Here is a 57,671-nt window from a genome sequence, read left to right on the forward strand (position 1 = left end):
CCTCCGGGAAGCGCTGGTGCGATCGGTGGGCCCGATACGGTCGGTCGAGAAGCGCGCGGGCCGGGCGACGCGTTGGAACTTCGTTGGCGCTGGAACAGACCCACCCTGAATCCATGCCGGCACTTTCAGACAAATTGTCCTGCTTTCCGCTGCCGTCCTTCCTTGCCGGAGGGTAGCTGCCGCTCACTCGCCCTGATCGAGCGCCATCAACCCGGCATTGCCGCCGGCTGCCGTGGTGTCGACCGAAATCGTGCGTTCGCTGGCAAAACGGTACAGATAGTGCGGGCCGCCGGCTTTCGGCCCGGTTCCCGAAAGGCCTTCGCCGCCAAACGGCTGGACGCCGACGACGGCGCCGATGATGTTGCGGTTGACATAGGTGTTGCCGACGTGCAGGCGGCGCGTGATACGCTGTATCGTTTCGTCGATGCGGCTGTGGATGCCCAGCGTCAGTCCGTAGCCGGTTGCCGCGATGGCGGCGCAGACCTGGTCGAGATCTTCGGCGCGCCAGCGGATGACGTGCAGGATGGGGCCGAAGACTTCGCGCTCGAGGCGCGACAGGCTGTCGATTTCGTAGGCCCGCGGGGCGAAGAACGTGCCGTGGCGCGTCGCTTCTTCGTCGACCACGCAGGTATGCAGGGGCATCGCGAAGCTGTCCAGCCAACGCGCGTGCGCTTCGAGAACCCGGCGCGCGGCGTCGTCGATCACCGGGCCGACGTCGGTGGCGATTTCGGCCGGGTTGCCGATGCGCAGCTCCTGCATCGCGCCGGCAAGCATCTCCTCGACCTTGTCGGCGATGTCGGCCTGAACGAACAGCACGCGCAGTGCGGAGCAGCGTTGCCCGGCCGAATTGAAAGCCGAGGCGACGACATCGCGCACGATCTGTTCGGGCAGTGCCGAGGAATCGGCGATCATTGCGTTCTGGCCCCCGGTTTCCGCAATCAGCGGCACGATCGGGCCGTCTTTCTCGGCCAGTCGGCGGGCGATGAGACGAGCGACTTCGGTTGACCCGGTGAACGCGACTCCGGCGCATTGGCGTGCCGCGACCAGCGCCGCGCCGACCTGGCCGTCGCCGGGCAGAAAGGCCAGCGCATCGGCCAGGATGCCGCCAGCCTGCAGCAGTTCCACCGCCAGTGCGGCGACCAGTGGCGTCTGTTCGGCCGGCTTGGCCACGACGCAGTTGCCGGCGGCCAGTGCGGCGGCGATCTGGCCGACGAAAATGGCGAGCGGAAAGTTCCACGGGCTGATGCACACGAAAACGCCGCGGCCGTGCAGGGAGAGGCTGTTGCGTTCGCCGGTCGGGCCGGGCAGGGGGATGGCCTGAGCGAATTTGTCGCGCGCCTGAGCCGCGTAGTAGCGGCAGAAATCGATCGCTTCGCGCACCTCGGAAACCGCGTCGGCCTGCGTCCGGCCGCCTTCGCGAACGATCAGCGCGACGAGTTCGGGCAGTCGGCCCTGCATGCGGTCGGCGGCGTGTTCCAGCGCTGCCGCACGATCGGCCGCCGGCGTGCCTTCCCAGGCCGGGAAAGCCGCTTGTGTGGCGGCCATCGCCGCGTCGACGTCGGCCAGGCTGGCGTCGATCACCTGACCCACGACGTCGCGCTGGTCCGCCGGCGAGCGTAGCGGCCGGCCGTTGCCGCCGCGTGGCCGGCCGCCGATCAGCGGTGCCGCGACGTAGCTGACGCGTGCGCTGTCTGCGATGGCTTGGCGCAGGTCTTCGAGAGTGGGTTTGTCGTTCATGTCCAGTCCTTCGCTGTTGGTACGTTCGGCGCCGAAGAGGTCGCGCGGCAGGGGAATGCGAAGCTGGCGTTTCACCGCCAGGGCCGCCGCCTTGTCGACCGGATCGGCGATCAGCGCGGCGATCGGCAACGAGGCGTCGGCAATGCGATTGACGAACGACGAGTTGGCGCCGTTCTCGAGCAGACGACGCACCAGATAGGCGAGCAGATCCTCGTGGCTGCCGACCGGCGCGTAGACGCGGCAGGCGCGGCCCCACTTGTTTTCGCCGACGATCTGGTCGTACAGTTCTTCGCCCATGCCGTGCAGGCGCTGGTATTCCCATTCGTCGCTGCCGCCGGCGCTGATGGCAATTTCGGCGACCGCGGCCAGGGTGTGCGCATTGTGAGTGGCGAAGGCGGGATAGAAAGCCACTGGGTCGGCGAACAATCGCCGGGCGCACGCCAAGTAGGAAACGTCGCTCGACACCTTGCGCGTGAACACCGGATAGTCGCTCAGGCCGCGCTCCTGCGCCAGCTTGATCTCGGCGTCCCAGTAGGCGCCCTTGCACAAACGCACCATCAGCCGCCGGTCGGCACGGTGCGCCAGATCGGCGAGCCAATCGAGTACCGGCAGCGCGCGCTTCTGATAAGCCTGGACGGCGAGTCCGAGTCCGTTCCAGCCGGCCAGCTCGGGGTCGAGGGCCAGAGTCTCGACCAGGTCGAGCGAAATCTCGAGGCGATCGACTTCTTCGGCGTCGATCGTGAAGCCGACGTTGCGCGCCTTGGCGCGTAACGCCAGGGCCTTGACCGCCGGCTGCAGCTCGTGGCGAACGCGATAGTCGTTCGCCACTTCGTAGCGCGGATGCAGCGCCGAGAGCTTGATCGAGATCGATGGTGCCTCGAAGGCCGGCCGCCCGGCCGCCGCCTTGCCGATGGCCGCGATGGCCTGGCTGTAGGACTCGAAATAGCGCAGCGCATCGGCACTGGTGCGAGCCGATTCGCCGAGCATGTCGTAGGAGTGGCGATAACCGGAAGCCTCGGCACTGCGCGCACGCTCGATTGCTTCGTGAATGTTCCGTCCCATGACGAACTGCTTGCCGAGAATGCGCATGGCGGTGGTCACCGCCTGCCGGATGACCGGTTCGCCGGCGCGCGCGACAAGGCGTTTGAGCGTGCCGCGCAAGTTGCGGTCGTCGTTGTCGAGCTTGACGATGCGGCCGGTCAGCATCAGCGCCCAGGTGCCGGCGTTGACGAAGGTGCTGTGCGACGTGCCGAGGCGCTTTTCCCATTCGGTGCTGCCGATCTTGTCGCGAATCAGGCGATCGACGGTTTCCGCATCGGGGATGCGCAACAGCGCTTCGGCGAGGCACATCAGGACGACGCCTTCGCGCGACGAGAGGTCGTAGGTAGCCAGGAAGGCGTCGATGCCGCCGGTGTTCAGACGGCTGTCGCGCACTGTCTGGACCAGTGGCGTGGCGCGCTGGCGAATGCCTTCCTGTTCGGAATGGCTGAAGCGGGCGAGTTCGATCAGTTCGTCGACGACCCGAGCTTCGTCGATGCGGAGATAGTCGCGCACACGCTGGCGCAAAGCAGTGGTATTGGCGACGTTCATGCAGCCTTCCCATCCGGGTGGGCGTCGACACGGAGGTGTCGCGCAGGTGGTCAAGGGGCCCGCCAGCCGGCGGGCATGGAGTCGCTGGCAGGCCGGGTCAAGGCGGCGCGGCCTGCCCGGCGATCACTTCTTCACGTAGTCGTACTTGCCGTCCTTCCACTGATAGACGACGAAGGCCGGCGCTGAGCTGTTGCCGTTGGCGTCGAAGGTGAGCTTGCCGATCACGGTGTCGAAGCTGCCGCTGCGCAGCGCTTTCTCCAGGTCGGCGTACTTCGTGCTTTTGGCCTTGACGGCGGCCTGATCAAAGAGCTGGAAGGCGGCGTACGCGTAAAGGACATAGCCTTCGGGCTCGATCTTGGCGTCGTGGAACTTCTTCACGATAGGCGCCGCGCTCGGATTCTTGCGCGCATCCGGACCGAAGGTGAACAGCACGTTGTTGGCCTGCGCGCCGGCGGCGGTCGCCAGCTCGGAGTTGGACATCGTGTCGCCGCCCAGTACGGTCAGTTTCAGGCCGGCCTGCTGCGCCTGGCGCAGAATCAGCGCCACTTCGGTATGATAGCCGCCGAAGGCCATCACTTCGACGCCGGCCGACTTGAGCTTGCTGACCAGGCCCGAATAGTCCTTCTCGCCGGCCGTGATCGATTCGCGCAGCGCCGGCTTGACGCCTTTGGCTTCCATCGCCTTGGCGACCTCGTCGGCGAGTCCCTTGCCGTAGGCGCTCTTGTCGTCGACGACGGCGATCTTCTTGCCCTTGTAGTGTTCCGCCAGGTAGGCGCCGCCGACCTGGCCCTGCTGGTCGTCACGACCGGCGATGGCAAAGATGTTCTTCAGGCCGCGGTCGGTGACTTTGGGGTTGGTCGACACGGTGACCATCGGGATCTGCGCCTCGTTGTACACGTCGGATGCCGGGATGGTGGACGACGAGCACCAGTGGCCATGCATGAAAACGATTTTCTTGTTGACCATCGTGTTGGCGACGGCGACGGCCTGTTTCGGGTCGCAGGCGTCGTCGCCGATTTCCAGTTTCAGTTTCTGGCCGAGCACGCCGCCTTTGGCGTTGATGTCGGCGATGGCCATCTCGGCGCCTTTCTTGATCTGGTCGCCCGCCGAGGCGTACTGACCGGTCATCGGGCCGGCGATGGCGACCGGATGATCGGCCCAGGCGCTTGTCGTGGCCAGGGCGAGCAGGCTGAGGCTGGCGGCCAGGATAGGTTTGCTCATTTGTTTCCTCCTTTGCTACGGTGGTCGTTAAGGTATCTGACAAGTGACGCACCCGCATCGAGCACGTGCGCCCGAGTGAGTTCTGCCGCCGCGTCGGGGTCCCGGCGAACGAAGGCGTCGAGGATCTCGGCGTGCTCGTTCCGGGTTTTGGGCATTTCGGTGGTAACGGACAGCAGCGCGCGCACGTAACGTTCGACCTTGTTGTAGAGCGCGCGGATTTCGGCCAGCAGGATCGGTCGTGCCGCCGCTGCGTAGAGCGTCGAATGGAACAGCCAGTTCAGTTCGCCCCAGCGCGCCGCGTCGGTGGCGACGCCGAATTCGTCGAGATGGCATCGTGCCTGCTCGATCGCCGACGGGCCGATCAGCGGCACGGCAAGCTGCGCCGCGCGCGCTTCGAGCAGGGCGCGGATCTCCATGTACTCGTCGATTTCGGCCGCCGACAACGAGGCGACGACGGCGCCGCGGTTGCGCAGGAAAGTCACCAGTCCTTTCGCCTCGAGGTGTTTGAGTGCTTCGCGAACAGGAATCTTGCTGACATGGAAATGGGCGGCGATCTCATCCTGACGCAGCAGTTCGCCGGCTGGCAGGAGACCGTCGACGATGGCTTTCTTGAGTGTCTGCGCGACATGATCCGACGCGCTGAGGCGCGGTACTTTATGCGCAGAGATCAGTCCGAGAGCCGATGGCATGGTCGATCGCGAATCCCTATTTCGTATACGATATAAGGTTGAGGCGGCGAAGATACAGACAGATTTCGCGACATGCAAGCTGCGGTGCACCATTCTTTGCCGCCTGCGCTGCCAAGGGCTCGCGGAAGCCGGAGCAGAGCGCCCGCTTCCTGTAGAATCGCTGCCGCATGAACACGATCAACCAGGTGGCACGGCCCGGCGCCGCGCGGAATCTCTTCTCGTTCAACCAGGTGGCACGGCCCGGCGCCGCGCGGAATCTCTTCTCGTACCGCAAGTACTGGGCTCATCGCTTCGGCACGGCGCCTTTCCTGCCGATGTCGCGCGCCGAAATGGATGCCCTCGGCTGGAACGCTTGCGACATCATCCTGGTCACCGGCGACGCCTATGTCGATCACCCGAGCTTCGGCATGGCGCTGATCGGCCGCCTGCTCGAGGCGCAGGGTTTTCGCGTCGGCATCATTAGCCAGCCCGACTGGCGGTCGGCAGCGGACTTTCGCGCTCTTGGCCGGCCGCAGCTTTTTTTCGGCGTGACGGCCGGCAACATGGATTCGATGGTCAATCGCTACACGGCGGAGCGCAAGCCGCGTTCGGACGACGCCTATACGCCCAACGGCGAACCGAACCGGCGGCCCGACCGCGCGGTCGTCGTCTATGCACAGCGCTGCCGCGAGGCTTTTCCCGGGGCTGGCGTGGTGATCGGCTCGATCGAAGCCAGCCTGCGCCGCATCGCGCATTACGACTACTGGTCGGACAAGGTGCGCCGCTCGGTCCTGCCCGATTCGAAGGCCGATCTGCTGATCTTCGGCAACGCCGAACGGGCGATCGTCGAGCTGGCGCATCGCCTGGCCGCCGGCGAGGCGATGGCCGAGATTCGCGACCTGCGCGGCACGGCCTTCATGGTTCCGCACGCCTGGCTGCCGGGCGGCGATTGGGCCGAGGTCGATTCGACCGCGGTCGATACGCCCGGACCTCTGGTCCGTCACCCCGATCCCTATGCGGCGAGCCCGCACGACACCCAGGCCGGCGCGGCTTGCGGTGGTCCGCCCGCCGGCGCCGAGGCGGACCACCGGGCGCCGCGCACCCAGGTCGTTCGTACTCCCTTGCAGTGGCACCAGCGGATGCCCCGGCTCGATCGCGCACGCACGGTGATTCGCTTGCCTTCGTACGAGCAGGTGGCCGCCGACCCGGTGCTTTATGCGCACGCCTCGCGTACTTTTCACATCGAATCGAATCCCGGTAATGCGCGAGCGCTGGTGCAGGCGCACGGCGAGCGCGACGTGTGGCTCAACCCTCCGCCCATTCCGCTGTCGACGCCGGAGATCGACGGCGTGTTCGCCGCGCCCTTCCAGCGTCGACCGCATCCGTCGTACGGCGCGGCGAAGATTCCGGCTTTCGAAATGATCCGCTTCTCGGTCAACATCATGCGTGGCTGCTTCGGCGGCTGTACCTTCTGCTCGATCACCGAACACGAGGGGCGAATCATCCAGAGCCGCTCCGAGCAGTCGGTCCTGCGCGAAATCGAGGAAATCCGAGACAAGACCCCAGGCTTCACCGGCGTCATTTCCGATCTCGGTGGCCCGACGGCCAACATGTACCGCTTGGCGTGCAAGGACGCGCGGATCGAGTCGGCGTGCCGCCGCCTGTCCTGCGTTTTTCCCGGCATCTGCGAGAACCTCGATACCGACCACACGCCGCTGCGCCAGCTCTACCGCCAGGCGCGGGCCGTACGGGGAGTGAAGAAGGTGCTGATCAGTTCCGGTCTGCGCTACGACCTGGCAGTACGCGATCCGCATTACGTGCGGGAACTGGTGACCCACCACGTCGGCGGTTATCTCAAGATCGCTCCGGAGCATACCGAGGAGGGGCCGCTGGCCCATATGATGAAGCCCGGGATGGCGTCCTACGAGCAGTTCCGGGCAATGTTCGAGAAGTTCTCGAAAGAGGCCGGCAAGGAGCAGTACCTGATCCCGTACTTCATCGCGGCACATCCCGGGACGACCGACGAGGACATGCTCAATCTGGCGCTTTGGCTCAAGCGCAACGGTTTTCGTCTCGACCAGGTGCAGACCTTTCTGCCGACTCCGATGGCGATCGCCACGGCGATGTATCACACGCGCCGCAATCCGTTGCACAAGGTCGGCCGATCCTCGGCAAGCGTCGACTCCGTCCGCGGCAGCCGCCAGCGCCGTCTGCACAAGGCTTTTTTGCGTTATCACGAGCCTGACAACTGGCCGCTGCTGCGCGAAGCGCTGAAGCAGATGGGACGTGCCGATCTAATCGGCAACGGCAGGAAGCAGCTCGTTCCCGCGTTTCAACCGCGAGGCAGCGCGATGTTGCCGCGCCAGGCGGCCAAGACGCCGCGGCGTCCGGCGGAGAACGCGGCGGGCCGATTGGCCGCGGTGGCCGTGGGCGACGGGAAGCGCTAGCGGCAGACAATGAGTTTCAGCGCCTGCTCATTCCGGTGTCGGCGGGCAGGCATAGTGGACCGCCAGCCAGAGGGTGGCCGGATCGCGGCTCGTCCAGTCGACCCGGTGGCGGCGGCGCGGCGCGATGTCGACGTAGTCGCCCGCCTCCAGCGACCGCGCTTGCGCTTCGTCGGCGAAGCGCAAGTGTGCCGCTCCTTGGAGAAGCAGTACCCATTCACCGTCGGGCTGGTCGTACCAGAAACCTGGCGGGCTGGCCTGGCCGGTGGAGACGATACGTTCGATGCGGATTCCGGGTCGGGCGAGCAGTTGCCGGAACTCCTCTTCGGCCGACGTCGTTGGTGGTAGTTTGGCGTAGAGATTGTCCATCGGGCGAGAGGCGGAAAGCGAAGCCGTCGAATCGGCGTGGTCGGGAGACAGGTGGAAGTCGATCGGCCAGCGCGACCGCTCCTGCGTATCATAGGCGAATGGCGGGGCGCCGCACTAGCGGGCTCGGTGGCGAAATGCTTATCCTTGGCCCTGGCCGATCGGGCGCGCCGGTCGGTCCCGGATATCGTGGCGCGCAAGCTGGAGGACAAGCCGATGCTTATTGACAGGTACGTGTTGCTGCTCTGCCTTCTGGTGCTCGGCGGCTGTACAGCGATCGTCCGGCACGAGCTCGACGAACGTCATGGCAAGGCCGATCCGACCTTGTTCGACACGCCGCGTTCACCGGCCGCGGGACTCTCCTTCCGCAACGACGTGCAGCCCATTCTCGAACGCCGCTGCGTCGTTTGCCACGCCTGTTACGATGCCCCGTGCCAACTGAAACTCACCGCCTGGCAGGGAATTGCCCGCGGCAGCAGCAAGGAACTGGTTTACGACGGTGGTCGCCTGAGCGAGACCGCGCCCTCGCGCTTATTCGTTGACGCGCAGAAGGCGTCGCAGTGGCGCGCCAAAGAATTTTCGGCGGTGCTCAACGAGCGTCGGCAGACACCGGAGGCCAACCTGGCCGCCAGCGTGCTGTATCGTGCGCTGCGTCTCAAGGAGAGTCACCCCCTGCCACAGGTGGCGGTTCTGCCTGAGTCCATGGATTTCTCGCTCGACCGGACGCAGCAGTGTCCACGCATCGAGGAGTTCGACGCCTTCGAGCGCCAGAATCCCTTGTGGGGAATGCCGTTCGGTCTTCCCGGGCTGCATCCCTCGGAGCTGAACACGTTGCGCCGCTGGCTGGAACAGGGGGCGCCGTTCGAAGGCATGCCGCCGCTGCCGGCGGCGGTCGACCGGCAGGTGGCCGAGTGGGAAACCTTCTTCAACGGCGATTCCCTGAAACAACGTCTGGTCAGCCGCTATCTCTTCGAGCATCTGTTCCTGGCGCATTTGTACTTCGATAGCGATGCCCAGCCGCACTATTTCCGTCTATTGCGGTCGCGCACGCCACCTGGGCAGCCGATCGATCCGATCGTCAGCCGAAGACCCTACGACAATCCCGGCGTCGATCGCGTCTACTATCGGCTGGAGCGCGAGCAGGAAACGATCGTCGACAAGACGCACATGCCTTACGCGCTCGGGCAGAAGCGCTTGGCTCGCTGGCGGGAACTGTTCCTGACGCCGGACTACCGCGTCGAGCGGCTGCCATCCTATGCCCCGGAAGTGGCGTCCAACCCCTTCGTTGCCTTCCAGGCGCTGCCGACCGACGCGCGTTATCAGTTCCTGCTCGACGAAGCGGAGTTCACGATCATGGGCTTCATCAAGGGCCCGGTCTGTCGCGGTCAGGTCGCGCTCAACGTGATCAACGACCGCTTCTGGGTATTTTTTCTCGCCAACGAGCGATCTCCGCAGCAGGAGGGCGACTTTCTGTCGCGCGAGGCGCGGCTTCTCGAACTGCCGTCCGCACAAGGGAGCGACGCGGGAATTATCGGGCCCTGGCACAAGTACGCCAAGCTGGAGGCGCAATACTTACAAGACAAGTCGGACGCCCTGACGCGTTACGCGGTTACCCGGCGCCTGCCTGATCTGCCGTGGATCTGGAACGGCGACGGCGGGAATCCGAACGCTGCCCTGACCGTTTTCCGCCACTTCGACAGTGCGACGGTGGTCAAGGGGCTGCTCGGCGAGCCGCCGAAGACGGCCTGGGTCATCGGCTACCCGTTGCTCGAACGTATCCACTATCTGCTGGTCGCCGGTTTCGACGTCTATGGCAACGTCGGACATGAACTCCTGTCGCGGCTGTACATGGACTTCATGCGCATGGAGGGTGAGTTCAATTTCATTGCTTTTCTACCCATCGAGCGACGCCAGGCGGTGCGCGACCATTGGTATCGCGGTGCCAGTCAGGAAGTCAAGGACCACGTGTACGGCAGTCTGGCGCGCTTCGATGTCGACAGCGGCATCAAGTTCCACACCGACGACCCGCAGCGCGAGTTTTTCGCGCTGCTCAAACGGCGGTTGGCGCCGGTTCTCGAACGTCGCTACGATCTGTCGGCTCTCCCGGATACGGTTCTGCGGCAGGATCTCGAGGTTCTCGCCGGGCTGCGCGGCGCGTCACTTTCGTGGTTGCCCGAGTTGATCGTTCTCCGGGTCGAAGATCCGCCGCAGGAGGCACGCTACTTCACCCTGCTGCGCAACACAGGCCACAGCAACGTTTCGAGTCTGCTGCGCGAGGGGCGCGAGTTGCTGCCGGCAGAGAACACGCTGACCGTAGTGCGCGGCATCATCGGTGCGTACCCGAACGCGATCTACCGCGTTCGGCGTTCGGAAATCCTGGCTCTCGCCAAGGCCATCGGCGGCCTGTCGTCGGAAGACGACTATCGAACTTTGGCCGGTCGATACGTCGTTCGGCGTACCGACCCCGATTTCTGGAAGTACAGCGATGAGCTGCAGACTGCGCACTTGCGACAGGCGCCGATCAGCGCCGGACTGCTCGACTACAATCGCCTCGACAACCGCTGAGCATGGCCGGGCCGGTTGTTTGCAGGTACCTGGAGCGCGCTGGGGCGAAAGGATTTTTGGTGCGATTTCTGACCCCGTTGCCGGGTGACGTCCGTTTACCGCCTTGAACCCCTACGAAAGGACTGCCATGAATCGTACCCTCGTCGCTCGCCTGACCGCTGTCGTGTTGGGCGTCCTGTGCCTGCCGCCGGCTTTGGCGGCGGAGCCGCTCAAAGCCACTGCGCCGCGCAAGACGCTCAGCGCCTTCGCCAGTGAGCAGGAACTTGCCGACCTCTTCAAACGCTGGGCCGACGAGGCGCAACGGCGCCGCGACGAACAGCAACGGGCGCGTGCCGATAAGTCGGCGAACAGCGCCGTCGGCCAGTTTGCGCTGCCGTCGCCGGCGCCGAGCGCGGCCGCCCCGGCGGCGGCCAAGGAGGTGGCCAAGGAGGCGGTCGGCGGAAAAGCCGAGTCGGTGACCAACGTCCAGCATGCTGGCGTCGACGAGGGCGGGATCGTCAAGCTGCATGGCGATCATCTGGTGATTCTTCGTCGTGGCCGCCTGTTTACGGTGCGCATCGGCGGCGAGGAGTTGCGCCCGGTAGCGGCGATAGACGCCTTCGGCACGGGCATCGACCCGGGCGGCGCCTGGTACGACGAGATGCTGATTTCGGGCAACACGATCGTCGTCATCGGCTACAGCTATGCGCGTGGCGGTACCGAGGTCGGCGTGTTCGACATTTCACGCGACGGGCAACTGGCCTATCGGGCGAGCTATCACCTGCGTTCCAACGACTACTATTCGTCGCGCAACTACGCCAGCCGACTGATCGGCGACAAGCTGATCGTTTACTCACCCCACTTTCTGAGTCCGTGGAGTGATCCCTGGGCGGCTTTCCCGGCGCTGCGCCGCTGGCGGCCGGGAGCGCTGCCGGCGGACTTTCGGCGCATCGCGCCGGCGACGCGGATCTATCGTACCGACGAAGCGCTCGACCCATTCGCCGGCGTCGCCTTGCACAGCGTCACGATCTGCGACCTCGCCAAACCGGAGATGGATTGCCAGAGTAGCGCGGTGCTCGGGCCGCCGGGCCGCGTATTCTACGTTTCGCCGAACTCGGTATTCGTCTGGACGACGGCTGGGCGCGCGGGATCAGCGGGGACGGTACCCGCTTCGGCGGTATTCCGCATCCCGCTCGACGGATCGGCGCCGAGCATGCTGAAAACGGTCGGCAGCCCGATCGACCAGTTCTCCTTTCTCGAGGACGAGGACGGGATGCTGAACGTCCTGCTGCGCGCCAATGGCCGCGGTGAAGGCATGTGGGCGGCGGAGGCCAAGGCGGGCGACCTGGCGTTGCTGCGCGTGCCGCTGGCCAGTTTTTCCGACGGCCGCGACGGCGCGCCTGGCAGCGCCTACCGCCGTTTGCCGGAAGCCCCAGGCCACGCCCTGCAGAGCCGCTATGTCGGCCCCTATTTGCTCTACGGTGCTGGCCGCGGCTGGCAGGCGCCGTCGGCAACCACGTCATCGCAAGTCTACGCCGTGCGCTACGCGCAGGGCGAAGTCTACGAGTTGCCGCTCGCGCACTCGGTGGACCGCCTCGAAGCGCTCGGCCGCAACGCTCTGGTCGTCGGCAGCAGTGGCAAGGACTTGCACCTGACAAGCGTGCGGCTGAGTTCGCTGCCGGTGACCGCCGGGCGGTATACGCGCCCCGACGCCGCGCAGGGTGAAACGCGCAGCCATGGTTTCTTCTATAAGTCCGACGGCGACTTCGATGGCCTGCTCGGCCTGCCGATCGTCGGCGCCGGCGAATCGGCGGCTCGTCAACTGCGCACACCGTCGGCGGCGCTTCTTTTCTTGCGCAATCGGGCTTTGTCGCTGAGCGAACTGGGAACGCTCAAGGCGCAGCCCTCAGCCAGCGACCGCAACGACGGCTGCCGTGCCTCCTGCGTCGATTGGTACGGCAATTCGCGGCCGCTGTTCGTTCGCGGCCGCGTGTTTGCACTGATGGGCTACGAGATCGTCGAGGGAAAAGTCGACGACAAGCGAATTGTTGAGACACGGCGCATCAGCTTTGCCCCGGCCGTGTTGCAGGTGACGAGAGAGTAATGCGGGCGGACTGGCCCTGCACGCAGGGGCCAGCCGATTCTTTTCCCACCGTGGGTTGGCACGGGTCGCGAGCTGCGCCGCAACCCGACCTACGGCGTCGCCAGTCGCCGCTCAGAACTCGAAATCCTCCTCGTAGAACTCCAGGGCGCCACGCCCCGAGGCGGCTTTGTCCTGTTCGCCCTTGCGCAGTTCGACACGGCGAATCTTGCCCGAGATGGTCTTCGGCAATTCGCCGAACTCGAGCCGCCGGACGCGTTTGTAAGGCGACAGCCGGCTGCGCAGAAAGACAAAAATGTCGCGTGCCAGTTCGCGGCTCGGCTCGTAGCCGGCGCGCAGGGTCAGGAAAGCCTTAGGCACCGCCAGGCGCAGAGGATCCGGACTCGGCACGACGGCCGCTTCGGCGACCGCTTCGTGTTCGATGAGCACGCTTTCGAGTTCGAAGGGACTGATCCGATAGTCCGATGCCTTGAAGACGTCATCGGCCCGACCGACATAGGTAATGTAGCCGTCGGCGTCGACCGCGGCGGTGTCGCCGGTGTGATAGAACCCGTCGCGCATGACTTCGGCTGTCTTTTCCGGGTCGTCGGCGTAGGAAATCATCAGCCCGATCGGGCGCGGCGACAGCTCGAGGCAGATCTCGCCTTCCTCGGCGACATGACCTTCCATGTCCACCAGGCGTACCCGGTAGCCCGGCATCGGTCGTCCCATCGAACCGAGCTTGACCGTCTGGCCCGGCGAGTTGCCGATTTGCGCCGTCGTTTCGGTTTGTCCGAAACCGTCGCGCAAGGTGATTCCCCAGGCTTCCTTGACCTGGTCGATGACTTCCGGATTGAGCGGTTCGCCGGCGCCGATCAGTTCGCGCACCTTGACCGGATACTTGCGCAAGTCTTCCTGGATCAGCATCCGCCACACGGTCGGTGGCGCACACAGCGTGGTTACCGAGCAACGGACCAGCGTTTCGAGAATCGCCGCCGCCGTGAAACGCGAGTAGTTGAAAATGAAGATCGTCGCGCCCGCGTTCCAGGGAGCGAAAAAGCAGCTCCAGGCATGCTTCGCCCAGCCCGGCGAGCTGATGTTCCAATGCACGTCGCCCGGCTGCAGGCCAAGCCAGTACATGGTCGACAGGTGTCCGATCGGATAGCTCTGCTGGCTGTGCAACACCAGCTTCGGTTTCGAGGTGGTGCCCGACGTGAAGTACAGAAGTTGCGGATCGGTGGCCAGCGTCGGCCCGTCGGGGATGAACTCGGTGGACTCCTGGTAGGCTTGTTCGAGCTGTTGCCATCCGGCTACCGCTCCGCCGACGGTGGTCCGCGTATAGTCGCCCGGCAGCGTGCTGAACTTGTCGGTATGCGTGTGGCCGATGATCACGTGCCGCACCTGGCCGCGGTCGAGGCGATCGCGTAGATCGTCCGGCGCCAGCAGCGTCGTTGCCGGCGTCAATACGGCGCCGAGTTTGATTGCCGCCAGCATCGTGTCCCACAGCGGCACTTCGTTGCCCAGCATCATCAGGATGCGGTCACCGCGCTTGACGCCTTGGCCGCGCAGCCAGTTCGCGACCTGGTTCGAGCGCTGCGACATTTCGGAGTACGACATCTTCTGTTCCGTGCCGTCCTCGTTTACCACCCACAGCGCCGGGCGGTCGTTGCCCTTGGCCGCCACGTCGAAATAATCGAGCGCCCAGTTGAACTCGGTCAACTGCGGCGGCTGGTAATCGCGATACGCGGTCTCGTAGTCCGTACGGTGTGCCTGAAGGAAATCGCGCGCCTGCACGAAAGCCGAATAAGACATGTTTGCTCCTTTCTGCTTGATGAAACCACCGGGCAGCCGATCAGCGCAGACTTGCGCAGCAGGTTGAGTACCAACCGGCGTCCCTCCCTATGGAACCTCAGGCTCTGGCCTCGCAAGGCCGCGTCTGATTTGTGGCACGGTCATGTCCCGGGCTGCGCTGCCGACGCCCCGTGGATCGATACCGGCCGGGTATTGCAGAGCAGGATTGTAAGGGACTTATTGTCCCGGCAACCAGCGTCGGGTTTTCGAAATTTTTCGTCCGTCAACGCAGGGGCCAGCCGCAGCTCATGGGCGGCCAGACTTGCGCGGCAGGCGTTTCGGCCGCTTCGAACGGTCGCCCGGCGGGTGCCCGCGTCGGCCTTGCCGGCCGGCATCGGCGGCCCAATGTCTGAGACATGTCATTCGATGCGTGCCACCGTAGAGGTGCAATCGCGATCCGACCGCCTCGCACCCTGGCGATTTTGCGGACCATCACCCGGTCGTGGCGACCACGGACAGCCTTCGTAGAGGACTCTCGGGGTTCGGCATGTGGCTTGCGCGATCGCAGTGTTTTGCCGGCCGGCCTTGATCCGTGTTACGGTCTCGTCCGCGATCTGCTGCAGGTCGGGCGAGGGCATGGCTTCTCGCCCGGCAGCAGACACCCGGACGAAACCGTCGGACGAGGTTTCTCCGGCTGGCCGCTCCGGCACGCGGAGCAAGCACACGAGGAGGAAGGTCATGGATTTCAACTACGATGATTGCACATCCCGCGCGCAACGCGGCGGGCGCCTGTATCAGTTGCGGGTTGCTGACTTGCATCCGACGCAATGTGGCGTCGGACTCGATGAGGTCAACGCCAAGGCGGACTCGATGCGCAAGAAGAGCAAGGAAGAACTCACGGCGTATTTGATCACGCATCCTGTGCCGATTGTCATCGGCAATGGCGACAAGTTTTATCTGACCGATCACCATCACCTGGCGCGCGCGCTGTGGGAGGTCGCGAGCGGAAAGAACGAGGCGGGAATCGACGAAAGCAACGCGCGGGTCGCCGTCGAAGTGCTGTACAACTGGAGTGTTCTCAAGGACTACAGCTTCTGGAAAGCGATGCACGACAACAGTTGGGTCTATCTGTTCGACCACATGGGCGGCGGCCCCCTGCCGCCCGATGCTCTGCCCAAGCACATCAAGGACTTGCGCAACGATCCCTATCGGGGCCTCGCCTGGTACGTACGCACTGCCTTCGGCTACGACAAGATGCCAGCCGACTTCGCGGAGTTTCAGTGGGCGCAGTTCTTCCGCATGCGAATGATTCTCGACAACCGCCTGCTGCGCAATCAGATCGAGGACACGGACATCCTACTCGCGAAGATGAGTGACGAGGATCGGCAGGCGATCATCGACGAGGCGGTACATCTGGCAAGCTCGTCTGCCGCCGCCGGGTTGCCGGGGTACGTCGGGCGTGGTGGCTGACCGTCACGCTGAGCCGGTGCCGCGGTTAGTCCACCGCAGGCCGGGGCGCCGCGGTTGCCGGCTTGCCTTTCCCGTCGATCGTCTCGCTTGTTCACTAGGCAATAACAATGAAGATCAAGACGCTTCTGTGGAGTGGGTTTGCCGCTGTGTGCGCCGTGATGACGATCCTCGTCGTCGTCTGTGTGCTGCAACTCCAACTGATCGAACAGGGTGTGGCGAACATTCTTCGAGCCAACACCAACGAAACCTTGGCGCGGGAAATCGCCGCGCGCGTCAACAGCATGCGTCGTTACCAGCTCAGCGCGCTGGTGGCGGCCGACGAGCGTGACAAGGAACTCGCGCGGGTGAGCCAGGCGGGCAAGGAGAACGCCGAATTGGCCGGGGAACTCGAGAAGTCGCAGCGCAGTCCGGAAACGCGGCAAATGGCGGCCGACATTCGAGCACTGAACGACCGCTATACGCAGCTCAGCGATCAAATCCTCAGCCTGGCCAGGGAACGCAAGATCGATGCGATGCGCGATCTGATCCAGGGTGATGCGCGTGCGGCGCAGCGCCAACTGGCCGCCGAGACGGAGAAGTACATCAAGCTTCAGGACGAGCGCGAGAAGCAGGCGGAGAAGGCGGTGGAAGCCGCTCATTCGCTGGCGGTGACGCTGATGTGGGGACTGCTGGCGGTGGCTCTGGCGCTGGCGGTCGGCATCGCATTCATCGTCACGCGGCGCATCACTGGTCAACTCGGTGGCGAGCCCGAAGAGGCGCGGCAACTCGTCCAGCGCATCGCTGGCGGCGACCTGAGCCAGGATCTGGCGCTGCCAGCCGGTGACACACAGAGCCTGATGGCGCACCAGCAGCAGATGCAATTGCGGCTGCGTGCGATGCTGAAGAACGTTGCCTCGACGGTGGACAGTACCGAACAAGCGGCTCAGTCGCTGGCCTGTTCGTCGCAGCAGGTGGCCGGTGCATCGCGTACGGCCAGCGATTCGGCGACGTCGATGGCGGCGGTCGTCGAGGAAATGTCGGTCAGCATCAGTCAGGTGGCGAACAACGCGCACGACGCTCTGAAGACGGCGACACAGGCTTCCAAGCTCTCCGAAAGCGGTGGCGGCGTCATTGAGCAGGCGACGATGGAAATCAATCGCATCGCCGATACCGTTCGCCGTACATCTCGTGCGATGAGCGCGCTCGATGAAAGCTCGTCCCGCATATCGACCGTGGTGCAGGTGATCAAAGAGGTTGCCGATCAGACCAATCTGCTGGCGCTCAACGCGGCGATCGAGGCGGCACGGGCCGGCGAGTCGGGGCGCGGCTTCGCCGTCGTTGCCGACGAGGTGCGCAAGCTGGCCGAACGTACCGGCAAGGCGACCAGCGAAATCAACGCGATGGTCCTGCAGATTCAGCAGGAAACCCGCAACTCGCTGGAGTCGATGGAGGATGCCGTGCAGCAGGTCGACCGCGGCGTCGAACTCGCCGGGTCGGCAGGCCAGGCGATCCGGAACATTCGCGGCAGCGTCGACCAGGTGGTCGCCGTGGTCAACGAAATTGGCAGCGCGATCGAAGAACAATCGATCGCCAGCCAACAGATCGCGCAGCGCGTCGAACAGGTGGCTCAGGCTTCCGAGGAGAACAATTCGGCGGCTCAGCAGACAGCCGACGCAGCACGTACACTCAGCGTCCTGGCCGGTGGCCTGCGCAGTACGGTGGCCAGCTTCCGGACCTGATGACAGGCAACGAAGACGCGAGGCTAGCCGGCGGGTGCCCGCCGGGCTTCTCCGGCGAACGAGCTTCTTGGTCTCGGCGGCCTTGCGCCAAGGCGGGGTGGTGACACCAGGGCTCTCGCCTACCTCGCCACGCTCGTTGATTGACAATACGGGCGGGCGAACCCTAAGCTAGCCGGAATAGTGGTCTTACCACTCTTGCGTGACTGACAAGGAGGAGAAAGACATGGAGGAGGCAGGTGTTCGCCACTACCCCGGTAAGCCACTCCGGGTCTACCTTTTCGGAACCTGCCTGATCGACCTTTTTTGTCCGGACGCGGGAATCGACGCCGTCCGCCTGCTCGAGCGCGAGGGGATCGAGGTGCTCTTCCCGGCTGATCAGACCTGCTGTGGGCAGCCGGCGCACAGCAGTGGCTTCCCCGAACAGACCCGCGCCGTGGCGCTGGCGCAGTTGCGCCTGTTTCCCGAACCGTGGCCGGTGATCGTTCCTTCCGGTTCCTGCGCCGGCATGATGCGCCACCACTATCCCAAGATCTTCGCCGATGAGCCCCGCTTGCTGGCCGAAGCGATGGCGCTGGCCGAGCGAATTTTCGAGTTGTCGGAATTTCTCGTGCATGTGGCGAAGGTCAGCCTGAGCGATCGGGGTGCGTCCGTCTGCGTCGCGCTGCATACTTCCTGCGCGGCGCGCCGCGAGATGGCGACGCACTTGCACGCGCGGGCCTTGCTGGCTCAGTTGCCGGGAGTGGATGTCAGCTTGCACGAGCATGAATCGGAATGTTGCGGTTTTGGCGGAACTTTTTCGCTCAAGCACCCGGCGATTTCGTCCGCGATGGCGGCCGACAAGGTGGAGGCGCTCAAGGAAACCGGTGCAGAGACCTTTCTGTCGGCCGACTGCGGCTGCCTGCTCAACCTCAACCACACTCTGGAGAAACGCGGCGATACTTTCCGGGGTCAGCATCTGGCCTCGTTTCTCTGGTCGCGGACGAACGACGAGGGATCTCGGCGATGAGCGCGCGTGACAACATCCTGCAACGCCTGCGCGCGGCGCCATCAGGCACGCCGCCGTTGTCACCCGACGTGCGTGCCTGGCAGGCGCTGTCGCGTGGCGGCATGGCGAGCGCTGCCCGTGCGGCGCGCGTTGACCTGTTCTGCGAAAAGATGGCTTTCTGGCAGGCCGAGGTCGTCCGCGTGACGCGCGACGACTGGCCGGCGCAGCTGCGCACGCTGTGCGCGGCGAAAGGGGTTCGGTCGCTGCTCTATGGCGAGGACACCGAACAGGCGGCGGCACTGCTCGCCGCCGGGATTGGCGGACTGCAGCCTTACGATCGAGCGATCGACGATTGGAAGCAGGATCTGTTCGAGAATATCGATGCCAGCTTCACTTCGACACGCGGCGGCATCGCTGAAACCGGCACCTTGATCATCTGGCCCGATGCCAGTGAGCCCCGGCTGATGTCGCTCGTACCTCCGATCCACTTCGCTCTGCTGGACGCCGCGAAGCTTTACGACACGCTGCTCGACGCGATGATCGAGCAGGGCTGGAGCGGCGGCCTGCCGACCAACGCGTTGCTCGTATCCGGGCCGTCGAAGACGGCCGACATCCAGGTAACGCTCGCCTATGGTGCGCACGGGCCGAGGGAGTTGATCGTCCTGTTGCTCGTCGACGAGGAGCAAACGGCATGAACAGCCGACCGCTCGACTTCGTTCCGGCCAGTGAATTCAAGCGCCGCGCCGCAGAGGCCGTGGCCGACCAGCATCTGCGCAAGAGCTTCCGGGGCGCGATGGATTTCCTGATCGCCAAGCGCGCCGCCCAGTTTCCGGACCCGGCAGCACTCGAACGTCAGCGTGTCCTGGCCGAGCAGATCCGTCAGTACAGTCTCGCCCGTCTGCCCGATTTGCTCGAACAACTGGAGCGCAAGCTGACTGAGAACGGCGTCCAGGTGCATTGGGCGGAAAACGCCCAGCAGGCCAACCGGATCATCATCGACATCGCCCGTCGTCATGCCGCGAAGTTGATGGTCAAGGGCAAGTCGATGGTCAGTGAGGAGATCGAGCTCAACCACGCCATGGCCGATGCCGGGATCGAGGCTCTTGAAAGCGACATGGGCGAGTACATCGTGCAGCTCGACGGCGAAAAGCCTTCACACATCATCATGCCGGCGATCCACAAGACCAAGCTCGAGATAGCCCGTCTGTTTGCCGCCAAGGTACCGGGTGCCGCCTATACCGAGTCGGTCGACGAACTGATCGGAATTGGCCGCGCCGTACTGCGTGAGAAGTTCATGACGGCCGGGATCGGACTGTCCGGGGTGAACTTCGCCGTCGCCGAAACCGGCACTCTTTGCCTGGTCGAGAACGAAGGCAATGGCCGCATGTGCACCACGGTGCCGGACGTTCACATCGCCATCACCGGCATCGAGAAGGTCGTCGAGAAGCTCGAGCACGTGCCGCCGCTGTTTGGCTTGCTGACCCGCTCGGCGACCGGCCAAGCGATCACCACCTACTTCAACATGATCAGCGGCCCGCGCAAGGCAGGCGAAAAGGACGGACCGCGCGAAATGCACCTGGTGTTGGTCGATAACGGCCGAAGCCAGGCCTACGCCGACGAACAATTGCGGTCCACCTTGCAGTGCATCCGTTGTGGCGCCTGCATGAATCATTGCCCCGTATATACCCGCATCGGCGGCCACGCTTACGGGACGACCTACCCGGGGCCGATCGGCGAGATCTTTTCGCCGCACTTGCTGGGCCTGGCGGCGACACATGTGCTGCCGACCGCATCCAGTCTCTGCGGTGCCTGTGGCGAGGTCTGTCCGGTCCGGATTCCGATTCCCGAACTGCTGATCCGGCTGCGCGGCGACGCTCAGCACGCCGTCCGCCCCGGACGGGTCGCCCTGCGCGGCCAGGGCGCGGCGAGAAGCCGCCTGGTCGATGCCGTTTGGTCTGGCTGGGCCGCGCTGTACTCCCGGCCGGCACTCTACCGCGCTTTTGGCTGGCTGGCGACGCGCTTTCGCCTGCTGACGCCGCCGATGCAGTCCGGCTGGACGGTCAGCCGTACGCCGCTGAAACCGGCAAAGCGGACGCTGCATGAGGAAATGGCCAACCGCTAGGCGGCAGCGCTCCGCTCCGGGCCAGGGTGCCGTGCGTTCACGAGGTCCGCAAGCGTAAGGCGATCCGCCCGCCATGCTCTTCGGCCGGCAGCACGTGGCCGATGCGCGCGGCTTTCTCGTAGCCGAGCGAACGCAGCACGTGCAGGCAGGCGTCGGCTTTCTCCGGCGCGACACTGGCCAGCAAGCCGCCGGCGATCTGAGGGTCGAACAGCAACGGGTAATGGCGGTGCCCGGCCGCCGCCGGTGGCTCAAGCAAGGCGTGGCGTAGGCGCAGGTTGGCCATCTGCCGCGCATCGAAGCTTCCCGCGGCGCCGGTTTCGAGCGCGCCATCGAGTACTGGCAGTTGGTCGAGATCGATTTGCGCATCGACGCCGGACAGGCGCGCCATCTCGATCAGATGGCCCAGGATACCGTGGGCATGGACCTTGGAACAGGCGGTGGCCGCGTGCTCGCGCAAGCACTTGGCAGCCAGCCGGTTCGAGCGCTGCATCGACCTCAGGGCCTCGTCGATCCAGCGGCCCTTGGCTTGCAGGCGGGCATGCCCGGCGAAAAGCGTGCCGACACCGACCGCCTTGGTCAGGATCAAGACATCGCCCGGGCGCATGCCGCCCAGCGCGCTGGCCGGCTCTTCTTGGACCCGGAAGGTGATCACGAAGCCGAGCGCCAGTTCCTCACCTAGGCTGACCCGGCCGCCGGACAGGGCGCAAGCCGCGTCGTCGAGTACCGCCGTGGCACCGGACAGCAGGTCGAACAGGCTGGCCTCGATCTTCTCGTCGGGGCCGGGTGGCATAGTGACGATCGCTGTCGCCGAATGCACCTGACCGCTCAGTGCAAAGATTTCGTCGAGCGCATGATTGGCGGCGATCTGTGCAAACAGCCAAGGGTCGTCAATAGCCGCGGAAACCGCACACAGCGTCTGCTGAAGCGTCTTACCGGGTGGCGCGTGCATGATAGACAGCTCGTCGGGAGCGCAAGCGCGGCTGGGCCGTGTGCTGTGCGCGACCGGTTGCACGGTGGCGAGTACGCGCAACAGCAAGGCCGTCGCCTTCGCTTCGTCCGCTGCGCTCGCTTCGCGCCGGGCTTCGTGCCTGTCCGGCTGACCGGTCGGCCGCGGCAGATCGCGGAAGCCGGTCATGAAGCGGCGGTCGATCCAGTCTTTCCAGCGCCAGACCCAGGCTCCCTCAGCGTACAGGATGCCGCGTGAGGCGACCGCGTAGCGGTTTCCGGTGCTGATCAGGGCCAGCCAGCGTCGCTGCGCATGCCAGACGCGCAAGGGTTCGTGACGCAGCGACCGGCGCAGGTTGTTGGCCAGTGTTCGGCCCTGGCGAACGGCAAAGACACCGGCCTTGGCGAGTCGCCGGCCGACCAGTGCGGCACAATCGCCGGCCGCAAAGATCAACGGATCGTCGACCGTCTGCAAGGTTTCGCGCACCGCGATGAAACCGTCACCATCGAGCGCCAGGCCGGTGTCGCGCAGCCAGGCGGCCGCCGCCGCCTGCGTGACCCAGACGATCTCGTCGGCGTACAGGGTTTCGCCGCGGCGTGTGCGTAGTCGGCCCGCGCCAACCTGAATCACTTCGGCAGCACGGTGCAAGACGATCTGGCGCTCGTTCAGCACGCGCTCGAAACTGCGCCGAACGGCCGCGTTGTGCGTCGGCAGGATATCGCGCTCAGCGGCCAAGAGGTGAACCGTGAGATCGTCGGGTTTGCCCGTCACCAAGTCGATTTCGCGGCGTAAGCGGTGGTGCATTGCCAGCGCCAGCTCGACGCCGCCTGCTCCGGCGCCGACGACGGCAATCGTCAGCGGCCCGCCGTGGCGGCGCACACGTTCGAGCAAGGATAGCCAGCGTTCGTTGAAGTGCCGAATCGGCTTGACCGGAGTCGCGTTTTCCGATGCCCCGTCGACCAGATCGACCGCCGGCATCGAACCGATGTTGATCGACAGGCGGTCGTAGGCCACCGGCGGGCGAGCGCGACACAGTACTTGGCGCTTTTCGCGATCGAGACCGATTACCTCGTCGCGATAAAAGCGGGCAGCGGCGAAACGGGCCAGACGGCGCAGATCGATATGGACCTCGTCGTAGTCGTAATGTCCGGCGATATAGCCGGGCAGCATGCCCGAATACGGAGTATGCGTATCGCGACAGATCAGTGTCAGGCGTACGCCGGGCAGTGGCTGCGCGGCGAAGCGCTTGATTACGCCGACGTGGCTGTGGCCGCCACCGACGAGAACGATATCGCGCAGATCGGCTGATTGTTCGTCGTTTGGCATCTCAGATGGCCTGTGGCAGTCGGTCGGGTGTGGCTCATCGGCCGCCAGTTTGCCGGCGACCGATCGAGCAGTTCATTGTCGCACGCGCCGCGTGAGCAGGGATGCGCCGGCCTCCCTGCCTGGTCAACGCGCCGGAATCCGTGGCACACTATGGTCAATGGGCGCCGCGGTCGGCGGCCGCAGGTTTTCACAGGAGACATGACATGCGCGATGAGGGGGTGCGGGACCCGCGCCAGCCTGCCTCGACTTCGTCGCCCGGAGCGGCTGATCGACGGTCCGGGCCCGATCGGCGCGGCGAAAGCGACAGGCGGCGTGGCACGGATCGTCGTCGGGGCGACCGCCGGGACCCGCGCGATTCCGACCTGCTGTTGGCTGAGCTCGAAATGCGGGTTGCGGCGGCGATTCGTCAAAGCGGAGGCGTCGTCGAGGGTGACGGCTCGGGTTGGGATAAGCTGATCGTTCCCTTTCGCTAGGCGTCGCGGGACTTTGTCGATAGGACGCCCTGGCGGCGGCTTTCAGCTCAGTTCGTGACGCCGGTGTTCGACTTGCGCGACGTAGCGCTGGATCTGCCGGTCGTCGGCGCGCCGCAGATCGAAAAACTGCAGTCCGACGCGCCACTGCGTGACGCCGGCGCGCAGTTCCAACGCGGTAACGTGGCGTACGACTGCTTGCACAAAGATGTCGTGTCGCCCTTCGGGCAGCGCAAAGCGGCAGTCTGGAATGGTCGTTCCCGGCGGCAGGGTGTTGTCGCCGCCGGTGCTGAGGCCGACGCCGGCGATTGACAGGTCATGCACCGGCGCCGTTAACCAGCGGCCGCCGGACGGGCGGGCGTGAAACTGCAGTGGACGGGCCAGCGGCGTCTCGATCCGGAAGACTTCGCGCCGCTGCAGACGGACGATGAAACGCGGCAGCGGGACGGCGAAGGCGCGGGCGCCATGGAAGTCAATTTCGCGTGCTTGACCGGTCGTGAACTGGACGTGAATCCCTCCCGGCCGGGCGACGAAGACATTGCGCTGGCTTCCGGGGAAGCGCCGGTTGATCTCGACGCTCCCGCTGCAGTCGATGATCAGCCAATCGTCTTCGGGTTGTACGGCAAGCAGAACGGTCAGAAAGTGCTCGTGGCCGCCGGAAAACTGGACGGAAAACGATTCCTTGTTTTCCGCAAAGCCGGCCAGCGTAAACGGAATAGCGGTGCGCCCAGTGATGTAAAAGCGCTCCTCGATCTCGGCTTCGGACAACTGGGCTATCTGGCTCATTTCTGAGAATTGGCGCGGCTTGTCGGAGCGCGAGAGTATCGGGCGATGTGCCCGTGCTCGTCAATGGCCAGGTCGCGGCGCTTGGGCCGAGCAACGCTTCGGCGATTCGGGCCGCCGGCCCGTGCAGTACGGCCGGGCCCCTGCCATCGTCGAGACTCGCTAGGGAACCTCTGAACAAGTCACAAATTTCAGCGGAAACAAGTTACAACACATTGATTCATCAAGGTTCTAATATTCACGAAACCACTTATTCAGAGTTTCCCTAGGCGAAGCGTGCCGACAGGCCGCCGTCAACCAGAAGCTCTGTGGCGGTGATGTACTTGGCCTCGTCGGAGGCGAGAAAGAGCGCCGCGTAGGCGGTGTCCCAGGCATCTCCCATGTGGCCCAGCGGGCACTGTGCATCGCGCGTGCGGATCAGATTGGCGATATCGCCTTCCTGACCATAGACACGTGTCAGTGCAGCGTGCACCAGTGGTGTGTTCATCAGTCCAGGTAGCACGCAGTTGGCGCGGATACCGTCGGGGGCGTGGCGGATGGCCATCGTGCGGGTCATAGCCACCATCGCCCCTTTGCTGGCTGCGTAGAATCCGTAGTTGACGCCGGCCCAGCCGCGGACGGCGACCGAAGCGTTGTTCACGATCGCGCCGCGGCGCTGACGGATCATCACCGGCAGCACGTGGTGACAGGTCAGGTAGACGCTTTTGATGTTGACCGTCATCAGTCGGTCCCAGGCCGCTTCGTCAAGTTCGGCCGGGCCACCGACGACGGCGATGCCGACATTATTGACCAGGATATCGATTTGCCCGTAGGTGTCGATCGCGGTCGCCACGATACGTTCGACATCGGCCGCCCGGGTCACGTCGGCGACGACGGCAATTCCGGAGCCGCCCTCGTCGTCGATGATGCCTTGCGTCGCGGCGCCCGCTTCGGCATCACTGTCTACGCCGACGACTTTCGCTCCCTGGCGCGCGAACAGTACCGACATCGCCTTGCCGTTACCCCAGCCTGGCCCGACCGAGCCACTGCCGGTGACGATCGCCACTTTGTCCTGCAAGCGTCCCCCCATTTTCAGTCCTCCCCTTGCCGCGCCCAGCGGCGACGCAATTCGCTCTTCAGCACCTTGCCGTAGTTGTTTTTCGGCAGCGCGCTGACAAACAGGTAATCCTTCGGCCGCTTGAAACGAGCGATCGAAGCGAGACAAAGCCGATCGAGTTCGGCGACTGGCGCCGAACTGTCCGGCCGGCAAACGACAAAGGCGACAGCTTCCTCGCCCCACTCGATGCTCGGTCTTCCGACTACCGCGACTTCGACCACCGCGGGGTGCCGCAGCAGTACCTCCTCGACTTCTCGCGGGTAGATGTTGGCACCGCCACTGATGATCAGATCCTTTGAACGGTCCTTGAGCGTCAGGAAGCCGTCGGCGTCGAGGCAGCCGAGATCCCCTGTATGCAGCCAGCCGTTGCGCAGCGTTGCCGCCGTCGCCTCCGGGTTGCGCCAATAGCCCGACATCACGGTTTCACCGCGTACCAGAACCTCGCCGGTTTCCTCGGTCGGCAGCGCTTGGTCCTCGGTGTCGGCGACGACGACTTCGACGACGCTGTGCCTGACGCCGACCGACGCGATGCGTTCGAGATAGCGCGCGTGGGTGCGATCGGCGAGGTGGTGGCGGGCCAGGGCGGTAATGGTCATCGGGCTTTCGCCCTGTCCGTAGATCTGCACCAGGCGATTGCCGAGGACGTCGAGCGCGCGACGGATGTCCTCGCGGTACATCGGCCCGCCACCGTAGACGATGGTTTTGATGCCGCGGCAGTCGCCACCTTGTGCGGCGACCTCTTCGACCAGGCGGCGCACCATCGTCGGTGCAGCGAACAGCGAAACCCGGCCAAAGCGCTGGGATAGCGACAGAATCTCGGGCGCGGCGAAGCTGCCCGACTCGGGAAGCACATGTCGCGCGCCGACCAGCACGTGCGGGAAGTTGTACATCCCGGCGCCGTGCGACATGGGCGCCGCGTAGAGAATGCTGTCCTCCGGCATCGCCTGATCGACATCCGGGAAGTAGGCAAGAGTCATCGCCAGCAAGTTGCGCTGCGAGAGCATGACGCCCTTCGGCCGGCCGGTGGTGCCCGAAGTGTAGAACAGCCAGGCCAGGTCGTCGGGCTGACGCGGCAGTACAGCAAGCGCGTCGCCGCTGGTCAGCCGTCGGTAGTCCGGGTCCGTGACCGAGATGATGCGCAGGCCGGGAGCGCCGGCGCGCCACAGTTGCCCGTCGTCGCCCGGGTAGCCGTCCACGAAAAGCAGCGCGGCGGTCGAATCCTCGAGGACGAAGGCCAACTCGCGCGGGTGCAGTTTGTGGTTGATCGGTACGGCGACCAACCCGGCGTGCCAGATGCCGTACAGCAATTCCAGGTAGGATGGGCAGTTGGCCAGGCAGAGCGCGACCCGGTCGCCGGTCCGCAGTCCCATGCTCCCGCGCAGCGCCCCAGCAATCGACGCAACGCGGCTGGCCAGCTCACCGTAGGTGAAGAGTTCTCGCTCGCCGTAAGCGATGGCCGTCCGCTCGGGAGCGACCCGAGCGGTTCGCGCCAAAAGATGGGCGAGATTCACAGTCGAAGCGTGGCGGGTGGCCGGCGACAACGCCGCACGGTGCCGCAGCGGGAGCGGCAGTCGTCGTTCAGCCCTGGTCGGCGAGCAGGAAATCCTGGACGATGCGTACCTGCGATTCCTCGAGGAACATCGGTGCATGGCCGACCGCTGGCACTTCGACGAGTGTCGCCCGTGGTCCACGGGTCGTCATTTCGGCTGCGGTGTCATGCAGCAGAATGTCCGACTGCGCTCCGCGGACGACCAGGGTGGGACAGCGAATCGCCTCGTACATCGGCCACAGGTCGATCTCCTTGGCTTCCAGGTAGGCCTTCTGGTAGGGCTGCGCGATCGCGCGGTCATAGTTCATCTCGAAGCCACCATCGGCCTTGGCCCGCGTTCCGACCACGGTCATGAAGCGCCACTGCGCGTCGCTCAGGGCGCCGAACGGTGCGCACACGGCGCGCACGTAGGCTTCGGCTTCGTCGAGGTCGGGAAAATCGGGCGCCTTGCCGAGGTACTCGCCGATGCGCTGCAAGGCGTCCATGCCGATTGTCGGACCGACGTCGTTAAGTACCAGACGGCTGATCGGCGAACCCGGCAGGCTCGCCAGGAACATGCCGATCAGGCCGCCCATCGAACTGCCCAGCCAATGCACCGAGTCGACGCCGAGACGGGCGATCAGCGTCATCATGTCGTTGGCGTAGACCGGCAGACCGTAGTCATCGGCGAAGTACAGGCGATCGCTGAGCCCGCGCCCCACGACGTCCGGGCACACGACGCGGTAATCGCTGGCCAGGGCATTGGCCAGCACGTCGAAGTCACGGCCGTTGCGGGTCAGGCCGTGGGCGCATATCAGGACGCGTGGGTTCGTCGGCTCGCCCCATTCGACGTAGGCCATGCGGTGCAGACCGTGTGGCCCGAGGCAGCGGACCACACCGGCGCGCATTTCGTGTACCAGACGGCCAGCCGTCTGACCAGGCCGCGAGGCCACCACCAGTTCTTCGAATTGCTTGAGTATCGCCATGCTTGAGCCCCGATGTCGTTCAGTGGTTGGGTCGAAGGTTGCCGCTCGTCAACCCCGCCTGAAGCCGGTCCATGAGCGAGGAGCGCTCGTGCCGCGGGCAGGGGCCGGAAAGTCAGCGCTAACGACGAGAGTATCCTCGTATCGGGGCGTCTGAGTCAATCGCCGTCGCTTGGCGCCTGACCTCGCTTGCGGCCGGTGATCATGGCTCGCACGAGATTTTCGCGGTGCAGCAGACTTTCCCAGACGACGCCGAGCAGGTGTCCGGCAATCAGAAGCAGGGTGAAGTGGGTGGCCACTTCGTGCGCCTCCTCGATGAAGTCGATGCTTGCCTCGCTGCTTTCCAGCAGCAGGCCGGCGAGCGGCCCAAGGCCCTTGTCGGCGCCGTACAGCGCCAGGCCGGTGACGATCGTCGCACCCAGACTGAGCAGCAGCAGGACGATCATCGCGCCGCCGGCGGGATTGTGACCCAGGTAACGGCGCGCGCGCAGCGTCAGCACTTGGCACAGATAGGCGAACGTTACGCGCGGGCCGCGGACGAAGTCGTCGAAGCGGGCGTGGCGCGGTCCGATGAAGCCCCAGAGGAGACGGAACACCAGCAGGCCGCCGATCGTGTACCCGGCCCAGACATGGACCGTTTGCAGGAACTCGCCGTCCAGGCGGTTCTGGAGGCGCTCGAAAATTTCGCCTTCGGAGACGTAGGCGGTGCAGAAACTGACGAACAGGATCCAGTGAAAGGAGCGAAGCAGCGGATCCCAGACCGGGACTTCATTGGCAACGTGGGTACTCATGGCATCGACCGGAACGGGTGGTGTCCCGCTGCTGGCGCCGGCGGGACAGGATTACAGATCGGCGGGTGGAAGCTTGCTGGCGTCGGCTATTTGCCTTCCTCGGAAACCAGGGCGCCGGTCTTGATCTCGTAGTGGACTTCCCATTTTTTGCCGTCGGCACCGTTGATCTTCACCTCCCAGGTCTTCTTGCCCTTCTTGGTGTCTTCATAGGCCTTGGTCACTTCGCCGGGATGGGCCTTGGTGGCCATTTCGATGGCCTGTTCCTTGGTGATTTCGTGCGCCGCTGCCGGCGCCGCCGCTGTCGCGGGCGTGGTGGTCTTTGCGTCGGCCGCGACAGCGCTACCGCCGATGGCAGTGAGGATGGCAAGCAGGGTGGCGGAGAGGGTGGTCTTGATTTTCATTCGATCAATCTTTCGTGGAGTTGGCGGGAGAAAAACCCGGGCTTCCAGTTTTTCGGACGGTCGGCCCGCATCGGAAGCACGGACGCCACTTTGCCCTCGTATCCTTAAGCGAGTCTTAGCGGTCGTCAGACTCCCGGTTGCAGCGCGACCGCCACTTCGACCTCGCGACCACTGCGCAGTACCTTCAGTCTCACCGTTTCGCCTACTCGACGTTCGTCCAGGCGCCCGAGTAGTCTGGCCAGGGAATCCACCGGCTGGCCGTCAACGGCGGTGATGATGTCGCCCGCTACGATGCCGCCGTCGGGTGACAGCGTGGCGCCTGTCAATCCAGCCGCTGCGGCCGCCGAGCCGGGGACGACGCGCAGGATCACCACACCCTCGACGCCGAGGATTCGTTTCAAGCGCGTGTTCAGGCTCTCATCGGCCTCGATTCCGAGTGCTGGACGGATGTACCTGCCGCCGGCAATCAGTTGCGGGACGACGCGGTTGACCGTGTCCACCGGCACCGCGAAGCCGATGCCAGCGCTGGTTCCGCTGGGACTGTAGATAGCCGTGTTGATGCCGATCAAGCGTCCTGCCGAGTCGAGCAGCGGTCCCCCCGAATTGCCGGGATTGATCGCCGCGTCGGTCTGGATCAGGTGCTCGATCGTGTTGCCATTGTCGCCACCCAAAGAGCGGTCGAGGGCGGAAACGATGCCGGAGGTGAGCGTCCAGTCGAGGCCGAAGGGATTGCCGATGGCAAACACCTTCTGCCCGACTTTAAGGTCGGTGCTAGTTCCCAGATGAACCGGCGGTGGCCGTTTGAAACCAACGCCAATCCGGAGCACGGCGATGTCGTGCGCCGGCGAGACGCCGATCAGGAAGGCCCTGTAACTACGTCCATCGGCGAGCTTGACCGACGCTTCGCTGGCATTTTCGATGACGTGGAAGTTGGTCACGACGTGCCCGGCGTCGTCCCAGATGAAACCCGAGCCAGTGCCCCTCGGCACGGTGAACACGTTGCGCGTCCAGAAGTCACGCACCTGCGCCCGCGTAGTAATGAAGACCACCGAATCGCGGGCGTTTTCGAATAACTCGATAGTCGCCTTTTCGTCGGCCGCGAGGTCGCCGCGCGCACTCACCGTACGCGGCAGCGCCTGCTCGGGGGCCAGCCAGTACTCGATGCGCGGCAGCGCATGCCAGATCGTCAGGAGCAGGGCGGCCGCCAGAGTGAACCAAAGAAGACGCGAGAGGAATCGATCCGGGCCGGCCATGGTGATTTTCCTTATACGAAATCGTTCCGATCTTTGCCGCAACGACGGTCACTGCGGAATAAGCTGCGGGTGATGATCCCGATGTGTCCGCATGCCGACCACGGCGCGGTTCAGTGCTCCCTGCCGTCTACCCGTGGGCGGAGAAGGTAGGGAATGTAGCGCCACCCGAGGATCGAAAAGCAGGCGAACCAGCACGCGGCGGCGAGGCCGACCCAGTAGAGGTAGAGCGCCGGAGCGAGTTGCGGGGCGATGATGCGGCACACGAAACCGGCGACCATGACCCACAAGACACCCTTGTCGAGGCGGTCGAAAGCCACTCTTCTGCCGGTGTGACCGTTGGCGATGCGAATCAGCATGGCGGGAATGATCAGTCCCATGGCGCCGAAGGTGAAAACGTGCATCGGCAGCGAGCCCAGCCATTCGGGATGGGCGAGTTGGCCTATCGCCTCGAGGACGAGTTGGCCGACGATCGCCAGGTAGCCGAGATACATGATCCCGATATCCAGTCGTCGGAAGGCCAACTGCGGCTTCCAGAAAACGAAGCGGATGCTCAATAGAAGCGCCAGCAGCAAGGCCATCGACGGCGCGACGAGTGGCGGCAGGAAACCGGCAAACACGAGCACCAGGGCGAGCAGTTTGATCGCCTGGTCGAGCGTCGCGTGGCGCAGAATTTCGGCTTGCAGCGAGTTCTTCATGAACTGGGTGACGGTTCGCTCGAGCATGATCAGGAAGGCGACACGAAAGAGCCCAAGTGTCATGCCCGCACCCAGTTGGAAATGGTCGGCACTGAGCAGAAGATTTTTGGCAACCAGGAACAGCGGCAAGATGAGCAGGAAGAAGTAGTTGTCGCGGAAGGAATCGTTGCGATGGTGACGGATCAGGGTCCAAGACAGCATGCCGACGATCGTGCCGAGGAACAGGTTGCTCGACAGGCGGAAGAGATGCGGTGGCAGGGCATCCGCCCACCACATGCCGACGCGTTCGAGCAGCCAGGCGGCGGTGAGCAGTATCAAGGCGGTGCCATGGTAGCCGCGAATGTTTACCCAGTTCTTGGTCGAGGTGAGCAGGAAGCCGCCCATGACGGCCCAGCCGAAGCCGAAAAACATCTCGTGGGCATGCCACTGGGTGGGCGAAATCGGCCACGCCGGTGCGGCCAGGGTAGCCGAAAAGAAAAGTATCCACAACGTGGGTAGGACGAGCCCGGACAGGCAAGCCAGGGCGAAGAATGGCCGAAAGCCGACGAGCCAGAGGGGATGGTCGGAAAAGCGCATGGGTAGGGGTTCACGGTGGACCAGCACGGTGCGGCAGACGAAGTATAGCCGGATGCCGGCCGCCGTCTATCTGTTCTGGCCGCTGACGCTTTCTGCTAAGCTGCCCGCCCAACGCTGCGGGGCGACTTCGAGATTTCGAAAATCGTCGCCGCGTTGCCGTGTTCAGCCACCCGATACAGTCACCTGACGATGGTTAGCCATGTTTGACAATCTGCGCAAATATACTGCCGCTTGCGCGGTGGCGGTTGGTGGCGTTCTTCTGACCTGCCTCTCGTCCTGGAATGTGCGTCAGGAGTTGCAGACCAGTCACTATAAGGAATTTCAGTGGGCGGCCGGTGACCGTATCCAGTCCGTGCGGGCGGTGGTGGACCAGGGGCTGGATTCCTTGCTCGAGATCCGGGGTTTGTTCTACGCGGCGCGAGAGATCGACGAGCGGGAGTTCCTGATCTTCACCGATTCGATTCTCAAGCGCCGGCCCTACATTGACAGCCTGCTCTGGGCGCCGCTACCGGTGTCGCCGCGACGGCCACGGTCGGCGCGCACCGCTGGTGGCGCAGTGGCGGGGACGCCAGCGCTCGGACCGGGGCTTGCCGGTGGCGGGCAGCGCGCGCGCGTCCCAGTGCTCCTCTCGGCCTCGCGTGCCGATCCGGGGCGTCTGAAGGGTGTGGACCTCAACGCGACCGACGAACTCGCCATGCTGCTCCAGCGTGCCCGAGACAGCGGTCAAATCGCGGTCAGCGGGCGAATGAAAGTGGCGCGCGACGGACGACGGGAAGGCGCCCATGTCATCTACGCCGCGCTTCCGGTCTACGCATCGGTCGGTGGCGACGGCGTCGCGCCCGCCGCGTACAAGGCGGCCAGGCTTCTCGGGTTCGTGGTTGGCGTTTTCGATATCGAGGAACTGGTTCATGCGGCCATCAGTCTGCTCGAACCGCGTGGTGTCGAGGTATTGGTGCGCGATGGCTCGGCCGGCGCCGACGCGCAGTTTCTCCATTTCTATGCCAGTCGCCTGGAACCGCGTACCTTGGCCGGTGCCGGTGGCTTCCTGCCGGCCAGCGACGAGGATCAACCGCGGATGGAGTCGACGATTCCGGTCGGCGACCGGAGCTGGTCGATCACCTGCGTCGCCACCCACACCTTTCGTAGCGCCGAGGCTTTTACTGAGGCGCACTGGTCGGTACTCCTCGGCGGCATACTGTTTACCGCCTTGCTGAGTTTCTACCTGGTGCGCAGTCGGCGCGAACTGGACAATCGCATTCAGCTGAATCAGACGATTTACGAGCGCGAGGAGCTTTTCCGCCAGTTGGCGGAAACGGTCGATGTCGTTTTTTGGGCGACCAACGCGGAGGCGACGCGACTCGAATACATTGGTCCTGCCTTCCGGCAGTTTGCCGGGCCCGGAGTGCCGTTCGACGATGCCGCACCGGCGCTCATGCTCGATGTTTTTGCGCCCCACGACCGCGCCACGCTGGTTGACGCAATCGCTCAGCTGCAAGCCGAAGGCGGGCGCTTCACGGTCGTTCTGCCGGTGTCGTCGGGCGACCGGGGGCCGCGCTGGTTGCGTGTCTGCGGTTTCCCGGTGCGGGAAATGGGTTCCGATCTCAGTCGGATCGTTGGCTTCCTGGAAGACATTACCGAGCACAAACTGGCCGAGGATGCCCTGCGCGACTCGGAAGCCAAGCTGCGTACGCTGTTCAACCATTCACCCGACCTGATCTTCACCGTCGATGCCGGAGCCAACATTCTGCTCACCAACCGTCCGCTGCCCTACCCGGTAGGCAGTGCCGGCGAAAAGCGCTCCGAACTGATTCTGCCGCCCGATGTGCGCGATGGCTATCTCAAGAAGCTGCGCCGGGTTTTTGCCAGTGGGCGCGTTGACCATTTCAGATACACCTCGAGCGACGCCACCTGGTGGGAAATCCGCATGGTGCCGATCAGTTCGGCCAACGCCGTGATGGCGGCAATGGTGGTAATCACCGACATCACCGAGAACCGGAAGCTGCAATGGCAGGCCATTCGCAGCGCGCGTCTCGCTTCGCTGGGCGTGCTGTCGGCAGGCATTGCGCACGAAATCAACAATCCCAACCACGCGATTCTCGCCAATGCTTCGCTGCTGGCCCGAATCTGGCAGGACGCGCTACCTATCCTCAACGAGTACGCCGACGAACAGGGGGACTTTCTGCTGGCCGGGCTGAGCTTCCTGGAGGCACGCGGGATCATCGCCAGGGGAATGCGTGACATTGGCGAAAACGCTAAACGAATCCAGAAGATTGTCGATAATCTGAAGCACCTCGGCAAGCAGGATCGCGGGCATATGGACGAACTGGCGGATATCGGGAAAATCCTGCAGGCGGTGGTGACATTGCTCGATGCCCGTATCCGCAAGTACACCGACGTCTTTTCCCTCGATCTGCCGGCTTCGCTGCCGGCGGTCAGAGGCAATGTGCAACAGTTGGAACAGGTCTTCATCAACGTCATCGTCAACGCTCTCGAAGCCCTGCCAGAACGTAGTCGCGCCGTCCGGGTTTCGGCTCGAGCGGACAGTGAAGGAAGCCGTGTCGTCGTGCAGGTCGAGGATCAGGGCAGGGGGATCAGTGAGGATGTCATGGCTCAGATCGGCGACCCCTTTTTCACGACCAAGGCGGAGAGTGGTGGCACCGGCCTGGGGCTGTCCATCTCTTCGTCCATCGTCGACCGACACGGTGGCATCCTGAGATTCGAGTCGAACCATGAGCAGGGTACGACGGTGAGTATCGATTTGCCGGTCAGCAAGGAGGAGTGAATGAAAGAAACGCCGTTTTCCAGCCTGCCCGTTTTTCTCGTCGATGACGATCCGTCGGTCCTGCACGCTTCGGCAGCCGTACTGCGCAGCGCCGGCGTGGCCAACATCCGGCTGGTGGACGACAGTCGGGAATTGCTGCCGGCGCTCGAGAAGCAGCCGGCGAGCGCCGTCCTGCTCGATCTCTTCATGCCCCACATTACGGGCAACAAACTGCTGCCGGACATCGTTCACCTCTACCCGGAAGTACCGGTGATCGTCATGACGGCGGCGCAGGATGTCGAAACCGCGGTGCGCAGCATGAAGGAAGGCGCTTTCGATTATCTCGTCAAACCGGTCGAGGAAAGCCGGCTGATCGCCAGTGTCCGGCACGCGCTCGAAGTGCACTCGCTGCGCCGCCAGATGGGGGTGTTGAAACACTATCTCCTGTCGGATTGTCTGCAGAACAACGAGGCCTTCGCCGGCATTGTCACCAACAGCCGCCGGATGCGCTCGCTTTTTCAATACCTGGAGGCGGTCGCCGTGTCCGCCGAGCCGGTGTTGATCAGCGGGGAGACCGGGGCCGGCAAAGAGATGTTCGCGCACGCCCTGCACAAGTTGAGCGGTCTCGCGGGGCAATTCGTGCAGGTCAATGTCGCCGGTCTCGATGACACACTGTTTTCCGACACGCTTTTCGGCCACCGTAAAGGAGCGTTCACCGGTGCCGAGCAGACGCGCGCCGGACTGATCGCGCAGGCCGCCGGCGGAACGCTGTTCCTCGACGAAATCGGCGATCTTTCAATGGCTTCGCAGGTCAAGCTGCTACGCCTGTTGCAGGAGCACATGTACTTCCCGCTCGGTTCCGACGTGGCACGCCCGAGCGATGCTCGCGTCGTCTGCGCGACCAACTGCAAGCTGGCGCAGATGATGCGTCAGAACCAGTTTCGCTCGGATCTCTTCTTTCGCCTTTCGGTGCATCAGATCGAGGTGCCACCACTGCGCGAGCACAAGGAAGACATTCCGCTGCTGTTGCAGCATTTTCTCGACGAGGCGGCGGCTTCGATCAACAAACCGGCGCCCGAGCCATCGAACGAACTGATCACACTGCTTTCGAACTATCACTTCCCGGGTAATGTCCGCGAACTGCGGGCAATGGTTTTCAACGCCATGGCGCTGCATCGCGGCGGTTCGGTACTGGCCATGGACAGTTTCCGTCAGGCGATACAAAAGCAGCAAAAGACTGGCGTAGACAGCCCGGCGACGGAAGCCTCCGACGGATTGCCGGTGGTGATTCCAGGGCGTTTCCCGACTCTCGACGAGGTCGAGGAAGCGCTGGTCAATGAAGCGCTCAAACGCGCCAAGGGAAATCAGGGAGTCGCCGCGACGCTGCTCGGACTTTCCCGGCCGGCACTCAACCGGCGCCTGGCGAGGCGCGCCTTTCAGGCTGACTCCTGATCGGGTTGGCCACCACACCCGGTGTAACATTTCGCGATTTCGTACCGAACCCGAAGTCGGCATCCAGGCCATTGTTTTAAAGCCATTTTATGCCTATTTCTGGGGGCGCCGCGGGATCTCGTCGCGCATTTTGTTACACCCCCTTCTGGCGTCGCTGGTCCACCTCCTGGGCGACCAAATAGCCGGTCACGCCGATTCTCGGCGGCTGTCCTTCGTTCTGGCATGGAAGATGCTTACGTCACCCGACTCGATACCGCCGGCGGTCTGCCATGACCGCCGACAGTAGCCGCCGAACAGGCTATCGAGGGGGCGTGAGCAATTTGCCATAGAGGGGCTCAGGTGGCGGCTCACGATACGTTCGGACGGGAAATCGAACTGACGCCGGTCAGTCCACCGTGTCACCGCCTGTTCTCGGTTCGCCAGCGATAGTTCCCGGGACAGTGCTTGGCGGCACGCCGGTGTTCGCGGCGGCGGCCGGTGCGTATGACAGAACAGTTCTTTCAACCGAGTCGAGCAGGAGGATCGACACGACGTCACGCGCGTACACACCGACAGCCAGTCGGCAATAGCCAGGCGCAATGGCGGCAACGGGAGTTTACGCCCTGCCGCGCTGCCTCACCTTACAAAAACCACAGGGCCGCTTGATGAGTACATTGCTTATTCTGACGATCGCAACTGTCGCCATCGTCCTCTTCTTTGATTACACCAACGGCTTCCATGATGCCGCGAATATTGTCGCGACGATCATCGCGTCGCGCGCCATGACTCCGATACAGGCGGTGATCATTGTCGGAACCTTCGAGTTTCTCGGTCCCCTGTTTGGCGGTACGGCGGTGGCCAACACGATCGGCAAGTTCGTCACTCTGGGCGACGTGGCCGCCGTTCTCTCGCTGGCGATTCTGATGAGCGGGTTGGTCGGCGCCATCGTCTGGAATCTGGCCACCTGGTACTTCGGCATTCCGTCGTCGTCCTCGCATGCGCTGGTCGGCGGACTGATCGGCGCGGTGATCGTCTCTGCCGGTCCGGACAACGTCGTGTGGGGCGTTTCGCAACTGATGCACGGACAGATGACGGGAATAATGAAGGTGCTGGCCGCCCTCATCCTGTCGCCGCTGATCGGTTTTTGGGCGGGTTTCCTGATCCTGCGGGTGATGCAAGTCCTGCTCTTCGCGGCTAAACCGTCGGCCAACACCGGACTGCGTTATGCGCAGTTCATCACGGCGGCCGGACTGGCTTTCTCGCATGGCGCCAACGACGCCCAGAAGAGCATGGGAATGCTGACGCTCGCCCTGCTGCTGGGCGGTTTCATTCCGACCTTCGAGGTTCCCTTCTGGGTCATGCTCGCCTGTGCCACGGCGATCACCCTGGGAATTCTTTCCGGCGGCTGGCGGATCGTGCGCACGCTCGGTTTCGCGATCTACCGGGTTCGCCCGATCCACGCCTTGAGTTCGCAACTGACTTCGGCGATCGTCATCCTGACGGCATCGGTGATTGGCGCTCCGGTATCGACCACCCATGTCGTCGCGACGTCGATCATGGGCATCGGCGCTTCGGAGCGGCCGAACGCCGTACGCTGGAAGAAGGCCAAGGACATCGCGATCACTTGGCTCATTACCATCCCCGGCTCCGCGCTGGTTGCCGTTCAGACATTCGCTCTCGTCAATCTCTTTCTTGGAAAGGTCTAATCATGTCGGACGTAAGCATCGCCAAACCCTCCATCACTCGCCGGCTCCTGCATCGGGTCTTTCCCAAGGTGCCGAATTTCTTCGCCCTGCTGGCCGAACAGAGCGCGCACGTCGATCTCAGCGCGGGCCTGCTGGTCGAGTACATGGGCGCCGACAGTTCGCAGGCGGCGAAGAAGATCGTCGAAGCCGAATATGAGGGCGACAGACTCAAGGTACGCAATCTTACGCTGCTCAACGAGGCGTTTTCGACGCCGATCGATCGCGAAGATCTGCACCGGGCGATCATCAACCTCGATGAAATCATCAATAGCTGCAAGTCCATCGTCGTCGAAATGGATTCTTCGGTTCTGGCGCTCAAACCGGACAAACATTGTCTGGAGATGGCCGTCCACCTGAAGGCTGGGGCCGAGGCGGTGGCCGCCGGCTACGGTCGCCTGGGGAGTGATCCGAAATTGGGACGCACCGACGCCGAGAAGGCCGACAAGGCGGTGCGCAACCTGACGAGAACCCATCGGCGTGCACTGGCCGAGCTGTTTCAGGACGCCGATTTCCACAACATCTTCCGGCGCAAGGAGATCTACAACGAGTTGCGCGGCGCCGGCGATCGCCTCAACGTCTGCAACAGCACCTTGCTCGACATCGTCGTCAAGCTCTGCTGACCCTTCCCTGATGCGGCTTGGGGAGTTGACTCGCTGGTCGCTCCCGACGCCGCCCCGCCCCGCGCCGCAGTTCGCCGGTCGACCGGCCGCTGTTTTCCGCTCGCTGTTTTCCCCCATGTTGCTCGATCCCTGACCGACGGTGTAACGCTGTCACATTGCGTGGCGCTTGAGAATTCATTGCAACGTCCTGTTTTGTTGGAGAAACGCTACCCAGAGGTAATGCTGGAGATAGTACGTTGTGTGTTTTGTTACACCAGTAAACGCTTTCCCAGCGCCCGGGTGTTCGTTCTTGAAATCTGATTTATAAGGGATATTGCCCAGCCTTTGGATCTGGCATGACTCGTGCTCACTGTGACACTGCAAACACCCGGCAGGCGCCTACGACAAAGAAAGGCGATCGGGCCAGGGCTTTTCTTGGTGTGGCTGGAACTTCAGTCCGATTCTCAGGAGCTTACAGATGGACATGGAAAACGAACTCAATCTCTCCCTTAGACCCGGAGTTGCCAACCGGCTGGCACGGCATCCCTTGCTGATCCAGGCCAAGCCGATCCGACAGAAAGTAAGCAACACCTACTACGACACGCCCGATCTTCGCTTGCAGCGCGAGAGCGTCGTGGTTCGCGATCGCAAGAGAGGCTCGACCTGCCTGTCGTCGGTGAAACGGGTTTCCGTGTCTGAGCGTCGGCCGACGAGCGATGCCGAATGGGCGGTAGCCGCCACGCCGGGTGAACTCGATTTTTCACACGTCGCGGATAGCAGTTTGCGGCAGTGGCTGGAGTCGGTCCGTCAGGAATTGCGGCCGGCGTTTACCACCAGCTTCACCCGTGACGCCTGGTTGCTCGAGCCGCGCGCCGGTGTGCGCATCGAACTGGCGCTCGACCGCGGCTGGATCGAAGCGCAGGGTCGTCGCCAGCCGATCTGTGAGGTCGGACTGGAGTTGCTGTCGGGCGAGGTCGCCGATCTCTTTTCCGCGGCCGGCGAACTGCAGACCGAGTTGCCGTTGCACCCGGAAAGCTGCAGCAAGTTTCAACGCGGCTATCGTGTGTTGACCGATCAGGCGCTGCAGGTGGTCAAGGCCGTTCCGGTGGCAAGCGACGCCGGCATGACGGCGATCGCCGCTTTCCGCACGATCGCCCGCTCTTGCCTCAAGCACCTGCAAGGCAACGAGCAGGGAGTGCGCGAGAGCGACAACCCGGAGTTCGTCCATCAGGCGCGGGTTGCGATTCGCCGCCTGCGCTCGGCGATCCGCGTCTGGAAACCGCTGCTGCCCGAGTCCTTCGTGAACGAATTCGATCCCCTCTGGCGAGAACTGGCTCAGAAGCTGGGCGAAACGCGTAACTGGGACGTTTTTCTCGCCGAGACCCTGCCGGCCATCGTCGCCGCTTTCTCCGCCGGCGGGGAGCATGCACGCCTGACACGGTACGCCCGTCAACGCTGCGCGATCAACCGCCGAGCGGCACGCGGTGCGCTTGCGGCGGACGGCTACTCGCGACTGCTGCTCGAGTTCACCGCGGCGGTAATGGCTCTTCCGGAAAGTGACCAGGATCGGCTCGAACGTTTCGCCCCGCGCTGCCTCGACAAACGCGCCAAGCAGGTCAGGCGCCTGGCGGCCGAAGCGCTGGAAAGCGACGCGGCCGCTCGTCATCGCCTGCGTGTTGCCTACAAGCGCCTGCGCTACGCCCTTGAGTTCTTCGCCCCGTTGTTCCCCGGCGAACGGCTGCGCAGTTACCACGTTTCGGCAAGCAGCCTGCAGGAACTGCTCGGGCGACTCAACGACCTGGCTGTGGCCGGCCAGTTGACCGACGAAGCGCTGCCCGGCGAGCCTGGCGAAGCCATTCGCTGCTGGCTCGAGGCGCAGAGTGAATCGCTGCTGCCGGAGCTCAGGAGTGCGCTTGACGATTTTCACCGGCAAGCCGTGCCATGGCGTGCCTGAGAGGGCTGGTGACTCGCCGGACGATCATCGCTCAGGGAAAAAGGTGACACCATGACATGGATTTCCGCTTCGCCGCCGGGCTGGGCAAACGCGTCACCATCGGCGACCAGCACAGCGCCTGACTTTTTTTCGCTGCTCGACCAGCAAACGAGGATGGTGGCCAACTTGGCTCGCGCTCTCGGCGAGATCGTACAGGGCAAGGAGTCCATCCATTCCGTGCGCCTGCTCGACCTCGAACAGCGGCGCGAGGAATTGCGGCGACGCCATCGCGCCGCGGTGCATTCTCTGATTGCACGGGCAGTGAGCGTCGACGAAATCGACGGGACGATGGAAGCGCTTGACCGGGCGGCGGTGAGCCTGCTGCGCACGGCGCGCGGTTTGCATGAATTTCGCCGTGCTCCGCAGGAGGCGGCTTGCAGGATGATGACGCTCATCGAGCGGGCGACCGAAAGCTTGCGGCATGGCTATACCCGGCTGGCAAACGGCTCACCGGCCGCCGAGTTGGATGCCGACGAGGCGATCGGCAGCAAGAACGCTTTGAGCAACTATCGCGTCATCGGACGTCAGGCGACTTTCCTGGTGGCCAACCCGGGGCACTCGCCGAATGCGTTCGAGGCGGATCAGGTGGCCGGCGATCACAGCTTCGAACTGGGGAAACTGTACGGCCATCTGACGGACGTCGCTCATGAGCTTGCCAGTGCTGGCGGCATTCTCAAGAAGTGGTCCCAGCGACTGTCCGCCGGACGCTATCCCAAGGGCGCCGAACCGATTGCCGGGTGGGGCTCCTTGCGCTTTCCGGTTGTCGAGATCTTTGCGACATGAATCTCTCGGCGATCTTCATTCTGGCCGACCGCTTTGAAAAGCCCGCGCAAAGTGGTCCGGCTTACGCTTAATTGGGCATAGGGTTGGAGAATTCATCATGGAAACACAAGTTCAAACTCATGTGGCGGAGAGATCCCTCGGCTCGAGGTCGAGCAAGAGCGATCTGGAATGCTATCTGGACGCCATTGCCGACGCCACCGAAGTTTTCCGGTCGGCGGTCGAGGTCTACCTGAGAAGTGGGCCGGACGGCAGTTGCTGGCAACATGCGAAACGGATGTCCGAGCACCTGCGGACGGTAGAGGATTTACAGCAAAGGCTGGAAACGGCGCTCCCCGCGGGATCGCTTCTCGGCGGTCTGGTGGCGGACATGGTCGAACCGCTGATCGGTGTCGGTCGTCTGATCAAGGACATGAAGCGGCAGATCACGGGCTTTGCCATCGAGTCCGGTTTCTCGGGACCTGGCCGCCGAGTTCCGGCGTATCTGGTGCCCGCTGTCCGGGATCTGAGTGACGACGTCTGTGCGGCGGTGGAAGCGCTGGTGGTGGCCTACCGTCAGAGCGCCGTCTGGTCGGAACAAACGTCGACCGGTGAGGAAGAGCGCCGTGTCGCCTGGTACGAGAGTCAGGCGGATCGCCGGTCGATGGAACTGATTCAGAAGATTTTTTCCGACGAAGACCTGGAGGTCAAGATGAAACTCTCCTTGGCTCAGTTCGTCGAGGAGATCGATCGCGTAGCGGATTACGCCGAGTGCGTCGACCGCGAACTACGGCACAAACACTTCGACACCGTACAGCGCGCTCGCTGTAAAGACCGGCACTGATTGTTCCGTGAGCGGCCCGCGGCCGCGGGTCGGCTGACAGACGCGGCGTGGCCAGAGCCGCGTTTCGTTTCGTCTCTCGGGTGCCGGGCAAGGAAGCGGCGGTCGCCGGTGCGGCCGGCGGCCTCCTGCCGGACCGGTTACGCGTGCCGCCCGGAACCCCGCACCTGGGTGGCGAGGGGTTACGCGGAGTGGATTGGGTCGGCCGGTTGGCGAAGGGGCTTCTCTTGTCGTTGGAGACTGGATAAGGGGTTGAAGCTGTGGAAGTGGCAATAAATTTCAAGAACGACAAACTCGTCGGCGACTTCTGGGGCGGGCTAGCGGCAATGCTCGTTGCCTTGCCGTCGGCGATCGCTTTCGGCGTGACGATCTACGCTTCGATCGGTCCGGCCTATGCCGGTCTGGGAGCACTGGCCGGAATTCTCGGTGCCACCGCCCTTGGCTTGGTGGCGCCGGCATTGGGCGGTACGAACCGGTTGATCACCGCGCCTTGCGCACCGGCAGCGGCGGTGCTCTCGGCCTTTGCCATCGAGCTCGTTCAGCACGGCGTCGCCCCGCCTTTCGTCGTCCTGATGTTGACCGCGCTCGGTCTGGTGGCCGGCCTGCTGCAACTCTTCCTGGGCTTCATGGGGATTGGCAGCCTGATCAAATACATTCCGTTTCCAGTCGTCAGCGGCTATCTGACGGGGGTCGGCCTGATCATCATCGGCAGTCAGATTCCCAAGTTTCTGGGCGTTTCCGGCGGCATCGCGTGGTGGCGGGCACTGATCTCGCCCGAGCTTTGGCAATGGCAGAGTGCATTGATCGGTGGAGTGACTGCGGCGGTGATGATCGGCGCGCCATTGCTCACGCGTGCCGTTCCGGCGGCGATTCTCGGGTTGCTGGCCGGAGTGTCAACCTATTTCGCATTGGCTTACGGCGTGGACCAGAGTCTGCTGCTGATCGAGGGCAACAAGCTGATCATCGGCCCGCTCGGCGGAACGGCGTCGAGCATGCTCGACGCCATCACCGGGCGTTGGCAGGAAATCGGCGAATTGAAACTCAGCCAGATCGGCGGACTGCTCGGTACGGCGTTCACCCTGGCCGTCTTGTTGTCGATCGACACGCTCAAGACGGCTGTCGTCCTCGACGCGCTGACCCGTGGCCGTCACGACTCGAACCGTGAATTGATTGCGCAAGGGTTGGGCAACGTCGCGTCGGCCTGCGCCGGTGGCATGCCGGGAGCCGGACAGATGGGCGCGACACTGGTGAACCTGGCGAGCGGCGGGCAGACCCGCGTTTCCGGTGTGGTCGAAGGCGTGTTGTCGTTGATCGCCTTTCTCGCCCTGGGAGCTTTCATCGCGTGGATCCCGGTGGGCGCGCTGGCCGGCATCCTGATCGTTGTCGGGATACGGATGATAGACCGGCACAGCCTGCATCTACTCGAGTCGCCGTGGACCCTGCTCGACTTCATCGTCATCGTGGCGGTGGTCGCCGTCGCGGTTGGCTACAGCCTGATCGCTGCGTCGGGGGTCGGCATTGCGCTGGCGATGTTCCTTTTCATCCGCGAGCAGCTCAGCAGCACGGTGATTCGCCGCAAGGTAGAGGGCGGCAGCCGTTTCTCGAAGCGCGTCCGCCTGCGGTCGGACATGGAGCAGCTCGAAAGACAAGGGGTCCAGACGGCCATCCTGGAGCTTCAAGGCAGTTTGTTCTTTGGTACCAAGGACCAGCTCTATACGGCGCTCGAACCTGAACTCAGCCGGCGCAGGTACATCGTTCTGGACATGCGGCGCGTCCAGTCGGTCGATGTCACGGCGGTGCACCTGCTCAGCCAGATCAGGGACTCGCTGATCGAACGAGACGCCTATCTGATCTTCAGCAGCCTGTCGCATACCTTGCCGAATGGCCGGAACATCGGCGAATTCTTCGACCAGATGGAACTGACGACGACAACCGAGCATGTCAAGGTGTTTCCCGAACTCGACAGTGCGGTCGAGTGGATCGAGGACCAGATCCTGGGCGCCACCGAGGCCGTGGAGTCGGAGGCCGCGGCGCTCGAGCTGAACGATCTCGAACTGTTCCGCGATCACAAGGAAGAGACGCTGATCGACCTCGAAGCGTGCCTAGAGCGGCGCTCACTGGCCAAGGACGACAAGGTTTATTCGTTCGGCGATCCGGGCAACGAACTGTATCTGATACGCAAGGGCGCGATTCGTATTACCTTGCCGATCGCCAGCGGTGCGGGCGACCATCATGCGCTGACCTATGGGCGTGGCGACTTCTTCGGCGGCATGGCTTTCCTGTCGCAGGCGACTCGGCTCAACGATGCCGTGGCACTCGAGAACACCGAGCTGTACGTATTGCAGCGCGAGCAGTTCGAGAAACTCCGCGAGGAGCACAAACGACTGGCGCTGCATCTCGTCGAAGCGGTCGCCAAGGTGCTGGCATTGCGGCTGCGCTATGCGGACAAGGAACTGATGGCCATGCAGGATTAAAGCGGCGGATGCCTGGCCGCGAACAGTGGGCGATGCCGTCCGCTCCCGCGGACGCTGCCCGGCCGCTTTGCGGTCCAGGCAAGCGAGGCGGGGGCAACGTGCGGCGTCGTTCGCCGCCCAGCCATTGGCTGGGCGGTGTGTCGTCTCGGGCGCGTTGCGCCGCGAGGGCATGGTTGTGGATCGAATTAGGCTATCATTGCGCGCGCGCCTGTTGGCGGCAGGTGGCGACAACCCGTGGGAGAAAATAAGAATGTTCCAACATATCTTGCTGCCGACCGACGGCAGTCAGCTATCGCGAGAAACCGCAGAGCGAGCCGTGACATTTGCCAAGGCGGCGAATGCCAGCATCACCGCTTTGTACGCCAAGCCGGTGGGAAACCCGGACAACTATGGCGATCTGGTGGAGCCGGCCGCACTCGAGCGACTGGTTACCGGTTCCGAAGGGAAGTCCCGGGAGTACCTGGGTTTCATCAAGAAGCTCTGCAAGGAGGCCGGCGTCGAGTGCAGGGCATTGGCCGTGGTTAGCGACACGCCGTGGGAGGCAATCGTCAATGTCGCTGAGGACAATAATTGCGACCTGATTTTCATGTCCAAACACGGCCGGGGTGGTTTGTCGTCCTTGCTGCTCGGCAGCGAGACCTACCGCGTGCTGACCCACTCGAGCATTCCCGTACTGGTATATCGCCCGCCTGAGGTGGACGCGAGCCGACGCAAGGCCAAGGAAAAGGCTCGCGAGAAGGACCGGAAAAGAGTCTGAGCGTGAACCGTGCGGCAGGCAGGCGCGGTCCGCGCGTAGGCTGGCGCACGATCGGCGTTGCCCCGGCGGCGCTCTCGCCGATCAGCACCGCCAGTATTTGCCCATGATGCCAAGCTATTGGCAGAAAGCGTCGGCCGATCTGGCGCGGGCCGATCCGGTATTGAGCGGTTTGATCGAACGTTTTGCCGGAACGGCGCTCGTTTCGCGCGGCGAACCCTTCGTGACCCTGCTGCGCTCGATCGTCGGTCAGCAGATATCCGTCAAAGCGGCCGACAGTGTCTGGGCTCGCTTTCTTGCCGCTTTGCCCTTACTCACGCCAGCCGAGATTCTGGCCTGCGAGCCGGCGATCCTACGTGGCTGCGGCTTGTCGGCGCGCAAGGTCGAGTACGTGATCGATCTGGCCAGGCACTTCGCGAATGGGCAGATTTGCGCCGATCAGTGGTCTTCGATGAGCGACGCCCAGATTGTCGCCAAACTCACGGCGGTGCGCGGCATTGGCTTGTGGACTGCTGAGATGTTTCTGATCTTCAACCAGTTGCGTCCGGATGTCTTCCCGCTCGACGACATCGGATTGCAGCGTGCGGTGGCGACGCACTACTGCGGCGGCGAGCGGCCGGCCCGACAGCGGCTCGCCGAGCACGGCGAACGCTGGCGCCCGTGGCGCTCCGTCGCGACCTGGTATCTCTGGCGCAGCCTGGATCCGCTGCCGGTCGACTACTAAGCCGGCGGGGCGCCTTGCCGCCAGCGGGCGATGGAGTGGTCTTTCGTATTAGAATAGCGGGCTTCCGCATCAGCACGCTGGCAATTACGGTTCTTCATGAAAACCACTTTCCTCGAATTCGAACAGCCGATCGCCGACCTCGAAGGCAAGATCGACGCGCTACGTCTTGCGCAAGACGATTCGTCGCTTGACATTTCCGATGAAATCAGGCGCCTCGAGGAGAAGGGTCGGGCGCAGACCCGTGAGATCTACGCCAAGCTCAGTGCCTGGCAGGTCTCTCAGGTTGCCCGTCACCCGCAGCGCCCCTATACGCTGGATTATCTGCGCCTGATGTTCACCGATTTCGAGGAACTGCACGGCGACCGCTCTTTCGCCGACGATCACGCCATCGTCGGCGGTCTGGCGCGCTTCGATGGCCACTCCGTGATGGTGATCGGTCACCAGAAGGGGCGCGACACCAAGGAAAAAATCTACCGCAACTTTGGCATGCCGCGCCCGGAAGGTTACCGCAAGGCGCTGCGCCTGATGCGGCTGGCGGAGAAGTTCGACCTGCCGGTCATGACCTTCATCGACACACCGGGCGCCTATCCCGGCATCGACGCCGAAGAACGCGGTCAGTCCGAGGCCATCGGCCGCAATCTCTACGCCATGGCCGAGCTGAAGGTGCCGATCATCGTCACCATCATCGGCGAGGGCGGGTCGGGCGGTGCGCTGGCGATCGGTGTCGGTGACGTGTTGCAGATGCTTCAATATTCGACCTATTCGGTCATTTCTCCCGAAGGATGCGCCTCCATCCTCTGGAAGAGCGCTGAAAAGGCGAGCGAGGCGGCAGAAATCATGGGCATCACGGCACCGCGCCTGAAGTCCCTTGGTCTGATCGACAAGATCGTCGACGAACCGCCGGGGGGCGCCCATCGCGATCACGCCGCCATGGCGCAGACTCTTGGCAAGGCGCTGCGGGAAGCCCTGCACAAACTTTCCGCCGTGCCGGTCGGCGTACTGCTCGCGGCTCGCCTCGACCGCCTGCTCGCCTATGGCCGCTACGCAGAGCAGGCGGCAGGCTGAGCTTCCTGCGTACACGGCGAGCGGGCAACTCCGGCGAACGCTGACGACGTTTCTCGGCGTCCGCTTGGCGCCCGCCGCCCGCTTGTGTGTCGGTCTTTCCGGCGGGCGTGACTCAGTCGTACTTCTGCATGCCCTTGGCCAATTGCGCGAGCAGGGGATTTTCGGCTCGCTGACCGCTGTTCACGTCGATCACGGACTAAGTGCCAAGGCCAGCAGCTGGGCTGGCTTCTGTACCGACTTCTGTCGTCAGCAGGACGTGCCGCTCGAAATTGCCCGTATCAAAGTACCGCGTGGCGACGCCGAGGGCCTGGAAGCGGCCGCGCGCCGCGCGCGCCATTCGGTGTTTGCGAGCTGCCGCGCCGACTGGCTGGCGCTGGCGCATCATCAGGACGATCAGGCCGAAACGATCCTGTTTCGCCTGCTGCGCGGCGCGGGCGTCTCGGGCGCCGCCGGCATGCCTGCCGAGCGCCCGCTGGCTGACGGGCTGCGCCTCATCCGGCCGCTGCTCGATACGCCGCGAGCGCTGATCGCTGGCTACGCGGCCGAGAATTCGCTGGCCTGGGTCGAGGACGAGAGCAACGCCGATTGTCGCTATCGGCGCAACCACTTGCGATGTGCGGTACTGCCACGCATCGAGGAGGCCTTTCCGGCGGCGGCACGGACTCTCGCGCGCGCCGGCGCCCACTTTGCGGAGGCGGCACGCTTGCTCGACCAACTGGCGCAGACCGATCGGCTGACGGTTGTCGGGGCAGGGGGGAGAATCGATCTGGCCCGCTTCAATGCGTTGCCCGCGATGCGGGCGCGCAATCTCTTGCGCTGCGAGCTGATGGCAGCCGGCTGGCGCGCACCGGAAGCGCGTTGGCTTGATGAGGCGCTGCGCCAACTCGCCACCGCCAGCGATGATTCGCAGACCTGCATCGCGACGCTGGACGGAGAGGTCCACGTCTATCGCCGTCAGATCCACGTCTGCGGTCGTCGGCGGCCGCTTCCGGCGGCAGCGCTTGCCTGGCGGGGCGAGGCGCGCCTGGCCTGGGGTGATCTGTGGCTCTCCTTTTTGCCGACTGTTGGCGCCGGCATCAGCCGCCGCCTGCTGGTCGGTACGCACGTTGGCGTGCGTACCCGGCAAGGCGGCGAGCGTTTGCAGGTCGACGCCGGGCGCCCGCGCCGGACGCTTGCCAAGCTGCTGCAGGAGGCCGGCGTGCCACCGTGGGAACGTGTGTGCTTGCCGCTGCTATGGTCGGATGATCGGCTGGTCTGGGTGGGTGGCATCGGCGTAGACGCGTCCTTCGCCTGTGCCGATGGCGAAGCGGGAATAGTGATCGCCTGCTCCTCGAGCGTGAATTGAGGTGACGCCGAAACCCGCGCCGTCCATCGTGGCGGAGTGAATCGTCCGGTCGCCGTGGCTTCCTCGCGATCGTTTGGCCGACGAAGGCGCTTGCTTCTTCCATCGCCGGCGGAACGAACTCGGTGTCGAAAGCAGGCCGATAGACGACCACCGGGTAGCGCTTGGCATTCACCGGGTAGGTGACCCTGGCCGGAGTCCGTTCCCACGGCGGCTGGCCTTGATGGAACGAAGCATGCGTTCCGAACGCCCGCGGGCTTCCCGCGCAGGCCAGTAGTGTCCCCCTAGATCGGAGTAGAAACCAGAATATTGACAGGCATTGCCGGCAACCGGATAATGCGTAGCCTGGATGGCCAAAGTGCCGCTGCGCTGACGTGATCCACGTTCCGGCATCGAGAATGCGTCCTTAGACGCGGGAGTAGCTCAGTTGGTAGAGCGATACCTTGCCAAGGTATAGGTCGAGAGTTCGAGACTCTTCTCCCGCTCCAGAATCCGCAGGGAATTTGCGCCAAGCCGCGCTCTTCCTTTCTTCCATCGCGTGGCAGGTATAATTGCCTAGCTTGCCCGGATGGTGAAACAGGTAGACACAAGAGACTTAAAATCTCTCGGCCTCGCGGCCGTGCCGGTTCGATCCCGGCTCCGGGTATGGCTTTCTCCACTGCAAGCCTCCATATTCTAAGCACCGATGATCATTTTCGACCTTGCCTGTCCACACGGCCACCGTTTCGAAGGGTGGTTCCGGTCGAGCGAGGATTTCGATCGGCAGTACGAGCGCGGTCTGACTTCCTGTCCGCAGTGCGGATCGCTGGCCATCAAGCGCGTTCCTTCGGCGCCTCATCTCGCGAAGCAGACAGCGGCGTCGACGCCATCGCACACGCCGGCTGCGGCTTGGCAACGGCCGAGCGTCGATCCGCGTAGTGGAGCGCTCGCTGCCTATCGGCAGCTTACGGAGATTTTGCTGGCAAACTGCGAGGATGTCGGCGCCCGCTTCGCCGAAGAAGCGAGACGAATTCATTACCTCGAGGCGGAGGAGCGCTCCATTCGTGGCGAGGCCACGCGCGAGGAGTACGAAGCGCTGCGCGACGAAGGGATCGAGGTTTTGCGCCTGCCACGCTTGAAGCCGGGGGATCTGCACTAAGCATGGGCGACCGCTTCGCCGTGCTGGGCACCTGCGGCAAACGCTCGAGGCGGCTTGGTGTCGCCCGACCACCTGCACCCATCACCCGTCTTGCATCCAGAATCGAGGAGTATCGCCGATGATCAAAGCACGCGCCGCTGTTGCCTGGGCTGCCGGACAAGCCCTGGAAGTTACCGAGGTCGACGTCGAGGCGCCACGACGGGGTGAGGTGTTGGTTCGCATCGTCGCCACGGGAGTCTGCCACACGGACGCGTTCACGCTTTCGGGTGCCGATCCGGAAGGTGTTTTCCCCAGTATCTTGGGTCACGAGGGAGGCGGCATCGTCGAGGCCGTCGGTCCCGGGGTCACGTCGCTGAAGGTCGGCGATCATGTCATTCCTCTTTATACCCCGGAATGCCGGCAGTGCAAGTTCTGCCGGTCGGGCAAGACGAATCTTTGCCAGGCGATACGCGCGACGCAGGGCAAGGGGCTGATGCCCGACGGCAGCAGCCGCTTCTCCCGCCATGGGAAACCGATTCTGCACTACATGGGTACCTCGACGTTCTCCGAGTACACGGTCCTGCCCGAAATTTCGCTGGCCAAAATCGCCCAGGAGGCGCCTCTCGAAAAGGTCTGCTTGCTCGGATGTGGTGTCACTACCGGCATCGGCGCCGTGATCAACACGGCGAAGGTCGAGCCAGGGGCGACGGTTGCCGTCTTTGGCCTCGGTGGAATCGGACTGGCGGTGGTGATCGGGGCGGTGATGGCCAAGGCTTCGCGGATTATTGCTCTGGATACCAATCCTGCCAAGTTTCCAATTGCTAGACAACTCGGAGCGACCGACTGCGTCAATCCGGCCGAGCACGATCGGCCGATTCAGGAAGTGATCGTCGACCTGACCGACGGTGGCGTGGACTATTCGTTCGAATGCATCGGCAACGTGAAAGTGATGCGCTCGGCGCTCGAGTGCTGCCACAAGGGTTGGGGTGAATCGGTGATCATCGGAGTGGCCGGCGCCGGCGAAGAAATCGCGACGCGACCTTTTCAACTGGTGACCGGTCGAGTATGGCGTGGCTCGGCGTTCGGTGGTGTGCGCGGTCGCTCGGAATTGCCGGGCTATGTCGAGCGTGCGCAGCGGGGTGAGATTCCGCTTGATACTTTCATCACTCACCGCATGGGGCTGGAGGACATCAATCGCGCTTTCGACCTGATGCACGAAGGTCAAAGCATCCGCTCGGTCATTCTGTTCTGAGCCGTGACGATGCCGCTTGCCGTCGGGTTCGAGGAGATCGCCGCCAATCGCTGCTTTGCCGGCTGGCATCGGCGCTATCGCCATCGGTCTGCGACGCTGCGCTGCGACATGGTATTCGCGGTCTATCTGCCGCCGCAGGCCGACCAGCGCCGGGTTCCGGCACTCTACTGGCTGTCGGGTCTGACATGCAGCGACGAGAACTTCATGCAGAAGGCTGGAGCGATGCGTCTTGCCGCCACGCTCGGTCTGGCGATTGTGGTTCCCGATACCAGCCCGCGCGGTGCCGGAGTGCCGGGTGATCCGGACGGGGCCTGGGACTTCGGTCATGGAGCAGGTTTCTACCTCAACGCGACACAGGAACCGTGGGCCGCGCACTATCAGATGCACGACTACGTGGTTCACGAACTTCCGGCGCTCATCGAGGAGGCGCTGCCGATCGACGCCCGACGCGGAATCTGCGGCCATTCCATGGGCGGCCATGGCGCGCTGGTTTGTGCCCTGCGCAACCCCGGACGCTATCTTTCCCTGTCGGCCATGGCTCCGATCAGCCACCCGCTTGCCAGTCCTTGGGGAGAGAAGGCTTTCCTGCGCTATCTCGGGGAAGACCTCGCCGCGTGGCGGGCCTGGGACGCCTGCGAACTGATCGCGGTGGCCCGTGAACGCTTGCCGCTGCTGGTCGATCAGGGCGAAGCCGATCCCTTTCTTGCCGCACAGCTACGGCCGGAGACGCTGCGACAGGCTTGCGCCGCCGCCGGACATCCGCTGACGCTGCGCTTGCACCCGGGTTACGACCACAGCTACTACTTCATCGCGACCTTCATCGAAGATCACCTGCGTCACCACGCGGCCGTCCTGCTGGCCTGAATCGTGGGCGGCGGCAAGCGGCGGTCGTCGCTTGTCCTGGTGACGCCTTCCGTCAGGTGGCGACGCTGACCCGGTTGCGGCCGGCGTTCTTCGCCTGGTAGAGGGCAGCGTCGGCGGCCTGGACCAGCGCCTGGCAGTCCTTTTCGGTACTGTTGAGAACCGCCACGCCGACGCTGACCGTGAGCGGGATCGGACGGCGCTGCCAAAGGAAGTCGTACTTCTGAACCACGGAGCGGATGCGCTCGGCGACCTGCACGGCGGTGGCCACGTTGGTGTTGGGCAGGACGGCGGCGAATTCTTCGCCGCCGAAGCGAAAGATCATGTCCTCGGGGCGCGAGGCACGCTTGAGCAGATCGGCGAGTTGTTGCAGGACGGCGTCTCCGGCAGGATGGCCGAGCGTATCGTTGACCCGCTTGAAGTGGTCGATGTCGAGCAGCAGGCAGGCCATGGGCAGCGCGTTGGCCTGCGCGAAGGCCCATTCCGAGGCGAGGAAATCGAGACCATGTCGGCGATTCGGCAGTTGCGTGAGATTGTCGGTCAGCGCGTCACGCAACAGGCGTTTGTGGGCGACGGCGAACTGGTCGGTCGAACGCATGATGCCGCGGCGTTCGCGTTGGATCTCCTCGCGCAGCAGAAGCATGCGACTCGCCGTGTTGAGGCGCACGCGCAGAGTCTGTAGCGTCAGCGGCTTGACGAGAATGTCGTCAGCGCCGGCGTCGATCGCCTCGAGAAGATGGCCTTCGCTTTCGGGCGAGGCCAACAGGAGCAGGTAGGTTTCCTTGCCGGCGGGAGTCTGGCGAAGAATGCGGCAGAACGCGGCCGGATTTATCCCCGGCATGGCCATGTCGGCGATGACGATCTGGGCCGGTTGGTGTAACGCTTGCCTGATTTCTTCGGCGTGGCCATCGACCAGCACGGGCAGATGGCCCAGTTCCTCGACTTGCTGCATCAACTCCGCCAGCTCTGCCGGCGGAATACCAAGCATCTGGACGTGCAGGCGCGGCGCGGCGACCTTGCCGCTCTGTTCGGTGGGCTTCGTGCTGACCCGGCGGCTAGGCGGACTGGCGGCCAGAATCTCGGCGAACGGCGGCACTTCCTGGGTGCGAACCTGCAGCGTCGCTCCCCAGTCGCGCCAGCGCCTGACCATTCTATCGACCATATCGTTCAACGCATCGCCACTGATGCCGAGCCTCGCCGCCCGGGTCAACAGCCCGGGAAGTAGGCTCCAGCGCGACTCCTCGTCGGCCATGCAGAGTTCGGCCAGCGAACGCGCGAAATTCAGGGAGTAGGTGAGCGTCTGTACCCGGGAGCCGTCGGCGAAGGCGGCCACATCGGGCTCTTCGTGGTGATAAGCGGCCTGGATGAGCATCTCTGGGATTCCCCACTCGGCCAGCATCGTCGCTCCGAGCTGCCGATGGTCCATGTCGAAGCACTCGCGTTCGAGGCTCACCAGAGCCTGCTGTCCCTCCTGTACCTGGAGCAGCACGGTCGCGTACTTCTCGGGATACAGCGAAGCCATCGCCAACTCGCCGACGCGCGCCAGCAGGCCGATGGTGAAGATTTCTTCACTCGAAATCTGCGCAAAATGGGCCAGTTCCTGGCAGGCGATACCGGTGGCCAGCGAGTGCCCCCAGAATCCCGGGTAATCGAAAGCCGAACACTGTCCGCTGGTATGGGTGTGCATCACCGACAGGCCGATCACCAGGTCGCGCACCCGGAACGAGCCGAGGGCGACGATCGCTCGTTGCAGCGAAACGATCGGCCGCGTTCGGCCGAAAGCGGCCGCGTTGGCAAACTTGAGAAGGCGTCCGGCAATCGCCGGGTCCGACTGGACCAGTTGCACGAGGTCTGTGACTCGAAAGTCATCCCGTTGCAGCAGCTTGATGATCGAAAAGGCAACGCCCTTGGGCGAGGGCAGTTTGCCCGTAGCCTTCATCGAGTGATAGCGGTCGGGATCGACAAAACTGATCAAGGCAGCCTCAGGTCCAACAGGAGTGGCCGATTATGCAACAAATTTCGCCGGCTCGGCGGACGCCGGTCGCGCTTCCGTGGCGGCCAGGCGGCACACCGGGCTTCTCTTACAGCAGTTCGGTGTCTTCATGGGAGTACGCCGGGCTGCAGCAACAAAGCAAATGGAGCGGCTGGTTGCCACGGGCGGCAACGCAGTGCGGGGTGCCCGGCACGATCAGCACGGTGTCCCCGACGCCGATGGCGAAGGTCTCCTTGTCCAGTGTCATCAAACCGCTGCCTTGAGTGACGTGGTACAACTCCTCACTGCGCGTGTGGCGGTGTAAGCGGGTTGACTGTCCGGGCCGGACGATGGCCTCGGCGAGGCTCTGGTGGCGGTTGCCATGCTGCTCGGGATGCATCAGCTCGCGGATCTCGCAGCCGTCCTTGGTGATGTAGGCCAGGACATCACCGTAGCGCGTTTTCGACAAACGCCTTCCAGAGGTAGCGAGAGCATGAGGTTTACACATGAGCGAAGTGTGGCATGAGCGGCCTCGACCAGTCCAGCGTTCACTTGCCGAGCCTTGGCGAGCGGCGGCGACTTGCCGACAGTGTCATCCGTGGCGAGGGTTCATTCGTTGCTAGAGCATTTCGAGTGAAAGGGATTTCTATGAAAGCTTCGGCGATGGTCCTTCTGTTGGCTTTGGGCGCGACATCGGCGACAGCCCAGGTTTCCGTGTCGGTGGGCGGCGCGGGGGGTGTCAACGTGAATACCGGTGGTGCCGGCGGGGTGAGCGTCAATACGGGAAATGGAAGCAAAGTGGATACGGGCCGGACGACAGCCGGAGCCAAGGGCAACGCGGTTTATGTCAATCCCGGCCAGAGTTCGTCGTCGATTACCCATTCGCCTGGAACGAAGGTCACCACCAGCCGGGATGACGACGACGCCAGCGGAATCAGCGTGGTGAATGGCAATGTGACGATCGACGGGGTGCGAGTTCCGCCGTCGGCGACCCGTTGGACCGGCAAGGATGGCACCAAATACCGTATCAAGCGTTCCGGGAAAGGTAACGTAAGCGTCGAGGAAATCGACGACTGAGGCGCGTGCGAGGTGTCGCCGGCGACGTTCTTTGGCGATCACGGCCGATGAACTCGTCTTGCCTTTTCAGGCCAGTAGCGCGACGGCCTTGACTTGAGCCGTCACCGCCAGGCCAGGGCGTATACGGAGCTTGTCGGCCGAACGCCGGGTGATGCGTGCGAGCAGCGCCTCGCCGGCCACGTCGAGGCGAACCAGGACTTGCCCCGGGGAATCGCTCGGCACCAGATCGACGACGGTGGCCGCGACGTTATTGAGGATGCTGCTGTGCGCCTGTGGCTCCAGGGCTAGGCTGACGTCGCGCGCATGGATGCGGCAGCGCAGCAAGGTGCCGACCGGCTCGTCACGACGGGGTACGAGAATCGGGATGCCGGCGAATTCAAGTCGGCTCAGGTCGTCCGGCTCCTGGGCGGCCAGGCGGGTCTCGATGACTACGCCCGCGTCGTCGGCAAAGGCAGGGGGCAGATCGAGACGGCTCAGGACCTGTTTGAGCGGTCCGCTGGCAATGCACTGGCCACGATCGAGCAGGACCAGATGATCGGCCAGTCGCGCGACTTCGTCGGGCGAGTGACTGACATAGATGATGGGAAGCGACAACTCGTGGTGCACACGTTCGAGGTAGGGCAGGATCTCGTCTCGCCGCCTCAGGTCGAGGTTGGCCATCGGTTCGTCCATCAGCAGGATGTGCGGCGAGGCGAGTAGCGCACGAGCGATCGCGACGCGCTGGCGCTCGCCCCCGGAAATGCGCTCGGTCGAGCGCGGCAGGAGATGCTCGATGCCGAGCAGGGCGGCTATTTCATGCAAGGCGAAGCGGCGCTCCGGTGCGCGTTGCTCGGCGAAACGCAGGTTGCCGAGTACCGACAGGTGAGAGAACAGACTGGCTTCCTGAAAGACCATTCCGAGGGCGCGTCGGTGCGGCGGCACGAAGAGTCGCCGGGACTCGTCCTGCCAAACGTCGTCGCCGATTGAGAAGTAGCCGTTGGCCGCCCGCTCCAGGCCGGCCATGGCGCGCAGGCAGGTGGTCTTGCCCGATCCGGAATGCCCGAAAACGCCCGTAATGCCGCGACCGGGCACGGTGAGGTCGATTTCGAGAGCGAAATCCCGGCGGGCGATGCGGAAGCGGGCGCGGATCTCCGGGCTCATCCGGTCTTGCGCGGTCTCGGATTGAAAGCGTACAGCATCGTCAGCACCAGGAAGCTGAAGAGCATCATGCCGCCGGCCAGCCAGTGTGCCTGGGCGTATTCCATGGCCTCGACATGATCGTAAAGCTGTACCGAGACGACGCGAGTTCTTTCGGGGATATTGCCACCGATCATCAGCACGATGCCGAACTCGCCGACGGTGTGGGCGAAACCGAGAATGGCGCCGCTTACGAAGCCGGGGCGGGCCAGTGGCACGGCGACTGACCAGAAGACGTCCCAGGGACCGGCGCGCAATGTCGCGGCGACTTCCAGAGGACGTTCGCCGATTGCCTCGAAGGCGTTTTGGATTGGCTGTACGACAAAGGGTAGCGAGTAAAAAAGTGAGGCGATGACCAGACCGCTAAACGTAAAGGGCAGCAGACCGAGGCCGAGCGATTCGGTAAGTCGTCCGAGAGGGCCGTGCGGTCCCATGGCAATCAGCAGGTAGAAACCGACTACGGTCGGTGGCAGAATGATCGGCAGTGCTACCACGGCGCCGACGACGCCCCGCAGTGGGGAGCGTGTACGCGCCAGCCACCAGGCGATCGGTGTTCCGACGATGAGCAAGAGGATGGTGACTACCGTCGCGAGTTTCAGCGTTAGCCAGACAGCGGCAAGATCAGGCAGGGCACTGTTCATCTGCGTCACCGGGTATCAGGGGAGTTCGTAACCGTAGGCGCGGATCACGAGCTGCGCCTTTGAGCTTCGCAGGTAAGCGAGCAAGGCGGTAGTGGCCGGTTTGTCACGCCCTTTGGTCAGCAGGATAGCGTCCTGCCGTATCGCTTCGTAGAGATTGTCGGGCACCAGCCACGCCGATCCCGCACCGATTCCGCCCTCGGTTTGGACTTGCGACAGGGCGACGAAACCGAGCTCCGCCGCGCCGCTGGCAACGAACTGATGGGTCTGGGCAATGCTTTCGCCCTGCACCAGGATAGGCCGCAGCTTGCCGATCACGCCGAGTCGGCTCATCGCCGTGATCGCCGCCGCTCCGTAGGGCGCGGTCTTGGGATTGGCGATGGCCAGGTGGCCAATGCTCCGGGTTTTCAGGATGTCACCCCGGTCGTCGACCAAAGCAGGGTTGGCGGACCACAAGACGAGTTTGCCGATGGCGTAGGTGAAGCGCGTACCGAGCACGCCATAGCCTTCTCTCTCGAGGCGTGCCGGGGTGTCGCTATCGGCCGCCAGCAGGGCCTCGAAAGGCGCGCCATTGGCGATCTGCCCGTACAACTTGCCGGTCGAGCCAAACGAGATAAGCAGCTTGTGGCCGCTGTCTTTCTCGAACTGTGCCGCGATCCGGTGCATCGGTGCATTGAAGTTGGCCGCGACGGCAAGCCGGACCTCGTCGGCCGCCGCGCTGGTGGCGATGACGACGGTGAGGAGGGCGGTGGAAAATGGCTTCACTGAGACTATTTGAAGGTTTCCCTGTCGCGTAATGCCTGCCAGCCGGGAAGCGATGCCGCCTGCCTTCGGACGGCCGATTCTGTTGCGGGCAGTTTCCGGGAAGCGCCTGGAAACACGGCCATTGTCGACTTCGGCAAGCAAAAGGGCCATCGCTGCCGATGGCCCATTCTTGCGGGAAAGCGCTGGCTCGTCAGCCAATCCTGAACATCAGCGAGTCGGCGCCGGAGTTCAGCGCGACGCTGATCGGCAACTGATGCGTGGTTGGCCCCCAGAACTGGCGCGGACCAGGTGACGTGAAGAGGTCGCTGCGTGCCCACTCGTCGCGCCGCGAGACGAAGTACTGCATGGCCGGCGAATCCATTCTCACCAGCGCCTTTTCGATCACGAACTCGTCCTGTCCATGGCGCCGTTCGATGTTGAGCAGGCCGGCGAGCGGGATCGCTTGCGGTGTGCCGCCGCGGGTCAGGTCGGTGATGGTCGCCATGTAGCCGGTACGGCCGTCGAGGATCAATGAGCCGGCCGTCAGACCAAGGTTGTAGGTATAGGCGGCATCGAACAGCGTCGGTGCGCCACAGCGTCCTTCATAGCCCAGGAAATGGTTGTGGGCGGCAAAGGGAACAGCCGGGTCGAGTTCCTTGACCCGCCTTTTTGCCATGTCGATCAGCAACTGCTCGGTCGGAATCAGCGAGACCTGCAAGTTGCCGTGCGAGTCGCGTTCGGCGAGCAGCATGTTGACGATGT

General features: G+C 64.0%; 44 protein-coding genes and 2 tRNA genes (1 of these 46 only partly in view). 26 read left to right on the forward strand and 20 right to left on the reverse strand.

The features are described from left to right. Positions 1–183: 183 nt before the first annotated feature. The 3 genes from putA to Q1M07_RS06395 form a co-directional block, all read right to left on the reverse strand. A complete protein-coding gene (gene putA, locus Q1M07_RS06385; RefSeq protein ID WP_300452189.1) occupies positions 184–3,327 on the reverse strand; it encodes a bifunctional proline dehydrogenase/L-glutamate gamma-semialdehyde dehydrogenase PutA in 3,144 nt (1,047 codons plus the stop codon). Between the two features lie 123 nt (positions 3,328–3,450). Further along, positions 3,451–4,548, reverse strand: a complete 1,098-nt coding sequence (locus tag Q1M07_RS06390; protein WP_300452191.1) for a branched-chain amino acid ABC transporter substrate-binding protein — start codon at positions 4,546–4,548, stop codon at positions 3,451–3,453. After that, the gene (locus Q1M07_RS06395) at positions 4,545–5,237 is read right to left on the reverse strand and encodes a GntR family transcriptional regulator (RefSeq protein ID WP_300452193.1); all 693 of its coding nucleotides are present in this window, start codon (positions 5,235–5,237) and stop codon (positions 4,545–4,547) included. Before Q1M07_RS06395 ends, Q1M07_RS06390 begins: the two co-directional genes overlap by 4 nt. Before the next feature lie 167 nt (positions 5,238–5,404). Here Q1M07_RS06395 and Q1M07_RS06400 point away from each other — a divergent pair, with 167 nt between their 5' ends. Next, positions 5,405–7,663: a YgiQ family radical SAM protein gene (locus Q1M07_RS06400; RefSeq protein ID WP_300452195.1), complete on the forward strand. Its 2,259-nt coding sequence runs from the start codon at positions 5,405–5,407 to the stop codon at positions 7,661–7,663. A 27-nt stretch (positions 7,664–7,690) separates the two neighbouring features. On the opposite strand, the gene Q1M07_RS06405 is transcribed toward Q1M07_RS06400, so the two are convergent. After that, on the reverse strand, positions 7,691–8,029 hold the full coding sequence (locus tag Q1M07_RS06405; RefSeq protein ID WP_300452197.1) for a cupin: 339 nt from the start codon (positions 8,027–8,029) through the stop codon (positions 7,691–7,693). A gap of 213 nt (positions 8,030–8,242) precedes the next feature. Here Q1M07_RS06405 and Q1M07_RS06410 point away from each other — a divergent pair, with 213 nt between their 5' ends. After that, entirely contained in the window at positions 8,243–10,591 is a 2,349-nt protein-coding gene (locus Q1M07_RS06410; protein ID WP_300452199.1) for a fatty acid cis/trans isomerase, read from the forward strand. A 127-nt stretch (positions 10,592–10,718) separates the two neighbouring features. After that, complete coding sequence (locus Q1M07_RS06415) at positions 10,719–12,674, forward strand: beta-propeller domain-containing protein (protein WP_300452201.1); 1,956 nt, start codon at positions 10,719–10,721, stop codon at positions 12,672–12,674. A gap of 111 nt (positions 12,675–12,785) precedes the next feature. Here Q1M07_RS06415 and Q1M07_RS06420 read toward each other — a convergent pair whose 3' ends face one another. After that, positions 12,786–14,462 (reverse strand): AMP-binding protein, encoded by a 1,677-nt coding sequence (locus tag Q1M07_RS06420; protein ID WP_300452203.1) that lies wholly within the window; start codon positions 14,460–14,462, stop codon positions 12,786–12,788. A gap of 717 nt (positions 14,463–15,179) precedes the next feature. Between Q1M07_RS06420 and Q1M07_RS06425 the strand changes: the two genes are divergently transcribed. From Q1M07_RS06425 to Q1M07_RS06445, 5 genes are all read left to right on the forward strand, one after another. Then, positions 15,180–15,911, forward strand: a complete 732-nt coding sequence (locus tag Q1M07_RS06425; RefSeq protein WP_300452205.1) for a ParB-like protein — start codon at positions 15,180–15,182, stop codon at positions 15,909–15,911. 107 nt (positions 15,912–16,018) lie between these two features. Further along, positions 16,019–17,629, forward strand: coding sequence for a methyl-accepting chemotaxis protein (locus tag Q1M07_RS06430; RefSeq protein ID WP_300452207.1), 1,611 nt, complete (start codon positions 16,019–16,021; stop codon positions 17,627–17,629). Between the two features lie 223 nt (positions 17,630–17,852). Beyond that, entirely contained in the window at positions 17,853–18,635 is a 783-nt protein-coding gene (locus Q1M07_RS06435) for a (Fe-S)-binding protein (protein ID WP_300452209.1), read from the forward strand. Beyond that, positions 18,632–19,309 (forward strand): lactate utilization protein, encoded by a 678-nt coding sequence (locus Q1M07_RS06440; protein WP_300452211.1) that lies wholly within the window; start codon positions 18,632–18,634, stop codon positions 19,307–19,309. The genes Q1M07_RS06435 and Q1M07_RS06440 overlap by 4 nt, the downstream gene beginning before the upstream one ends. Continuing rightward, entirely contained in the window at positions 19,306–20,736 is a 1,431-nt protein-coding gene (locus Q1M07_RS06445) for a LutB/LldF family L-lactate oxidation iron-sulfur protein (protein WP_300452213.1), read from the forward strand. The genes Q1M07_RS06440 and Q1M07_RS06445 overlap by 4 nt, the downstream gene beginning before the upstream one ends. 37 nt (positions 20,737–20,773) lie before the next feature. Here the strand turns inward: Q1M07_RS06445 and selD are convergent, their stop codons facing one another. The 9 genes from selD to Q1M07_RS06490 all read right to left on the reverse strand — a co-directional run bounded on the left by selD (position 20,774) and on the right by Q1M07_RS06490 (position 31,584). Beyond that, entirely contained in the window at positions 20,774–23,008 is a 2,235-nt protein-coding gene (gene selD / locus Q1M07_RS06450) for a selenide, water dikinase SelD (RefSeq protein ID WP_300452215.1), read from the reverse strand. Between the two features lie 515 nt (positions 23,009–23,523). Continuing rightward, positions 23,524–24,264, reverse strand: a complete 741-nt coding sequence (locus Q1M07_RS06455; protein WP_300452217.1) for a flagellar brake protein — start codon at positions 24,262–24,264, stop codon at positions 23,524–23,526. A gap of 262 nt (positions 24,265–24,526) precedes the next feature. After that, entirely contained in the window at positions 24,527–25,330 is an 804-nt protein-coding gene (locus Q1M07_RS06460; RefSeq protein ID WP_300452218.1) for an SDR family NAD(P)-dependent oxidoreductase, read from the reverse strand. Positions 25,331–25,332: 2 nt separating this feature from the next. After that, positions 25,333–26,868 carry a class I adenylate-forming enzyme family protein gene (locus Q1M07_RS06465; protein WP_300452220.1) on the reverse strand — a complete coding sequence of 512 codons (1,536 nt, stop codon included), beginning with the start codon at positions 26,866–26,868 and terminating at the stop codon, positions 25,333–25,335. Positions 26,869–26,935: 67 nt separating this feature from the next. Further along, positions 26,936–27,871 carry an alpha/beta hydrolase gene (locus tag Q1M07_RS06470; RefSeq protein ID WP_300452222.1) on the reverse strand — a complete coding sequence of 312 codons (936 nt, stop codon included), beginning with the start codon at positions 27,869–27,871 and terminating at the stop codon, positions 26,936–26,938. Between the two features lie 155 nt (positions 27,872–28,026). Further along, positions 28,027–28,659 (reverse strand): cytochrome b/b6 domain-containing protein, encoded by a 633-nt coding sequence (locus Q1M07_RS06475; protein WP_300452224.1) that lies wholly within the window; start codon positions 28,657–28,659, stop codon positions 28,027–28,029. A gap of 86 nt (positions 28,660–28,745) precedes the next feature. After that, positions 28,746–29,060 (reverse strand): PepSY domain-containing protein, encoded by a 315-nt coding sequence (locus Q1M07_RS06480; RefSeq protein ID WP_300452226.1) that lies wholly within the window; start codon positions 29,058–29,060, stop codon positions 28,746–28,748. Between the two features lie 125 nt (positions 29,061–29,185). Beyond that, positions 29,186–30,313: a trypsin-like peptidase domain-containing protein gene (locus Q1M07_RS06485; protein WP_300452228.1), complete on the reverse strand. Its 1,128-nt coding sequence runs from the start codon at positions 30,311–30,313 to the stop codon at positions 29,186–29,188. Between the two features lie 110 nt (positions 30,314–30,423). Next, on the reverse strand, positions 30,424–31,584 hold the full coding sequence (locus Q1M07_RS06490; protein WP_300452230.1) for an NnrS family protein: 1,161 nt from the start codon (positions 31,582–31,584) through the stop codon (positions 30,424–30,426). A gap of 199 nt (positions 31,585–31,783) precedes the next feature. Between Q1M07_RS06490 and Q1M07_RS06495 the strand changes: the two genes are divergently transcribed. The 17 genes from Q1M07_RS06495 to fghA all read left to right on the forward strand — a co-directional run bounded on the left by Q1M07_RS06495 (position 31,784) and on the right by fghA (position 51,305). Then, a complete protein-coding gene (locus Q1M07_RS06495; RefSeq protein WP_300452232.1) occupies positions 31,784–34,366 on the forward strand; it encodes an ATP-binding protein in 2,583 nt (860 codons plus the stop codon). Further along, positions 34,367–35,797 carry a sigma-54 dependent transcriptional regulator gene (locus Q1M07_RS06500; RefSeq protein ID WP_300452234.1) on the forward strand — a complete coding sequence of 477 codons (1,431 nt, stop codon included), beginning with the start codon at positions 34,367–34,369 and terminating at the stop codon, positions 35,795–35,797. A 644-nt stretch (positions 35,798–36,441) separates the two neighbouring features. Then, positions 36,442–37,482, forward strand: coding sequence for an inorganic phosphate transporter (locus Q1M07_RS06505; protein ID WP_300452236.1), 1,041 nt, complete (start codon positions 36,442–36,444; stop codon positions 37,480–37,482). A 2-nt stretch (positions 37,483–37,484) separates the two neighbouring features. Then, complete coding sequence (locus tag Q1M07_RS06510; RefSeq protein ID WP_300452238.1) at positions 37,485–38,141, forward strand: DUF47 family protein; 657 nt, start codon at positions 37,485–37,487, stop codon at positions 38,139–38,141. Between the two features lie 457 nt (positions 38,142–38,598). Then, complete coding sequence (locus Q1M07_RS06515) at positions 38,599–40,074, forward strand: CHAD domain-containing protein (RefSeq protein WP_300452240.1); 1,476 nt, start codon at positions 38,599–38,601, stop codon at positions 40,072–40,074. Positions 40,075–40,125: 51 nt separating this feature from the next. After that, the gene (locus tag Q1M07_RS06520; protein ID WP_300452242.1) at positions 40,126–40,896 is read left to right on the forward strand and encodes a hypothetical protein; all 771 of its coding nucleotides are present in this window, start codon (positions 40,126–40,128) and stop codon (positions 40,894–40,896) included. A gap of 97 nt (positions 40,897–40,993) precedes the next feature. Further along, positions 40,994–41,716, forward strand: a complete 723-nt coding sequence (locus Q1M07_RS06525) for a hypothetical protein (protein ID WP_300452243.1) — start codon at positions 40,994–40,996, stop codon at positions 41,714–41,716. A gap of 263 nt (positions 41,717–41,979) precedes the next feature. Then, entirely contained in the window at positions 41,980–44,187 is a 2,208-nt protein-coding gene (locus Q1M07_RS06530) for a SulP family inorganic anion transporter (RefSeq protein WP_300452245.1), read from the forward strand. Between the two features lie 250 nt (positions 44,188–44,437). After that, positions 44,438–44,944 carry a universal stress protein gene (locus Q1M07_RS06535; protein WP_300452247.1) on the forward strand — a complete coding sequence of 169 codons (507 nt, stop codon included), beginning with the start codon at positions 44,438–44,440 and terminating at the stop codon, positions 44,942–44,944. Between the two features lie 103 nt (positions 44,945–45,047). Next, positions 45,048–45,665 (forward strand): DNA-3-methyladenine glycosylase, encoded by a 618-nt coding sequence (locus tag Q1M07_RS06540; RefSeq protein WP_300452249.1) that lies wholly within the window; start codon positions 45,048–45,050, stop codon positions 45,663–45,665. A gap of 96 nt (positions 45,666–45,761) precedes the next feature. Continuing rightward, positions 45,762–46,730: an acetyl-CoA carboxylase carboxyltransferase subunit alpha gene (locus Q1M07_RS06545; protein WP_300452251.1), complete on the forward strand. Its 969-nt coding sequence runs from the start codon at positions 45,762–45,764 to the stop codon at positions 46,728–46,730. After that, positions 46,699–48,075, forward strand: coding sequence for a tRNA lysidine(34) synthetase TilS (tilS, locus tag Q1M07_RS06550; protein WP_300452253.1), 1,377 nt, complete (start codon positions 46,699–46,701; stop codon positions 48,073–48,075). Before Q1M07_RS06545 ends, tilS begins: the two co-directional genes overlap by 32 nt. 409 nt (positions 48,076–48,484) lie before the next feature. Further along, a tRNA-Gly gene (locus Q1M07_RS06555) sits at positions 48,485–48,560 on the forward strand. A 74-nt stretch (positions 48,561–48,634) separates the two neighbouring features. Beyond that, positions 48,635–48,718 (forward strand) — tRNA-Leu (locus Q1M07_RS06560). A 39-nt stretch (positions 48,719–48,757) separates the two neighbouring features. After that, positions 48,758–49,210 carry a DUF1178 family protein gene (locus Q1M07_RS06565; protein ID WP_300452255.1) on the forward strand — a complete coding sequence of 151 codons (453 nt, stop codon included), beginning with the start codon at positions 48,758–48,760 and terminating at the stop codon, positions 49,208–49,210. Positions 49,211–49,328: 118 nt separating this feature from the next. After that, positions 49,329–50,441 (forward strand): S-(hydroxymethyl)glutathione dehydrogenase/class III alcohol dehydrogenase, encoded by a 1,113-nt coding sequence (locus tag Q1M07_RS06570; protein ID WP_300452257.1) that lies wholly within the window; start codon positions 49,329–49,331, stop codon positions 50,439–50,441. 9 nt (positions 50,442–50,450) lie between these two features. Continuing rightward, entirely contained in the window at positions 50,451–51,305 is an 855-nt protein-coding gene (fghA, locus tag Q1M07_RS06575; protein WP_300452259.1) for an S-formylglutathione hydrolase, read from the forward strand. Between the two features lie 52 nt (positions 51,306–51,357). On the opposite strand, the gene Q1M07_RS06580 is transcribed toward fghA, so the two are convergent. Both Q1M07_RS06580 and Q1M07_RS06585 read right to left on the reverse strand, forming a co-directional pair. Next, positions 51,358–53,277: an HDOD domain-containing protein gene (locus Q1M07_RS06580; RefSeq protein WP_300452261.1), complete on the reverse strand. Its 1,920-nt coding sequence runs from the start codon at positions 53,275–53,277 to the stop codon at positions 51,358–51,360. A 106-nt stretch (positions 53,278–53,383) separates the two neighbouring features. Further along, complete coding sequence (locus tag Q1M07_RS06585; protein WP_300452263.1) at positions 53,384–53,743, reverse strand: cupin domain-containing protein; 360 nt, start codon at positions 53,741–53,743, stop codon at positions 53,384–53,386. 53 nt (positions 53,744–53,796) lie between these two features. Here Q1M07_RS06585 and Q1M07_RS06590 point away from each other — a divergent pair, with 53 nt between their 5' ends. After that, positions 53,797–54,351 carry a hypothetical protein gene (locus tag Q1M07_RS06590; protein WP_300452265.1) on the forward strand — a complete coding sequence of 185 codons (555 nt, stop codon included), beginning with the start codon at positions 53,797–53,799 and terminating at the stop codon, positions 54,349–54,351. 66 nt (positions 54,352–54,417) lie between these two features. Here Q1M07_RS06590 and modC read toward each other — a convergent pair whose 3' ends face one another. From modC to Q1M07_RS06610, 4 genes are all read right to left on the reverse strand, one after another. Beyond that, positions 54,418–55,491, reverse strand: a complete 1,074-nt coding sequence (gene modC / locus Q1M07_RS06595; RefSeq protein ID WP_300452267.1) for a molybdenum ABC transporter ATP-binding protein — start codon at positions 55,489–55,491, stop codon at positions 54,418–54,420. Then, positions 55,488–56,168, reverse strand: coding sequence for a molybdate ABC transporter permease subunit (modB, locus tag Q1M07_RS06600; RefSeq protein ID WP_300452269.1), 681 nt, complete (start codon positions 56,166–56,168; stop codon positions 55,488–55,490). Before modB ends, modC begins: the two co-directional genes overlap by 4 nt. 15 nt (positions 56,169–56,183) lie before the next feature. Further along, entirely contained in the window at positions 56,184–56,939 is a 756-nt protein-coding gene (modA, locus tag Q1M07_RS06605; protein WP_300452357.1) for a molybdate ABC transporter substrate-binding protein, read from the reverse strand. A gap of 181 nt (positions 56,940–57,120) precedes the next feature. After that, positions 57,121–57,671: the 3' portion of a diphosphate--fructose-6-phosphate 1-phosphotransferase gene (locus tag Q1M07_RS06610; RefSeq protein WP_300452271.1), read on the reverse strand. Its footprint extends 1,156 nt past the window's final position; only the last 551 of its 1,707 coding nucleotides appear in the window; its start codon lies off the right edge, out of view; its stop codon occupies positions 57,121–57,123.

This window comes from Accumulibacter sp., from assembly GCF_029255285.1.
GTDB lineage: Bacteria > Pseudomonadota > Gammaproteobacteria > Burkholderiales > Rhodocyclaceae > Accumulibacter.

Bases quoted from the DNA above. Each gene is read 5' to 3' on its own strand.
- putA (WP_300452189.1), bottom strand. From the start codon at position 3,327: ATGAACGTCGCCAATACCACTGCTTTGCGCCAGCGTGTGCGCGACTAT.
- Q1M07_RS06390 (WP_300452191.1), bottom strand. From the start codon at position 4,548: ATGAGCAAACCTATCCTGGCCGCCAGCCTCAGCCTGCTCGCCCTGGCC.
- Q1M07_RS06395 (WP_300452193.1), bottom strand. From the start codon at position 5,237: ATGCCATCGGCTCTCGGACTGATCTCTGCGCATAAAGTACCGCGCCTC.
- Q1M07_RS06400 (WP_300452195.1), top strand. From the start codon at position 5,405: ATGAACACGATCAACCAGGTGGCACGGCCCGGCGCCGCGCGGAATCTC.
- Q1M07_RS06405 (WP_300452197.1), bottom strand. From the start codon at position 8,029: ATGGACAATCTCTACGCCAAACTACCACCAACGACGTCGGCCGAAGAG.
- Q1M07_RS06410 (WP_300452199.1), top strand. From the start codon at position 8,243: ATGCTTATTGACAGGTACGTGTTGCTGCTCTGCCTTCTGGTGCTCGGC.
- Q1M07_RS06415 (WP_300452201.1), top strand. From the start codon at position 10,719: ATGAATCGTACCCTCGTCGCTCGCCTGACCGCTGTCGTGTTGGGCGTC.
- Q1M07_RS06420 (WP_300452203.1), bottom strand. From the start codon at position 14,462: ATGTCTTATTCGGCTTTCGTGCAGGCGCGCGATTTCCTTCAGGCACAC.
- Q1M07_RS06425 (WP_300452205.1), top strand. From the start codon at position 15,180: ATGGATTTCAACTACGATGATTGCACATCCCGCGCGCAACGCGGCGGG.
- Q1M07_RS06430 (WP_300452207.1), top strand. From the start codon at position 16,019: ATGAAGATCAAGACGCTTCTGTGGAGTGGGTTTGCCGCTGTGTGCGCC.
- Q1M07_RS06435 (WP_300452209.1), top strand. From the start codon at position 17,853: ATGGAGGAGGCAGGTGTTCGCCACTACCCCGGTAAGCCACTCCGGGTC.
- Q1M07_RS06440 (WP_300452211.1), top strand. From the start codon at position 18,632: ATGAGCGCGCGTGACAACATCCTGCAACGCCTGCGCGCGGCGCCATCA.
- Q1M07_RS06445 (WP_300452213.1), top strand. From the start codon at position 19,306: ATGAACAGCCGACCGCTCGACTTCGTTCCGGCCAGTGAATTCAAGCGC.
- selD (WP_300452215.1), bottom strand. From the start codon at position 23,008: ATGCCAAACGACGAACAATCAGCCGATCTGCGCGATATCGTTCTCGTC.
- Q1M07_RS06455 (WP_300452217.1), bottom strand. From the start codon at position 24,264: ATGAGCCAGATAGCCCAGTTGTCCGAAGCCGAGATCGAGGAGCGCTTT.
- Q1M07_RS06460 (WP_300452218.1), bottom strand. From the start codon at position 25,330: ATGGGGGGACGCTTGCAGGACAAAGTGGCGATCGTCACCGGCAGTGGC.
- Q1M07_RS06470 (WP_300452222.1), bottom strand. From the start codon at position 27,871: ATGGCGATACTCAAGCAATTCGAAGAACTGGTGGTGGCCTCGCGGCCT.
- Q1M07_RS06475 (WP_300452224.1), bottom strand. From the start codon at position 28,659: ATGAGTACCCACGTTGCCAATGAAGTCCCGGTCTGGGATCCGCTGCTT.
- Q1M07_RS06480 (WP_300452226.1), bottom strand. From the start codon at position 29,060: ATGAAAATCAAGACCACCCTCTCCGCCACCCTGCTTGCCATCCTCACT.
- Q1M07_RS06485 (WP_300452228.1), bottom strand. From the start codon at position 30,313: ATGGCCGGCCCGGATCGATTCCTCTCGCGTCTTCTTTGGTTCACTCTG.
- Q1M07_RS06490 (WP_300452230.1), bottom strand. From the start codon at position 31,584: ATGCGCTTTTCCGACCATCCCCTCTGGCTCGTCGGCTTTCGGCCATTC.
- Q1M07_RS06495 (WP_300452232.1), top strand. From the start codon at position 31,784: ATGTTTGACAATCTGCGCAAATATACTGCCGCTTGCGCGGTGGCGGTT.
- Q1M07_RS06500 (WP_300452234.1), top strand. From the start codon at position 34,367: ATGAAAGAAACGCCGTTTTCCAGCCTGCCCGTTTTTCTCGTCGATGAC.
- Q1M07_RS06505 (WP_300452236.1), top strand. From the start codon at position 36,442: ATGAGTACATTGCTTATTCTGACGATCGCAACTGTCGCCATCGTCCTC.
- Q1M07_RS06510 (WP_300452238.1), top strand. From the start codon at position 37,485: ATGTCGGACGTAAGCATCGCCAAACCCTCCATCACTCGCCGGCTCCTG.
- Q1M07_RS06515 (WP_300452240.1), top strand. From the start codon at position 38,599: ATGGACATGGAAAACGAACTCAATCTCTCCCTTAGACCCGGAGTTGCC.
- Q1M07_RS06520 (WP_300452242.1), top strand. From the start codon at position 40,126: ATGACATGGATTTCCGCTTCGCCGCCGGGCTGGGCAAACGCGTCACCA.
- Q1M07_RS06525 (WP_300452243.1), top strand. From the start codon at position 40,994: ATGGAAACACAAGTTCAAACTCATGTGGCGGAGAGATCCCTCGGCTCG.
- Q1M07_RS06535 (WP_300452247.1), top strand. From the start codon at position 44,438: ATGTTCCAACATATCTTGCTGCCGACCGACGGCAGTCAGCTATCGCGA.
- Q1M07_RS06540 (WP_300452249.1), top strand. From the start codon at position 45,048: ATGATGCCAAGCTATTGGCAGAAAGCGTCGGCCGATCTGGCGCGGGCC.
- Q1M07_RS06545 (WP_300452251.1), top strand. From the start codon at position 45,762: ATGAAAACCACTTTCCTCGAATTCGAACAGCCGATCGCCGACCTCGAA.
- tilS (WP_300452253.1), top strand. From the start codon at position 46,699: ATGGCCGCTACGCAGAGCAGGCGGCAGGCTGAGCTTCCTGCGTACACG.
- Q1M07_RS06565 (WP_300452255.1), top strand. From the start codon at position 48,758: ATGATCATTTTCGACCTTGCCTGTCCACACGGCCACCGTTTCGAAGGG.
- Q1M07_RS06570 (WP_300452257.1), top strand. From the start codon at position 49,329: ATGATCAAAGCACGCGCCGCTGTTGCCTGGGCTGCCGGACAAGCCCTG.
- fghA (WP_300452259.1), top strand. From the start codon at position 50,451: ATGCCGCTTGCCGTCGGGTTCGAGGAGATCGCCGCCAATCGCTGCTTT.
- Q1M07_RS06590 (WP_300452265.1), top strand. From the start codon at position 53,797: ATGAGCGGCCTCGACCAGTCCAGCGTTCACTTGCCGAGCCTTGGCGAG.
- modC (WP_300452267.1), bottom strand. From the start codon at position 55,491: ATGAGCCCGGAGATCCGCGCCCGCTTCCGCATCGCCCGCCGGGATTTC.
- modB (WP_300452269.1), bottom strand. From the start codon at position 56,168: ATGAACAGTGCCCTGCCTGATCTTGCCGCTGTCTGGCTAACGCTGAAA.